Origin of the sequence: Variovorax sp. WS11 (genome assembly GCF_010499245.1) — a bacterium.
GTDB lineage: Bacteria > Pseudomonadota > Gammaproteobacteria > Burkholderiales > Burkholderiaceae_C > Variovorax.
This window is the reverse complement of record NZ_JAAGOW010000005.1, coordinates 1,072,386-1,128,596: the sequence shown is the minus strand read 5'-3', so window position 1 is coordinate 1,128,596 and position 56,211 is coordinate 1,072,386. Positions and strand designations below refer to the sequence as shown.

The following is a 56,211-nucleotide window of genomic DNA, read 5'->3' as shown; positions in this document are numbered from 1 at the left end:
ATGACGATCACCACCCGCATCTGGTGGATAGGGGTGCCCGCAGGTACCGTGCCGGTCACCAGCTGCAGTGCAATCGGCTTGGTGTCGATCAACAATCCCTCGATCTCGAACAGCCCATCTTCGCGCGAGAAACCCGCGCAGGTGATGCGCCGCGTGTGGACCGGCGTACGCGGGGAACGCGCCAGCGCATCGCTCATGCCGCGCCTCCTGCGTCATGCACCACGCCGGCTGCCACCAGGGCGGCGATGTCCGCCGGACCGAAGCCTGATTCCGCAAGCAGTGCGGTGCTGTGTTGCCCCGCGTGTGGCGCTTTGCGCGGCACGCGCGAGGGCGTCCGGTCGAAGCGAGGCGCGGGCGTAGGCTGCGTCACGCCGCCATCGGTCGCGAACGTGCCACGCGCCACGTTGTGCGGGTGCGATGGCGCCTCGGCCATCGACAGCACCGGTGCAAAGCAGGCATCGCTGCCTTCAAGCAGCTCGCACCATGCGTCGCGGGTGCGCGTGCGAAATACGGTAGCAAGCTTGTGGCGCAGGGCGGGCCACTCGCGCTCTTCCCATTGCCGGTGAAAGTGCGGGTCAGTAATCTCGCAAATCTGCATCAGTTTCGCGTAGAACTGTGGCTCGATCGCACCGACGGATACGTAGCGGCCGTCTGCGCATTCGTAGGTGCCGTAGAAATGCGCCGCGCCGTCCAGAAAGTTGCTCTCGCGCCCATGGTGCCAGAAGCCCTTGGCCATCAGGCCGTACTGCGCGGCCATGAGTAGCGCAGCACCGTCCGCCATGGCGGCGTCCACGATTTGGCCCTGCCCCGAGTGCTGCGCCTGCGCGTAAGCTGCCAGCACGCCGACCACGAGCAGCATGCCACCACCGCCGTAGTCGCCCACCAGGTTCAAAGGCGGCACGGGCGGGCGGTCCGCCGCGCCCATGGAATGCAGGGCCCCGGAAAGCGCGATGTAGTTGATGTCATGGCCTGCCGCTTGCGCGAGCGGGCCGGTCTGGCCCCAGCCGGTCATGCGGCCATAGATCAACTTCGGGTTGCGCGCCTGCAGGTCCTTCGGGCCCAGCCCCAGTTTCTCCGCCACGCCCGGCCGGAAGCCTTCGATGAAGATGTCAGCGCTGCGTGCCAGGCGCAGGACCGCCTCGACGCCACGCGCATCCTTGGTGTTGATGGCGATGGACTGGCGGCCGCGATCGACGATGCCGTCGTTGCGCATGAGCTCCTCCAGGTCGCCGCCATCCAGTTTCCCCGAGGGGATGCGATCGATGCGAATTACCTTCGCGCCCATGTCGGCAAGCAACATGCACGCAAAGGGGCCGGGGCCGATGCCGGCGAGTTCGATTACGGTGAGGTGTGAAAGTGGTCCGGACATATGTACTGCCTGGCGAATTCGTCGTTCGGCTTTACTGCACCCGACATGGCAGCCGGGTAGCACTCGTCGAAGTCGCCATCCACCTCGAAGTCCAGCGCAGGGGTGGGCGCGGCGTAGCGCGGCCCAGGAGCGGGCCATTCATACGACGACGATTTAAGTTCAATGGGCATGGCGTTGCGACGTGCGCTCACATGCGCTTGGCGACCTCTTCCAGCATGACCTCAGTCGCACCGCCGCCGATGGTGAGGATCCTCGAGTCGCGCGCCATGCGCTCGACTGGCGTGCCGATGATGAAGCCGGTACCACCGTGCAGTTGCAGGCAGGTATGCACCACCTCCTGCAAGGTCTCCGCGGCGAAGGCCTTCAGCATGGACACTTCGCGCACCGTGTCCTTACCCTCGTCGATCATCTGTGCGCACTGATACGTCAGCGCGCGCACCGCGGCCGCCTTGGAGGCGATCCATGCCACCTTGTTGCGCACAACCGGTTGTTCCCACAGCGACTTGCCGAAGGCCTGGCGCTGCTTGAGGTAGTCCACCGTAAGCTCGATCGCCTTGGAGCTGGTGCCCGAGGCGAGCGCGCCCACCACCAACCGTTCGTTCTGGAACGTGCTCATGATGTAGTAGAAGCCCTTGCCCTCCTCGCCCAACAAGGCGTCGGGCGGCACGAATAGATCGTCCAGAAACAATTCCGCCGTGTCGGACGAGCGCCAACCGTGCTTGTCGAATTTGCGCGTCATCCGCAGGCCTGGGTTGTCCTTGTCGACAATGAACAATGAGATGCCGCGGCTGCCCCTCGCCTCGGGATCGGTGCGGGCGGCCACGATATAGATGTCGCCGTACACCCCGTTGGTAATGAACGTCTTGGAGCCGTTGATGACCCACCCCTTGGCCGTACGCGAGGCGCGCGTCTTCAGCCCGGCCACGTCGGAGCCCGCGTGCGGCTCGGTGACGCAGATCGCGCCGATCTTCTCGCCCGCGCAGGCTGCCGGCAGGTACTTGAGCTTTTGCTCGTGCGTACCGCGATGTGCGATGTGGCCCACCGACATGTCGCTGTGCACCGTGAGCGCCGAAGCGACGCCGCCGAAGGTTGATCGGGAAAGCTCTTCACCCAGCACCACCGACGCCATCGCGCCCATGCCGCCGCCGCCATACTCGACCGGATGCCGCATGCCCAGGAACCCCAGGGAGCCCAGGTCGCGAAACAGTTGGCGCGGGATCTCGCCGGAAGCCTCCCAGGCCTCGCCATGCGGAAGGATCTCCTCGTTGACGAAGCGGCGCACTTGGTCGCGCACCATGCGCAGGTCCTCGCCGAGGACGTCGGGCTCCTGGAATTCGAATTCGGTCATGGGCTCTCTTGAAAAATAAGCGGCCAGACAACTGTTCATAGTCCGGCGCGACGGTTTATTTTACGCCGCCCCGACGGACTGTGCAAGCCGCTTGCTACACTCGCGTCACAGGAGAACTCATGCCCCGCGTACGTTCGGACGATTACGAAACCAAGAGCCGCGCCATCATGGACTGCGCCGCATCACTCTTCGCGAAGGAGGGCTATCCCTCCGCCAAGATGCAGGACATCGCGCACGCGTGCGGCGCGACCAAGTCCATGCTCTACCACTACTTCCCGACCAAGGAAGACCTGCTTTTCGCGATGCTGAAGGAGCACCTCGAGCGTGTCCTGCAGGGGCTGGACGAGGTCACGGCCGCCGCAGGCACCCCGCGGGAGAAACTGATGGCGCTGGTTCAGACGTACACGCAGAAGTCGGCCCAGTCGCGCCGCCGCCACGTGACCGCCATGAATGACGTGAAGTACTTGCCAAAGGCGAAGCAGACGCCGCTGATCGCGCTGCAACGCAAGATCACGCAGGAGGTGAGCCAGCTCATGCGCCAGCTCAACCCCGGGTTGCCCGAGGACCTCTACATGCCCTACACCATGATGCTGGTGGGCATGCTCAATTGGGCCGACTTCTGGTATCGGCCCAGCGGCTCCATGAAGCCGCAAGAGCTGTGCGAGCGGATGTCGCGCCTGTTTCTTACAGGGTTCTTGGCGGAAAAGGGATGAACGCAGGGCTGCATGCAGTGGCCTTCCCCCCGGATCACTCCATCGACTTGTAGCTGGTTGTCGCGGGGTCCGACTTCATCAGGAACAGCGTTGGCGCCGACAAGTGCTGCGTTGCGCTGAACGACACAGGTGCCATTACGCCGGTATCGAAATTCTGCAGCTTGGCGAGCTCGGCATTCGTACAATCCCAGGTCAAGGCCTTCCCGCACTTGCCCATTGCCTCGATCAGAACGCGGGCGCCCGCGTAGCCGGTTAGGCTATAGCGGTTCAACTTCGGCTGCTCCTCGGGTGTGAGGAACTGCTTGGCCTTGTCCATGAAGAGCTTGCCTTTGGGCGATTCTTCCAGATAGACGAAGTCCACGGTGTAGACACTCTCGCCGGCGGAGCCCATGAGCTTGACGCTCGCCGGCACGCGCGAAACGTAAGTCACCGCCATCGGGATCTTGTGGCCGATGCGCTCGAGTTCCTTTGCCATCGCGACGTTCTCGCCCAGCACGCCGCCGGCCATCAGGACTTCCGCACCGGATTGTTTGACCTTCAGGATTTCCGAAGAGAAGTCCGACTGGCCCTTCTTATAGATCTGCGTCAAGACCACGCTGAACTTCTTGTCCTTCATCGCCCTGTCGAAACCCTGGCGCACCAGCTCGCCATAATCGTCGTCCTGCGAGATCAGCGCCCACTTCTTGCCGGGAAATTTGTCCGCGACCTTGGAGACCAGCGCGGCCGTCGCGGCCTCATGGTCACCGCCGATCGCGAAGACGTTCTTGCTCACCGGCTTGTAGAGCTCCTCGAACAGGCTGATGGGCGCTATGGTCGGGATGCCCGCCTGCTTCACGATGGGGAGCGCGGCCTGGCCCTGCGCCGTGCCGGAGAGCGAGGTCAGCGCGAACACCTTGTCACTGGTGATCAGCTTGCGAACACCTTGCACCGTACGCGAAGGGATGTAGCCGTCGTCCTCCGAGATCAGCCGCAGCTTGCGGCCGTTGACCCCGCCGGCCGCGTTGGCCTCCGCGATGGCGATCTTGACGCCCAGGTTGTGTGCGACACCGAGCAATGCGGGCGGGCCGGTGAGTGGAAGGATGTCACCCAGGACGATCTCGGTGTCGGTCACGCCCTGCTGAGCGGCCGCGGGCCATGCGGCGCAAACGGCTGCCAGGACCAGGGCGGTGCGGATGGAAAGTCTCCTGTTCATGCTGAACTCCTTTTAATTGGAAAACACTTCAATAACGCTGTGGCCAATGGACCCAGGCGTGGCGGATGTCGTGCCAGATGCCGCGCAGGCCGCGAGGGTCGAATCGCAGGAACGCGATGATCGCGACCCCATAGAGCATGCTGCGGACCTCGTGCGCGCTGGTGGTCATGAGATCCTGCACGCGGCCGCTGAGCAGGGACATGCCGCCGCTCACCACGTCAGGAAGCGAGAGAATGAAGATGGTGCCAAACACGGCGCCCAGCACTGAGCCCAAGCCGCCGACGATGATGATGGCCAGCGCCTCGATGCTCAGCAGGAACGGGAAGCTTTCGACGCTCACGATGCCCAGGTACATGGCCATCATCGCGCCCGCCACGCCGGTCAACGCGGCGCTGAGCAGGAAGGCGAGCAGCTTGAAGCGCACCAAGCTAATGCCCATGGTGCGTGCCGCGATGTCGTTGTCGCGGATAGCTACCAGCGCGCGGCCGAAGTACGAGCGCCGCACGTTGAGTGTGATGAGCACCGCGAGAGCGCACATCGCTAGGCAGAACCAGTAGTAGGCACGGTCACTCGCCAAGTCGATGCCAAGCAGCACCGGGCGCGCGATGGATATGCCGCGCCCAGCGCCGGTAAACTTGCCGCCAGCCAGTATGACCGCGCTCACTATGTAGCTGAAAGCCAGCGTGGTGATGGCCAGGTACAAGCCATGCAGACGCAGCGACGGGATGCCGACGACCAGCCCGCAGACGGCCGGCACGACCGCCGCCATCACCAGCGCCGCCTCCGGCGGCAGCCCCAGGCGGGTGACGCCGATCGCATAGCTGTAGGCGCCCAGCATCAGAAAGCCCACTTGCCCGAGCGAGATCAGCCCGGTGAAGCCCGTGAGCACCGTCAGACCCAGCACGCCCACCAGGGTGAACAGGATCACCGTCATGTGCGAGAGCATGTAGCTACCGAACACCAGCGGCGCGCCTACAAGTGCAATGAGCAGAACGCCCGTCCACAGCCTCACCGCGGAAGAGTCCGTGAGGACGATCAGGTCAGCGTAGCGCTGCTTGAAGAAACCGCTTCTCATTAGACCCTCTCGATCCGTTTTTCGCCGAACAGGCCGAACGGCCGCACCATGAGGACGACCAGGATCAGCATGAACCCGGAAATTTCCTTGAGCGTGCTCGGTAGATAGCCGCCCACCAGGTTCTCCAGCACGCCAATGAACAAGCCGCTCGCGCCAGAGCCGAGGATTGAGTCGAAGCCGCCCAACACCGTCGCAGGAAAGGCTTTCAGACCCAGCTCGAACACGGTCGGCGCAAGCCCGTAGATCACCGCAAAGAAGGCGCCGGCAAGACCTGCCAATGCAGACGCGCTGGCCCAAGCGACTGCCTGCACCCGTGCCGTCGACACGCCCATGAGGCGCGCGGTCTTTTCGTCCGCCGCCACGGCGCGCATCGCCACGCCGAAGCGGCTGCGCCGCAGAAAGAACCAGAAGCCGGCCAGCGCGAGCAGCAGCACGACGAACACGCCAACCTGGCTCACCCGCATGCCGATGCCGCCGATCTCCAGGATCTCGTCCGCGCGCGCCACCTCGAACTTGTGCGGCGATGCATCCCATATCATGGTGACCAAGGAACGCAACACCACCGCCAGGCCCACCGTGACAAGCACGACTGACAGCACCGGCTCGCCCAGCATGGGGCGCATGATCAGGCGCTCGCACAACAAGCCGATCACCGCACCGACGACGACCGACACCAGCACGGTGAACACTGCGCCGGTGCCCAGCGTCGTGGCCAGCGACCAGGTGGTGTAGGCGGTGAGCATGCCGATTTCGCCCTGAGCGAAATTGACGATGCCCGTTGCCTTGAAGATGACCGCGAAGCTCATTGCGACCAGGCCGTATATGGCGCCCACGGCAAGGCCGGACACCACCAGTTCAATGAAATAGCTCATGGAGCCTGCTTCCTTGTCGGGCCTGCCGACAGCGGGCTGCCCAGCTCATAGCCAGGCGGATACTCGATGAATTCGACCAGTATGTTCAAGAGCGACTTGGGCTGTGTGAAAGCAAAGTCGCATTCGGTGTCGAAGACCTTGCCGCCAAAGTCCTTCACTAGAAAGCGGGCGGTGCGCGGCTGCGCATCGACGAAGCCCAAACCCTGCGCGCCCAGCTCGAGCTGCGTCATGGCGACATCATCGACGGCGAAGCCGATGTGATGGATGCCTTCGCCATGGCGCGCGAGGAAGCGCGCGATCACGCCCTCGCCGCTGGTGGGCGCCATCAACTCGAAATCGACATTGCCCACGCGGCACATGCAGAACTCCATGCCGTAAGGATCGAAACGTTGAACCGGCCCCGGCACTGCGCCCAGGCGCTGGGTGAGCAAGCGCGTCGCCGCGTCCAGGTCATGAACGGCGACGCCCACTTCAGTGATCGCGCGGATCATGCGGCGGCTCCCTGGGAGGTCGGGCTGCGCTCGTTGCGGGCGCTGTAGCCTTCGGCTTCGCGGTCCCAGCACCCCGCGCCGGCACCGGTCGCGCGCAGCAGATGCTTTTGCACTTTGTTGCTCGGCGTGCGCGGCAGCTCGGGAATGAATTCGAAGAAGCGCGGTACGGCAAAGCGCGGCACATTGGCGATGCAGTGCTCCAGCGCTTGTGCATGCGTGAGGTGGGCGCCGGGCACCAGCACGATGCAGGCCTTGATCTCTTGCTCGGCGCCCGCGTCGCCCACATGGATGCCGACAACCGCGCTCTCGGCCACGCCGGGCAGCATACCCAGCACCTGCTCGATCTCGAAGGCCGAAACGTTTTCGCCGCGCCGGCGAATCCGGTCCTTGATGCGGTCGGCGAAGAACAGGCGCGAGCCGCCTTCGATGCGACCCGCATCGCCGGTGTGGAACCACAGGTTGCGAACCGCTTCCACCGTCTTGTCCGGCATGCGGAAATAGCCTTGCATGAATGCATTTGCGATGCGCGGGCGCACGCACACTTCGCCCGTCTGTCCGTCCGGCATGCGTAGGTCGCTTTCCGGATCGAGGATCGCCACCTCAAACAAATCGGATCGGATGGTCCCGCAGCACCCCGGGACGCAGGGATCGGCCTCAGTGGCGTACACCGGCATGTTGCACTCCGTCATGCCGTAGCCCTGGAACACCCGCACGCCGAAACGCTTGGCGAAATCGGCAATCCAGTCCGCAACTGGTACCACCAGCATGCGCGTGAGCGGGTTGTCCGCGTCATCGCCGTTTGCGGGTGACTTGAACAGCATCTCGGTCATGATTCCCAGCGAGTTGGTGATCGTCGCGCCGCAGGCGCGAATCTCGGTCAACCAGCGGTTGGGGCTGAAGCGTTGCACGCAATGAACCTGCGCCCCGCTCACCAGTGCAGCCATCACCTGCACGAAGAGTGCGTTGGCATGGAACAACGGCAGGCACACGTAATAGGTGTCGCCCTCAGCCAGCGCCAGGCCCGGCGATGGCACCGAGAAGAGCGCGAGGTGCGCATGCGGCATTAGCACGCCCTTGGCCGGACCGGTAGTGCCCGAGGTGTACATGATGCAACCCAGCTCGTGGGCCGCCGGCTCGTGCAGCGCGACCGCGTCGTCGGCCAGCGCGCACAGCGATTCGAATGACAAGGCGCCGATGGTGCCCAGGGCCGCGGGCAACGGGATGGATGCATCACCGATGACCACGATGTGCGACGGCAGTGCCGGCGGCGCGGCCACGCCGTTGAAGTGCGCCACCAAGTCCGCCTCGAGGACGACCATGCGCGCCCCGCAGTTGTGCAGCTGGTGCTGCAGCGAGAAGCCTTTCAGCTCGGTGTTGACCGGCACGAACACCGCGTCGGCGCGGCCGCAGGCAATGGCCAGGAGCAGGAATTCCGCGCGGTTGCGCAGCATGCACATCACCCGGTCGCCCGCCTGCAGGCCGGCGGCGCGAAGCGCGCGCGCCAAGCGGTCGCACTCGGCGTCGTAGCCCGCGAAGCTCAGCTCCACGCCGTCGCCAAAGCGCACGAAGCGCCTGTCGCCATACCGCGCGGCCTGGCGGCGCAGCAAGCGAGATAAGGTCCACTCGCGCGGCTCGCCGAGCACCTGGAAGGCTTGATCGCTCATGACGGCCTCGCCCCCCCGCGCGCCTTCATCATGATGGTGAAGGTACCCTGCTGGCAAATGTCGCCGTTTTGGTTGATGATCTTCAAGTCGCCCTTCCACGCGCCCCGGTCGGGCTTGGTGCGGCTCGTGCGAGCCTCGACGGTGGTCGTATGAAGGCGAATCGTGTCACCCGCACACACCGGCCCCTTGAACTCCCATCGCTCGATCGAGAGGAAGGCGATGGCCGTCTCGTCCATGCGACCGCTCTTGGCAAGCAGGCCGGTCGCGTACGACAGGGTCAGCGCGCCATGCGCGATGCGCTTGCCAAAGGGGCTTTGCTTCGAATGCTCTTCGTCCGTGTGCGCGGGGTTGGTGTCCCAGGATAGGCCGGCGAACATCACCAGGTCGGTTTCGGTGATGGTTCGGCCCGGGCTGATGAAAGTTTCGCCCACCTGGAAGTCTTCAATGTAGTAACCCATGATGTCAGCTGGCTCCGTAAATCAGCTCAAGCTCGCGCGCGAACTTCTTGTTGATGAGGCCGCGGCGCACTTTCTGTGTCGCGGTAAGTTCCCCGTCGTCGTGGTCCAGCTCTTTTTCGAGCAGCACGAACTTGCGGATGTTCTCGACGCGGGCGAACTTCGAGTTAACCTGGTCGACGACGCCCTGAACCAGTTCGTTGACTTCGCGCATCTGCGTGAGCGACTTGAAGGTGGTGTACTGCAGGTCGCGTTCGGCGGCCCAGCGGCCCACGCTGTCGAAGTCGATCTGAATGAGGCCGCCGAGGAACTTCTTGCCCTCGCCGACGACGATGGCCTCGCGCACGAAGGGGCTGTCCTTCAGCGCGTTCTCGATCTCCGAGGGAGCGATGTTCTTGCCGCCGCTGGTGATGATGATGGCCTTTTTTCGGTCAACCACCGCGATCTCGTCCCCACCGCGGACCTCGATGATGTCGCCCGTGGCAAGCCAGCCGCCGTCTTTCATGACGTCGGCCGTGCCTTTGTCGTCGAAAAGGTAGCCCCGGAAGACGCCTGGCGAGCGCACCAGCACTTCTCCATCTTCGGCAATTCTCCACTCCACGCCCGGCATCGCCGGCCCGCAGCTGCCTTGCACGAACGGGCGGCCCGGCACCTGCACGAAGGCAAGGCCGCCCGACTCTGTGAGGCCGTACCCCTGCCCTACCGGCAGGCCGATGATGTCGAAGAAGCGCAGCGTCTCAGGCGAAACCGAAGCGCCGCCGCACATGCGGGTATGTGAGCGGTTCAGTCCCATGTGCCGCTGCACGTTCCGAAAGAGGGTCGCATACCAGAATGCGAATTCAATGCGATCACCCAGTGCCGTAAGCTTGCCGCGCACCGCACGTCGATCCGACAGGACACGACCGCGCTTCATCCCTGCGCGGTAGATTGCACGCTGGATGAAGCCGCTGTCTTTCATCCGGAACTCGAAATGCTGCTGCAGTTTCTCCCAGATGCGCGGCACGCCCAGGAAGAACGTCGGCCCGATCTCGCGGATGTTGGTTGCGACGGTGTCGATCGATTCGGCGAAGTTCACGCAGCCGCCGGTGAGCAGGTGCAGAACCGTCGAGTACGTCCGCTCCGCGACATGGCACAGGGGCAGATAGCACAACGACTCGAAAGGCTTGCTCTGCATCTGGCGCGCGGCCGCATAAGCGTAGGCGCCGAACACGAAGTTGCGGTGCGTGAGCATCGCGCCCTTGGGTGGGCCGGTGGTGCCGGAGGTATAGACGAGGATGTTGACGTCATCGGGGACCAGGGAGTCGATCGCCGCGTCGAGCCGTAGTTCGGCCCGTAGGTCTTCTGCGATGAGCTGATCGCCCAGCGCGAGCAGCTGCTCGAAGCTGTCGGGCCGGCCTTTGTCGTAGCGGCGCAGGCCCTTCATGTCCGCGCAGAAGATGTGTTTCAGGTGCGGCAGCCCGTTACCGTGCGCCATGGCATCGAGCACCTTGTCGGTCTGCTCCTGATCACCGGTGATCGCTACCTTGGCCTGACAGTGCGAGGCGATGTATTGCACCTCGGCCCAGGGGTTCGTCGGATAGATGCCCACCACCTGGACGCCGATCATTTGTGCACCGAGATCGGCGTAGAACCATTGCGGGACGTCTTCCGCCGCGATGATTAGGCGGTCACCCTTTTGCAGGCCGAGCTTCCACAGGCCGAGCGCGACACGGCGCGCGTCGCGCCAGTAGTCGGCCCAGGTGCGGCCGCGCCAGATGCCGTGTTCCTTTTGCCGCAGCGCGACCGCGCCTGCACGTTCCCGAGCGCGCGCGCGCAGCAGACCTGGCAGGGTTGCTTCGCCTTTGAGCAAGCTGTCGTGGTCAAACATGGCTCGCCTCTTCCTCGCCCAGGTAGGCCGCGAGCACTTTCGGGTCTGCGGCGACTTGCGCCGGCGAGCCGTGGGCGATCAGCTGACCGAAGTCCAGCACATAGACGCGATCGGAGAGGTCCATTACCACCTGCATGTCATGTTCGATCATCAGCACCGCGATGCCGAACTCGTCGCGGATGTCCAGCGTGAAGCGCGCGATGTCTTCCTTTTCTTCGCGGTTCATGCCCGCGACGATTTCATCGAGCAGCAGCAGGCTAGGTTCGCACGCGAGCGCCCGGCCAAGCTCGACCCGTTTTTGCTGCCCGTATGCGAGCTGCGAGACAGGCTTGTCGCGCAGTTCCTCGATTTCCAGGAACTCGATGATCCGCTCCACCTTTTCGCGTGCAGTGATCTCTTCCCGCCGTGGCCGGCCCCAGAATGCGAGCGATTCGAGCAAGGTGTAGTCGAAGTGGATGTGGCGCCCGACCAAGAGGTTCTCCACCACCGTTCCCTGGCGGAACAGCGCGAGATTCTGGAAGGTGCGGCCGATGCCGGCGCGGGCGAATTCGCTCGACTTCAAGCCCGCCGTGTCCTTGCCGTGCAGGAAGATCTGCCCCTCGCTGGGCGGCAGCACGCCGCTGATCAGGTTGAAGGTCGTCGTCTTGCCGGCGCCGTTGGGACCGATCAGGCTCACGATCTCGCCGGGCATGACGGTGAGGCTCACATTGTTCACAGCCTTCACGCCGCCGAAGCGCTTGGAGATGGCGCGCACGTCGAGCACCGGCGTGACGTTGGAGGGTGCGTTCATGACAACCACCTCTTGCGGCGCTTGTAGTGCTTCACGTCCTTCATGCTGGTGCGGCCTGGCTGCGCGGAAATGCCCAGGTAGAACTCCCGCACATCGGCGTTGCAGCGCAACTGGTCGCTGGTGCCGTCGAGCACCACGCGGCCGTTCTCCATGATGTAGGCGTAGTCGGCGATTGCGAGCGCGCGGCTGGCGTTTTGCTCGACCAGCAGGATGGTGAGGCCGTTCGTCTCGCGCAGCTTCGCGATGCACGAGAAGATCTCGCTGACGATGAGAGGTGCAAGCCCGAGCGAAGGCTCGTCCAACGCCAGCACTTTCGGGCGGCTCATGAGCGCGCGGCCGATGGCCACCATCTGCTGCTCACCGCCCGAAAGATAGCCCGCAACCTGCTTGCGCCGGTCGGCCAGCCGCGGGAAGAGCGAGTACACATACTCCCGCCCCTTGGCCATTTCCGAGCCACTTTGCAAGTGCGCACCGGCGACCAGGTTCTCGTCAACCGTCAACGTGCCGAACAGCCTGCGGCCTTCGGGCACCTGCACCATCCCGCGGCGCACGATGCGCGGGGCCGGGTCGCGCTCGATGGCCTCGCCATGCAGGAGGATCGATCCCTTCTCGATCACGCCGTCCTCCGCATCGAGTACGCCCGACACGGCCTTGAGCACTGTGGATTTGCCGGCGCCATTGGAGCCGAGCAAGGCGACGATCTGGCCGGGACGAACCTCAAGCGACACGTCGCGGACGGCCTCGATCGCGCCCCCATAGACGATCTGGATGTTGTGCACCGCCAACGCCGGCGAGGCCGCGGTCTTGGGGTCGGGAACGGGAACCATCTGTTTGTTGCGCCTAGATTGTTAGACCGTCGCGTCGGACTTTGAATGGGTTGGATTATGGGCGCACATCGCTGCTGCTCCCCCTTAGTGATTACCCGTAACGGCGACGGGCGGCGCAACGGCGAGAACGTCCTTCAGGGCACGGCTTTCGTCGGCCAGGTCGATCTCCGGGGGCAGGGTCACCGGCTTGGCCAACGCTCGCTTCGCCACCATGAAATCTCCAGGCCGGTTCACCGCATCGACCGCGAGCAGGCGGTCGCCTTGCAGGTAGAAGGCACAGAAGCTGCGCGAGGCGGTAGCGCCGCGCAGCACGCAGCGGTCGTAGCCTTGGGAAAGGCCCACCATCTGGAGCTTGAGGTCATACTGGTCCGACCAGAACCATGGCACTCCGTGGTTCGGTTTCGGCTTGCCGCACAGCCAGGCGGCGGCCGCGCGCGCCTGGTCCAGTGCGTTCGGCACGGATTCCAGGCGGATCGTCCGTTCATACAGCGGGCTATGGTGGACGGTGCAGTCGCCCGCGGCCACGATGTCGGGATCGCGGGTGCACGAGAAGGCATCGACTTCCAGGCCTGCGTCGGTCGCGAGGCCCGCAACGCGCGCCGCATCGTCGTTGACCAGCATGCCCAGGCCAGCCACCACCATGTCCGCCTTGAAGCTTTCACCGTCTTCGCACTCGATGCGATCGATGCGGCCCGCTTCGGTGTGAACCTTGCGCAGGGACACGCCGGTGCGTACGTCCACACCGGCTGCGCGGTGCACGGATTCATAGAACGTCGACAGCGCCGGCCCTGCGACGCGCGCGAGCACCCGCGGCTGTGCTTCGAGCAGCGTGACCTTCGCGCCCAGCGCAATCGCGGACGCAGCAACCTCCAGCCCGACGTACCCCCCGCCGATGACGACCAGCTGAGAGCCGGACTGCAGGTGCGAGCGGATCGCCTCCGCATCTTTCTGCGTTCGCAGGTAGAGCAGGTTGGTGGGGTGATGGTGCGCATCGATTCCAGCGCATGCAAGTTGGCGGGGCCGGCCGCCGGTGCACAGCGCGAGCTTCGAGTAGTGGATGTGCGTTCCGTCCGCCAACTCGATGTAGCGGGCCGCCCGGTCGATCCGCGTCATGCGGGCGCCCAGGCGAAGCTCGATGCGCGCACTGTCGTAAGCGGATTGCGAACGCAGCGCGAGCGACTCCGCGTCCGCCGTTCCCGCGAGGAATGCCTTTGACAGCGGCGGGCGCTGGTAGGGAAGGAAGCCCTCCTCACCCAGCAGCATGATCGGTCCGGCCCAGCCTTGCTGGCGCGCCGAGACGGCCAACTCGCTGCCCGCATGGCCTGCGCCTACGATCACCAGTGCAGATTCCGTTGTCTCCATGGTTTCCCCAACTTCAACAGGCTTCAGGATCATTTATAGTCCGACACGTCGGTTTAACTATATGTCCGATGGCCGCGCAATGCAAGCGATTCCATCTCACGTGAGGCACGGAAGACAAATGACCCGAGTTCGAGCGAACGATTACGAAGACAAGCGCAATGTCATCCTCCGCAAGGCGGCCGCCCTCATCGCGCGCAAGGGATTCGACGTCGCGACGATGATGGACGTGGCCGAGGGGTGCGGCACCTCCAAGTCGCATCTCTATCACTACTTCACGAGCAAGGAAGACCTGCTCTACGCAATCGTGCACGACCACATCACGCGGCAGGCGGCGGACCTCATCCGTATCGTTCACCTGCCGCTGCCGGCCGAGGAACGCTTCGGTCAATTTATCGACAGCTTCGTGCAGGGCGCTTCCGAGTCGCGCGACGAGCACATCATGCTGATGAACGACCTGAAATTTCTCCCGCGCGGACAAAGGGACCATGTGCGCAAGCTCGAGGTGGAAATGACGGGCCTGATGGAGGGCTTGCTGCGCGAGATCAATCCCAGGCTCATGGCGCAGGAGCGTGTGGAGACACCCTATGCGCTGCTGCTCTACGGGATGATGATCTGGACTTTCACCTGGTACCGGCGCAACGGCCCAATGGCACCTGCAGAGCTTGCGCACCGGATTTCCGGGTTGTTCGTCAATGGGTTCAGGAACATCGAGCCCGATGCTGGGCTCGACCCCGTCAGTTCACCGACTGGCTCTTCTCCGCCCAGTACGGCTCGCGCAACACGATCTTCATGATCTTGCCCGCCCCGACAACGGGAGGGCATAGCGGCCTCTAGCGGCGACAGCGGGCACCGCATCGCAGCAAGCCGGAGTAGTGCGTTGCCCATGCGCGGGACTCACCTGAGCGCTGCGACGGCCCAACGCATCGCGGTACCACCCGATGAAAGTGGTGCAAAGGCGTTGACGACGACGCGCCACGCTGCGCTGCGGCTAGACGCCGCCAACCAAGCCTTGATCCCGGAGCCGGCCGTAGTGCGCGGCGTCTATGCCCAGCAGCTCAGCCAGGACCACTTCGGTGTGCTCGCCGAGCACGGGCGCAGGCCCCGGCGGCAGGCGGCCGGATCCCTGGAAATCCAACGGAATGCCAGGCGCGAGTACCGGACCAACCCCCGTTTGCTCGAGTCGCGCGAACATGGGGTTGGCTGGCGAGCACTCAAGGTCGCTCGCAGCCAGTTCTCCGATGTCCTGGTAGCGGCTCCAGCAGACGCCATGAGCGTCGAATGCGGCGCAGACATCCGCGAACTTGCGCGCCGCGATCCATTCGCTCAGGACTGCGGCGATCTCGCGGCGCGCGAGAAAACGGCCGCCCTCCTGCGAGAGGTCCAGCCCCAATCTTGCAGCGATAGCGTCGAACTGCGCCCCCGACGCGGTGGCATCGGTGATGGCGCGCCATTGCTTGCCGGTCAAGCCCACGACCATCACTCGCACACCGTCGGCGCACACGAAGTCACGGCCCATGGCGCCGAACAGTTCGTTGCCATGGCGCTGACGTGGTTGGCCGAGCTGCGCTTCCGTGATGAAGCCCAGGTGCGCCATGACCGCGAGCCCCACATCCTTCAAGGCAAGCTTGACGTGCTGTCCCTGGCCCGTCCTGCTTCGATGGCGCTCTGCGGCCAGCAGCCCGACCGCGACCATTTGACCCGTGATGAGGTCCCATGCAGGAAGCACGTGGTTCACCGGCGAGTCGCTCCCTTCAGCGCCGGTCATGCCCGGCACACCGAGCTGGGCATTGAGGGTGTAGTCGACGGCCGAGCCGCCATGGCGGTCGCCTTGCAGCGTGAGCTGGATCAAGTCCGTGCGTTGTGCGCTTAGCTTGTCATAGTCCAGCCAGCCGCGCGGCGGGAAGTTGGTGAGAAAGAGGCCCGCGTCATCACCCGTCGCGGTGATGAGCGCCATGGCGATTTCGCGGCCCTCGGGCGACGTGAGGTCGAGCACCACGGAGCGCTTCGACTTGTTCAGGCCCGTCCAAAACAGGCTGGTGTTGTCGCTTGTCACCGGCCAGCGGCGGTAATCGAGACCACCACCCACGGTATCGATGCGAATGACATCGGCGCCCATCTGCGCGAGCGTCATGCCGCCCAGCGGAGCAGCGACGAAAGCCCCGGCCTCGACCACGCGCATGCCGGAGAGCACGCCTTCTACAGCCACGCTCATGCAGCCTCCGGTGTGACGCCCAGCGCGCGCTCCATCAGGCTGCGCGCGACCACCTTCAGCGCCAGCGTCTCCTCCGCGCCCTCGAAGATTGACAGCACGCGCGCATCGACGAAATAGCGGCTGACGGCCGTCTCTTCCGCGTAGCCCATGCCGCCGTGCAACTGCAACGCCTCGCGCGTGACCAGCTCGGCTGAACGGCAGGCCAACAGCTTGACCAGGCTTGTCTCCATGCGGCCGGCGCCCTTGTCGACGAGTCCTGCAACCGAGTACGCAAGCTGCCGGCAGGCGGCCAGCCGCGCTGCCATGCGCGCAAGCTTGGCCTGCGTGAGCGGAAAGTCCCTCAGCGGTGCCCCGAAGACTTTGCGATCAGCGCTGTATCGGATGGCCGCGCGCAATGCGGCGCGCATCACGCCGCATGCGCGTGCGGCCGTCTGCATGCGTCCGCCTACCATTCCCGCCATGGTGAGGTAGAAGCCCTGCCCCAAGCCGGCTTCTCCTCCGACGACGTGGTCATCGGGTACGAAGAAGTTCTCGAAGTTCAGATCGAAGGAGTGCATGCCGCGATAGCCAATGGTGGGAATCGCGCGGCCGGTCAGCAGACCACCTTGCTCCTGCCGGTAGGCAAACTCATGCGTCTCATACTCGGGCTTTTCTACCAGCAGCAGGCTCAAGCCCTTGTGGCCAAGCGAGCGATCCGGGTTCGTGCGCGTCACGACCATCAGCACGCCGGCCTTGCCAGCGAAAGTACACCAGGTCTTCGCGCCATCGAGCAGCCACCCGCCTTCGGTTTTCGTGCCCTTGAGCGTGAGGCCCGCGACGTCGGAGCCGTAGTCCGGCTCGGTGATCGCGATGGCGCACAGCGGGTCGCCCGCTGCGAGTTTTGGGAGCCAATGGGACTTCTGCCCTTCGGTGCCGCCGGCTATCAATGCACGGCTGAGGATCTCGGGGCGTGTGATCAGGCTGCCGGCCGCGGCGAGCGAACCTTCGGACAGCGCCTCGGTGACCACGACCATCAGCAAGGTGTCTTCGTGGTCGTTCGGGCCGCTGCCGCCGTACTGCTCCGGAATCGCCAGGCCGAACACACCCATTTCGCGCAGCGGCCGCAACAGGCTCTCGGGCACGGTGAGATCGTGGCGGTGGATCTTCTCAGCTTGCGGTGCGACCACTTCCTGCGAGAAACGCCTGAACGCATCCTGCGCCATCGCATGCGGCTCATCGAGCGCAGTGGGGCCGACTTCACCATCGGACTCTGCAACTTCGCGGCCAGCTGCTTGCAGGGCTTGCGAGCCTGCTGCATGCGCTCGCAACCGCGCCCATGCCGGATCCCCCTGCAGCGCGCGCAGCGGCCCGATGTCGAGTGCCACGTCGAGGTAAATTGTCTCCAATCGATCGAGCACGGCAGCGATAGCGTCGACAGCGAACACCAACGCGAGTTGCTGCGCGAGTGCGGGCGGTGTGTCGTTCAGCGCCTGCAATCCTGTTTCAGCGGCCAGCAGGTCAGCCCCCGCCCATGCCAGCTCGAAACTCGCGACCTGCTTCTCGTCGAGCTTGTTTGCGTGGAGCTTGCCGTTGGTGGTGCAGCACTGCGCGAGCGCGCCGGCGCCGGCGTCGAAGGCTTGGCGAAGCTTGGCCAAGAGCCGGCGGGCGGATGCCACTTGGGTTTGTCTCGCGTCCTGCATGCGATTCCTCGTTTGGTAATGCCGCGTTCAGGCGGTGGCCACCGCGGCATCCAGCGTGGCCAGCGCCTTCGTCGCCGCTTCGCGCCCGGTGTACGCGCAGGCCTGCGTGCCGCCGTCGCCGTAGTCTTTCACCGCATCGCCCACGTGCCAGAGGTTGGCCAGAGGCGTGTCCTGCGGCATGTCAAATCCCGCGCAAGAGCGCTGTGCCGGCCATTCGCCGCGCATCACACGGATCGAAAGCATTTTCGCATCCGCGAACCCGGGGAACAGATCGCGCAGGTCCTTCAGCGATTCTTCGATCTCCACCTTCTCGTCGAAGTCGCCGATCGCCGGGCGGGGCACGGCGTAGGCGACGTACATGTACCAGCCTGCGGGCGCGAGCTCAGGGCACGTCGCCGTGAGCTCGCCCATGTTGCACAGGCGCCGCGTCTTGCCGAAGGTGATGAGGCCGGGAACGTCTAGCAAGCGCTTCTGCGTCGCGAAGTTGATGACGATGTTGGCGGCGGGACGCGGTTGGGTGCATGCCCTTGCAACATAGTCCGCGCCGAAAGCCTCCGCGCCCGGCAGTGCCACGGTGGCGCTCGGACCGATGTTGCTGATGACAACGCCTGTCTCCACCCGCTGGGTGACACCGTTGCGAACAATGTCCAGCGCCGTGACGCGGCCATTCTCGGCGTGCAGGGCCGCCACGGACGCGCCGGTCCAGATCTCTCCGCCCTTGCTGCGGATGCCGACCGCCAGGTCGTTCCACAGGCCCACCGTGCCGCGCGGGCAGAAACCGAAGCGCTTGAACGCTCCCTTGATGGCGAAGTAGGTGAGGAAGGCACGAGCGGGCAGCTCCTCCGAATTCACCGCGAATATCGCGGCGCACAGGTTGCGAAAGAGCGCATGTACCGTCTTGTTGCTGGTGTACTGCTCCAGCCACTGCTTGGTGGTCATTTTCTCTTCGGGCAGTTCACCACCAGAACGCGCGTCGGCGAACTTCGCGCCGATCTTGGCGGCCTGCTTGGTGAAGGTGCCGAGCAGCATGCCCCAACCGCCTTTGGCGACATTAATGACCTTGCCATCGATGTAGAACACCGTGGCCGGGCTGGGCTCACGGACGTCGAGCGGTACACCGAGCAAGTCGAAGGTTTCCTCGAACACACCGCCACGCTCAATGGCAATCGCACCGATGTTGACCGTGAAGCCATCGATCTGTTCGCTGGACGCACGGCCGCCCACGCGGTCCAGGCGCTCGGCGACGAGTACTTTTTTGCCAGCCGCGACGAGGCGCGCGGCAGCGCTTAGGCCGCCTGCGCCGGCGCCGATGATCACAGCGTCGAAGTGGCCAGGGGTGGCACTGTTTGAAGAAGTCATGAATCGGTCTCGTGCTTGGTTTGGAAATTGGGTGGGAGGCCAACGTTCAGAAGATTGCCTTGGCCCGCATGCCGACGTTGCCGGCCGCGTCCGCTGTCCACAGGCTGGCGCTTGCGGGCTCGGCACTGCCGCACAAGGTCAATGGGTCGATGTCGAACGTGGGCCGCAGTGCGCGGAACTCGAAACTGCGTGGCTGGTTGTCCGGTTGTTCCCGGTGCAGCAAGTCCAGCAGCAAGGTCGCGAGCAAGGTCGCGAGCAAGGTCGCGAGCAAGGTCGCGAGCAAGGGGCCGTGCACCACCAGCGCCGGGTAGAACTCGGCCTGCGTAGCGCATTCGCGGTCGTAGTGAATCCGGTGGCCGTTGTAGGTGAGCGCGGAGTAGCGAAAGAGCAAGGCCGCATCGGCGAGCCAACCACGCGACCAGTGGGCGGGTGCCGGGGCGGCTCGCCAGGCGGCTGCGGCGCGATGTCGTGGGCGCTTCGCGGTAGACCAGGCTCTGCTTTTCGACCAGGCAGGGGCGGCTGAGAAAATTCGTGTGAGACGGTGACGAACACCAGTGGCTCCAGCTTTCCCTTCCTTCAACTCCACCTTGCGAACGGTCGAAACCTTGGTCGCCGGGCGGCCGATGACGAGCGGCGCGAGCGATTGCAACTTGCCTGCGGCCCACATCCGGCGCGGCAGCGGCACCGGCGGGAGGAAGCCGCCACGAGCAGGGTGACCGTCCACTCCGGTTGACGCAAGCGTCAGTCCGTCAAGGAAGTAGCGCCATTGCCAGGCGAGGGGAAGCGCGTCGCCTTCGCTGGGGACCACTTCCCTGTCCAGCAGGCCTGCGAATGCGTGCGCAGGGAAAGTGTGGATGACTTCCTCCCTGCTTTGACTCTTGCCGACCCACTGGCGCAGCTTGCCCATATCCAGCGCAGCATCCTCGGCTTGTGGCAACGCGTTCATCGTGCCGCGTCCGGCGTTACCAGCGGCAAGCCGAGGTCGGCACGGCGCACCAGCCACGGGCTGGGGCGATACCGCGGGTCTCCTGTCGCCTCCTGCTGCGCGCGAAGGATGGTAAGGATGCGCGACGCGCCGATCTGGTCGCCCCAGGCCAGCGGACCGCGCGGATAACCCAGGCCGAGCTGCACGGCATCTTCGAGGTCGGCCACGCTGGCGATGCCGCGCTGGGCGATGTTGCAGGCAATGTTGACGATCGTTGCCATCACGCGCTGGGCGATGAAGCCTGCGCTGTCGTTGACGAGGGTCACCGGCACGCCGTCGCTGCAGAACAAGGCGACCGCCGCATCCCGCGCTTCCGGCGTGGTCGTTGCCGTGAGCATCACCGTGCGGCGCACCTCCAACGGCGTCATCGGGTCAACGGCAACGCATCGCGCGGGATCCAGGCCAACTAAGAGCGCGCTGGCCGTGGCGTCGTGTCCCCACGGCTGCATGATCGCGAGGTCGGCTTCACGTCCGTCGGCGACGACGCGGGCGCCCGCCGTGACGGCCAGATCGCGCAAGACGGCAGCGCACGATGCATGCGGATCGATCCAGACTGCGAGCCCGGCGGGGAACGTCGTCTTCACGCGCGATTGGGGCGTCACCTTTTTGCCATCCGCGTCATAGCGGTACCAGCCCTCGCCGCTCTTGCGCCCGAAGAGGCCCGCAGCCACACGGGGCGCGACCAGCGAAGAGGGGCGAAAGCGCGGCTCCTGCTGGAACTGCTCATAGATCGACGCCATCACCTTGGACGACACGTCGAGGCCGGTCAGGTCCAGCAGCTCGAAAGGCCCCATGCGAAAGCCCATGGCCTCGCGCAGCACGTCGTCGACATCAGAGGGCGACGCGATCTGCTCCTCCACGATGCGCAAGCCCTCAGTGTAGAGACCGCGCCCGGCGTGGTTTATGAGGAAGCCCGGCTGGTCGGCGGTAACAACGGCGCGGTGCCCCGCGCCCTGCGTGATGCCCTTCAGCGTCTCCACGGTCTGCGGCGACGTGCGCACGGCAGCAATCACCTCGGCCACCTTCATCAGCGGCACGGGGTTGAAGAAATGTAGACCTGCCACCTGTTGCGGCCGCGCACAGGCCGCAGCAATGTCGGCCACGGTGAGCGAAGAGGTGTTGCTGGCTAGGATGGCGTTGTCGCCGACGACGGCCTCGAGTTCCTGAAACAGCTTGCGCTTGACTTCCAGGTCTTCGACGATGGCCTCGACCACTACATCGCAACCGCGCAGTTGCGACATCACATCGCAAGCTTGCATGCGCCCCTGGATTTCGCCAAATTGCTCCGCCGTGATCCGGCCCTTCTCCACACCGCGGCCAATCATGCTGGCGACATAGTCGACCGCCTTGGCGGATGCGCCGGGCTGCGCGTCGAAGCAGTACACACGGTGGCCCGCCTGCGCGAAGAGCTGCACGATGCCGCGCCCCATGGTGCCCGCGCCGACCACGCCGATCGTGAGCTTGCTGATGTCGCTGGAGTTACTCATGATCCGGTGAATTGGGGTCTGCGTTTATCAAGGAAGGCACGCATACCCTCCGTCTTGTCCGCGGTATCGAAGAGCAGCAGGAACTCGCCGTTCTCCAGCGCGAGCGCTGCATCGAGCGGCAAGTCCGCGCCTTGCTTCAACACGCGCTTCGTTGCGGCGATGGCCTTGGGCGGCATGCGCGCGGCCTTGCGCGCCAGCTCGACAGCCCGCTCCAGCGACTGACCTTCAGGCGCGAGTTCTGCCACTAGGCCGAGCTGGTGCGCGCGCTCGCCGGTGATCATCTCGCCGGTCATCAGCATGAGGCTGGCGACCTGCTTGCCCAACGTGCGAACCAGCCGCTGCGTGCCGCCCGCGCCGGGCATGATGCCCACGGCAAGTTCGGGCTGGCCGAAGCGCGCGGTGGCATCGGCCACGATGAAGTCGCACATCAGCGCGAGCTCGCAGCCAGCGCCCAGCGCAAAGCCGCTCACGGCCGCGATGACGGGCTTGCGGCTTCCTGCGACCGGCGCCCAGAAGCGGCCGAGGTCGATATCTGCCACTGACTGCGCGCCCATGTCCACGAGCAGGTTCAGGTCGGCGCCGGCCGCGAAGACTGTAGTGCTGCCCGTGACGACGGTGCACTTGACCGAACTATCCGCTTCGAGTTCCGAGAAAGCAGCGGCGATGGCGCCGCGCATCGTCAGGTCCAGCGCATTGCGCTTTTCCGGACGGTTGAGGGTAACGATGCCTACTGTGCCATCACGCTGCACGACGACGGGAGAGTTGCCGGCGTCGCTCATGACATCGTTGCTCTGGCGAGCGCGATGAAGTCCGGCGCGCGCTTGCTGCGCAACGCATCGAAACCCTCGCGGAACCCGGGCCCGGTCAGGAGCATTGCCTGATCGTCTTCTTCACGCTTGAACTCCGCCGCAAGCGAGGCGGAAGGCTCGTTCAAACGGCGCTTCATGCACGCGAATGCATCGGCAGGCAGGCGCGCGAGGTCAGCGGCTTTCGCAACTGCGGTATCCATCACTTCTGCATCGGGCACCAGCGTGTCCGCAAGCCCGATGCGAAACGCTTCCTCGCCTGTGACCGTCTCGCCGCTCGCGAGGATGCGCCGCGCGACCCCGAGCCCCACGCGCCGGGGCAGCGTGAGCAGTTGCCCCCAATCGGGCGCGAGTCCCAGTTTGAGAAAGGGAAACATGACCTTCGTGCCCGGACCCGCGACGATGTGATCGCCCAGCAGCGCAAGGCCCACGACCGCGCCTGCCGCGAAACCTTCCATGGCACTGACGACGGGAATGCCCGCGTTCGCCACCAGGCCGCACAACACATGGATGTGCCGCATGCGCTCACGCGCGCCCTGCTCGTCCAGGCCTTCCATGCTCGTGACATCGCCGCCGGCGGAGAACGCGCCCTGCGTTCCGCCCAGCACCAGCGCACGCGTTTGCCCGTCCGCGAGCAGCGCAGGCAGCGCATCGATAAAGCCCTGGCGCACGTCATAGTCAATCGCATTGCGCTTGTCGGGCCGGTTGATGCGCAGCCGCCCGACGTGCGCAGCTGGCCGGTCTAGCACGAGGACAGGCTCGACCATCGCTTCAGGCCCCTTCGAGGCCAACGATGGAAACCGAGCACACGTTCTGCGACGGTTGCCCGCCCAGGTTGTGCGTGAGGCCGATGGTGGGTTTCGCGAGCTGGCGCGGGCCGGCGCGGCCTTGCAGCTGCAGGTACAGCTCATACAACATGCGGATGCCGCTGGCGCCGATCGGATGGCCGAAGCACTTCAATCCGCCGTCAATCTGGCAGGGGATGCGGCCCTCGGCGTCGAAGTCGCCATTGAGCACGTCCTGGACGCCATGGCCCACCTCGGAGAGGAAGAGGTCTTCCATCGTCACCAGCTCGGTGATCGAGAAGCAGTCGTGCACCTCGGTCATGCTCACCTGCTCGCGAGGCCTCGTGATTCCGGCCTCGTCGTACGCACGCTTCGCCGCGATGCGGGTGGTGTGGACGTAACTGCCGTCCCACTCGCTTGATTGCAGTTCCCAGCCGTTGGACGCCGCGACCTGCAGCGCCTTGAAGGTGATGAGGTCGCGCTTTCCCAGGCTACGAGCGATGTCGGGCCGCGTGACGATCACGGCGGCCGCGCCGTCGGACACGCCGGCGCAGTCGAACAGACCCAGCGGCTCCGCGATGATCGGCGCTTTCAGCACCGTCTCTTCGCTCACCGCCTTCTGGAAGTGCGCCTTAGGATTTTTCGCGCCGTTCGCGTGGCTCTTCACTGAGACGTGCGCGATGGCGCGCTTGAGCAGCGCCGCGTCGATGCCGTGCCGCGCGCGATAGGCCGTGGCCAACTGCGCGAAGTTCGCCGGCGCCACTGCATTCGGATACCACTGGGGAATGTAGGTGCCTACGGTGGAAACCGGCAGGCCGCCGTAGCCTGTATCCTTGAGCTTTTCCACGCCGAGCGCGATGGCGATGTCGCAGGCGCCCGCCGCCACCGCATACACGGCCGCGCGAATGGCTTCGGAGCCGCCCGCGCAGAAATTCTCCACCCGGGTCACGCCGATGTTGGGCAGGCGCAGCGCGATGCTCATGGGCGTGCCGCCGCGTCCCGTGCCGACGTCGTCCATGTGCGTGGAGAACCACGCCGCGTCAAGCTGATCGGGCGTGATGCCCGCGTCCTGCATCGCCTCGTTGTACGCCTCGAGCATGAGGTCCTCGGGGCTCGCGTCCCAGCGTTCTCCGAACTTGCTGCAGCCCATGCCGAGAATGGTGACCTTGTCCTTGATGCCTTGTGCCATGGTGAGCTCCTTTACTTCGCCGCGGCAGCGCGCGCGGGCGTCGCCTTCCAAAAATACCGAGTGAAGCCGCGGCGCTCGTCGGTGTCCTTGATGCGAAACACCATCTCCATAGACGTGCCCGATGCCACCTCGCCGACGTCCAGGTCGGTGAAGTCCATCAGGATGCGGCCGCCGCCTTCGAAATCGATCTGCCCGTAGTGGTGCGGTGGCGCGGGGTGATACGACAGCGTTTCCGCCGACCAGCTCAACACCTTCGCCGCACGGTCCGCCAGCTTGTGCGGCTTCTGCGTGTCCTGCAGCGGCTTGCCCTGGTCGTACGACAGGCGCGACGACGGGAAGTGAACGCTACCCGTCACTTGGCACTTGCCGGCGACGAGGCCCACGAGCGATGAGCGGTGGCGCCAAGCCGTCGATAAGGCGGTCTTCTTGTCCTGCTCGCCGCGCATGCCGCGCTCCAAAGCGAGCTGGCCTTTGAAGGAGAGGAACTTCGTGTAGTTGCGCTCCTCGGATCCGCGCGCGATCCATTCGCTCACGCCGCGCGCCGGCTTGAACGAGTCGATCGCGTCAGTCACCCGGAACACCAATGCCTGCGCGCCGCTTCCGAATTGCGCAAGCAGGATGTGCTGGCCCGGCCGCGCACGCTCCAGCACATGCGCAAGCACCAGCAGGCCGTGCGGCAGTCCGCTGTCGCCTACCTGCTCGGTCAGCATGTCCACGACTGCCTCGGGTCGGATGCCGCAGGCCTTGGCCAGCTGCGCGTCCATCTTTGCGAATGCCGAGGGGAAGATGAAGTGGTCGATCTTCGCGGCAGGCACGCCGGCCTGCTTCAGGGCCGCCTCGATGGCCCTGGGCGCCAGCTTGCTGATGCCTTCGTCGCGCACCCAGCGCTCTTCCCAGTGATAGTCCATCGCCTCGCCCGAAGCGCGAAAGTGGTCGATGAAGTCGACCGACAGCGTGCCGGCGCCCAGGTACTCGGCGAGCACCTTGTCGCTGCCGAAGAGGAGAGCGGAAGACGCGTCGCCGTACTCCAGCTCCTGCGAGCTGCCCGCGCGGGTCTTACGGTTGTCCGCTGCGATCACCAACGCGTCGCCGTCGCTGGCCTGTACACGCGCCACCGCTTGCGTGATGGCCGACAGCGCGGCGCGCTGCGAGCCGCCGAGGTCGATGGCCTCGATGTCTTCGTCAAGCGTCAGTGCGCCGGCGACGACGCCCGAGTTCAGGCGCTCGGCGAACGGAAGCGTATCGGAGGCGAGGTAGAGCGAACGCACACGGCGGCGGTCCGGCGCGGTACCCAGGCAATCACGCGCTGCGGCGACGGCCATGGTGATGCTGTCTTCATCCCAATTGGCCATGGCACGCGTGCCCTTGACCTTGCCAAATTGCGGGGCGTACCAGGCATTGGCCTGCGCGACGGCCTGCCGCGAGAGGCGCAGGCGCGGCACGTAGCCGCCGTATGCGGTGATTCCGATCATGGGGAAGTCTTTCGGTTGGAAGCGGCACCAAGATGCGCCGCGAGGAACTGCCCGGCCGACGCGATGGCCTGCCGCGCTTCGTGCAGCTCGGCCGGGAACTGCTGGAACACATGGATCATTCCGGGCCAGGCCTCGCATCGCGCGTTCGCGCCGGCTTCACGCGCCTTGCGCGCGAAGGCCTCGGAATCGCTCAGCACCGTCTCGCGATCGCCGACCTGAAACAGCATCGGCGGCAGGCCGCGAAGCTGTGCGGGCGACGCCATTAGCGGCGAGGCGAGCGGATGGCTCGCATCGCCCGCCCTACCCAGGTAGTTGCGAGCCATCGCCAGGATCATCGGGCGCTGGTGGATCGGGTCGTCGGCAGCGCGCGTTTCATAGCTCTCGCCCGAAGCGGTGAGATCGGTCCAGGCGGACATGAGAAACGCGACCGCGGGCAGCTCCTGCCCCTTGTCCTGCAGCGCCAGCATGGTGGAAAGCGCAAGGCCCGCGCCGGCCGAATCGCCCGCCAGGGCAATGTCGCGCGGGCGAAAGCCATGTGCGCGCAGCCAGTCCCAAACGGCGAGCGTGTCGTCGAGCGCCGCCGGATAACGGTGTTCGGGCGCGAGCCGGTAGGCGACGCCCAGCACCCGCGCACCGGCGGCGGCCGACAGCTCGGCCATCAGTTCGCGATGCGAGGCAAGCGAACCCACCTGGAACCCACCGCCGTGCAGGTACACGATGGCTTTGTCAGCGCGCGATCCGGGCGCGGCGATCCATTGGCAAGGCACGCCGGCGCATTCGACGGGTTCAACCGACGCATCGCCGGTCGCGGGGAAGAGCTGGTCCCAATCCGTGCGCATCTGCGCCACGGACGTGTCGCGGCGCCAGCTTCCATAGACTGCTTTCACGCGCGCGATAACGGATTCGACGGTGGCGTGGTCAATCATGCGCCGCACCCCATGCCGCCCGAGACGCCGATCGCCTCGCCGGCGATGAAACCCGCATCCTGCGACGCGAGAAACGCCACCGTAGCCGCCACTTCCTCGGGCGTGCCGAGCCGGCCTGCGAGCGTGGCGCCGGTCATTGCGGCGAGCAGCTTGTCGCCGCCGTGGGCCACCGCCTGCTGCAGCAGCGGCGTGTCTATGGGGCCGGGCGCCACGACATTGGCAGTGATGCCCTTGCCGCCGTTCTCACGGGCAATGGACCGCGTGAACGCGATGACACCGCCCTTCGCGGCCGCGTACACCGCGCCGCCGCGCGAGCCGAGCCGCCCGGCCTCCGACGCGACATTGATGATTCGCCCATAGCCTGCCGCCTGCATCGCGGGCAAGGCAGCATGCGTAGTGTTGAGCACGGATTCCAGGTTGATCGAGAGCAGGCGACGCCAGTCGGCAGGTGTGGTTTTCGTGAAGAACGCGTGCTGATCCACCCCTGCGTTGTTGACCAGGATGTCGAATGGGCCATGCGCCTGGATGGCTGCGTGGACGGCTTCGAAATCGGTCACGTCCAGCGTGACTGCAATACCGCCAATTTCAACCGCGAGTTGCTTCGCCAGTTCGCCCTGCAGGTCAGCGATCGCCACAGCGGCGCCATCGGCGGCCAGGCGGCGCACGATCGCAGCGCCGATGCCGCTCGCGCCACCTGTCACCAGGGCGCGTCTTCCCTTCAGTCCGGAGCCGGTTGCGTTGCCCATTCAGCGCCCCGTGAAGCGCGGCGCGCGCTTTTCAATGACGGCGGCCAGGCCCTCTCGCGCATCAGCCATGCCGGACAGCAGCGCCTGCGTGCTGTTCTCTTCGGGCATGGCCGCTTCCACGCCTTGTCCGATGCCGCTCCAGAGCAGCCGCTTGGTGTTCGCGAGCGCGGCGGGCGCTCCTTCTGCGAGCTGCCGGGCCAGTGCCCACGCCTCGTTCTCGAGGCCGGCATCAGGCACCACGCGTGTGACGAGGCCCATAGCCTTGGCTTCTGGCGCGGTGATGACCGGGTTGAGCATGAGGATCTCGGTGGCCTTGCGCAAACCCACGAGTTGCGTGAGCGTCACCGACACACCCGCATCGGGAACCATTGCGACGCGCGTCGCGCCCGCCAGGAATCTGCTCGATTCGCCCGCGATGACGAAGTCGGACGAGCACACCAGGCCCATGCCGCCGCCACCCGCCGCGAAGCCCTGCACGGCGGACACCACCGGCGGGTTCATGCGAATCAGCAGCGAAGCCACGAGTTGCAGGTAGGACGTCGCCACGCGGATGTAGTCCGGCAGTTGCTCGCCCTTCGACAAGAAGGTGTGAACGTCTCCGCCGGCGCAGAAGTTCTTCCCCGCGCCGGTGATCAGTACGGCGCGCACCCTGCCGTCGCCGTGAATCTGCATCAGCACCTCGTGCAAGGCCTTGAGCAGCTCGATGTTCAACCCATTGGCGGACTCGGCGCGGTTCAGGCGCACGTGCGCGACGCCACCGGTATGAAGTGTCAGCAAGACTGGGCCTTCGCCCTGCAACACCATCGGCTGCTGCGTTGTCGAATCGTTCAAGCGCGTCTCCTCGGTGTTCTTGTTCAGATCAGGAACGCCATGGAATACATGGCGGTCGAGTTGTTGACCAGCACGACCGTCTTGCGCGCCATGCGCAGGCCGTCCGCATCGCGGCGCAGCAGGTATTCGTTGCGCGATGCCCAGGTGAAGTCGCCGCGGGTCTGCGATTCGTAGACCATCGCGTTGGCCGTCACCAGGATCTCGTCGCCCTCCTCGCGCAGCACCTCGATGTTCGACACTAGGCGGCGGAGGCGCGAGCGCGGCGTCTGGCTGAAGCGTTTGCCGGTATGGAACTGGCGGATGCGCAGCGCAATGCGCGAGCGGTTGTCGTAGATGATGGACATGACCTGCTCGGGATCGCCGCCGTCGCCATTGGCGGGGACCCAGTACACGCCGTCATCGGTCCAGAGGGACTCCCAGGCGTCGTACTCGTGGTCGTCCTGCAGGCGTGCTTCGCGGTAGATGAACAGCGTCACGTCTTCCAGCGTCGCGCGCTGCTCGGCGGTCAACGGCATCACGCGGCCTCCATCAGCGCGCGGTAGTGCCGCCAGATGCCGCGCGACGGCGTCTCGTCCGTCGCGTCGCCGATGAGAAACCCGCTTTCATCGCGGCGTTCACGGTGCTTGCCACGCCCGAGGAAGAGGTATTCCGGGTTGCGCGACTGCACGCCGAGCTGCGTGCGCTCGTACATTTCCGCATCGTCCGCCAGCAGGAATCCGGCCGGGCCGACCGACCCCATTGTCTGCTGGCGCAGGCGACGGTTCAGGTCCGGCGTACCCTTGAACTGCAACGCCGTCACATGCTGCACCGTCTCGTTCACCGAAAGCGGCTGGATGACGAAGATCTGGATCTCCGCGATGAAGAGGTTGGGGAAGATCATGATGTGCGGCGTGCCATCGATCATGATCTTGCGCGCCTTCTCTTCGCCGTACGCGGCGTTCATGTTGGCGGTGTACTCCGGCAGTTTTTCGGCGGTCGTGCCGAACCAGCTCATGGGCACGTCGCGCTTGCGGAATTCCGGGCGCAGGTCGTTCTCGGTATGCCCGTTGCCGAAATCGCGCGAGACTGCCGTCGAGTCGCTGCTGTACAAGGTGCCGATGCCGCTTTGCGCCACCTCGAAGATGGACGCGTGCACGAATGACGGGTGATAGCCGTCGGTCTCGTTTTCCACCAGGAATTTCCAGTTGGACTTGACCTTGTGCTTGAGGAACCCGGCGGTGATCTGCACCTCGCCCTCGGGCGATGTCTCGCACAAGGCGTCAATGGACTTCATTGCCGCGCCCAGGTGCTCTTCCAGCGTCGGCCCTTCGGCGGCCATGGAGGCGAACACGAAACCGCGATAGCTCTGCACGCGGGCGACGCGCCCGAGACCCAGCTGCGAGCGGTCCGCGCCTTCGTAACCGGAGGGGAAGGGATAGCCTTTCAGCGCGCCGTCGTTGGCGAACGTCCAGCCGTGATACGGACAGGTGAACGAGCGCGCGCTGCCATGATCGGTGACGCAGACACGATTGCCGCGGTGCGGGCAGCGGTTGTGCAGCAGGTGAATGGCGCCATCCTTGGCGCGCGTCATGATCACCGGCTCGGGGCCGATGGATTTCACGATGTAGTCGTTGGCGTTGGCTACCTCGCTCTCGTGGCCAACGTACACCCAGGTGCGAAACCAAATGGCCGCGAGTTCAGCCTGGAAGATGGCTGGGTCCGTGTACAGCGAACCATGCACATGGTCGCCCTGCACCAGTTGGTCCCAGTTTGGCGGGTTGGCGGCGGCCTGTGCCGGGACGATCGGAATCACGGTTGAGCAGTTGTCCAAGAAGACCTCCAGAGAATCAAACGGAAAGCAGGTTGTCCGCAGCCCGTGTTGATGCAATAATAGTCCGACGAGACGGACTATGTCAACCTGTCTCTTTGTCTTTTTTCAGAGGAACAATCCGCATGCCTACCGTTGTATTCATCGACCATGCCGGGGCCGCGACCCGCGTGGAAGCGCCGCTCGGCAAGAGCTTGATGCAAGTGGCCGTGGACAACGGCGTGACGGGCATCCTGGGCGATTGCGGCGGCTCCTGCAGCTGCGCCACCTGCCATGGTTATGTAGATGAGGCATTCCTGGGCCTGCTGCCGCCGCGAAGCGAAACCGAAATGTTCATGCTGGAAGGCGTGCCGGATCTGAGGGACAGCAGCCGCCTGTGCTGCCAGATTCGAATGCAGCAGCAGATCGACGGCATCGTGGTGCGGCTGCCCGAGGAACAGGTCTAGTCGACGTAGGCCATCAGGCACTCCTGCGTGCCCGATGCGACGAACCGCCCCTGTAGGTCGTGGAAGCGCGCGACCGAGAGCCCCCTTCCACTGATCGCGCACGGGCTCACCGCCTCCACATGGAGCCACTCGTCCGCTCGCACGGGATGGTGCAGCCAGATGGCATGGTTGAGGCTGGAGATGTAGAGCTTGCGCGGCCCGATGTCGCGCAGGTGCATGGACAGACTGCTGAAGTTGAGCCACCAGTCCGAGAAAAAGGCGAACGCAGCGGCATGGATGCGCGCGTTGTCCGGCAAGGGGCCACGCGCCTTCATCCAATAACGGAAACGCTCCGTGGCCGTCGCGGCGGACAGTTGGCGCACGGCGTCGGGAATGCGGAATTCCACACTGGGTTTGTGGTTCTTAGAATAGCCGCCAAGCCGCTCTAGACCCCGGCGCAGGGCGAGGTCCAGGCCGGCCAGGTCGGGCAGGTCCAGCGGATGCTCCCCGAGGGGCGCCGGGCTGAGATCGGCATGTGCGGGTGCATCGAGCGGCAATGCGCAGGTGACCTGCGCGTCGAGCACCGTGCGCCCCGCTTGTACCGCGCGTACATGGCGCGAAGAAAAACGCTTGCCGTCCTGCAAGGGCGTGACGGTGAAATCCAGGGGCTGGTCCGGCATCGCCCCTTGCAAAAAAAGGAACTGCATCATCGTCGGCGGGCGATCCCGTGGCACATCCATCAGTGCTGCCATCATGGCCTGCCCCAGCAGCTGGCCACCATAGGAGCGGCCGTTGTTGTTGGCGTCGCCGTAGCGGGTGCGCCATTTCCCAGGCGCGATGGCTTCGGGCGTAAGAAGGGCCTCGACGTCGTACTCGTCCCACTTCGGAAGCCTCGACATGGGCGCGTTCACCGCGCCTGCTCCAGTGCGCGGCGATGCCCGATGGTGCGCGGCGCGATGCCGGGCTTCAGCCGCCAGTCCTTGCCGAAATCTTCGAGGGGGTGCATGGGCATCGGCGACTCGCCCTCGATCCCCGTCAGGCGCGCCGCGTAGTCGTCGAGATACTCTGCCCGCTTTTCGGGGGTCGTGTAGTGGATCGACCACGCGGCAAAGGGGGCAAGCACGCCAAAGCCCGCATAGGCAAGCGTTCCGTGCTGCAGGTGCCAGAGATTGATGTCCAGGTGGGCTAGCAAACCGTCATGCTCGACCATCCCGGGATAGCAGGCGGTGGTGATGCTCACCATCGCTCGTCGTCCCTTCATGCCGCCCGCGTCGAAGCGGCGGCCGCTGCCGTAAACCAGGCCGTTGACAAACACGCGGTCGATCCACCCCTTCATGATTGCGGGCATCGAGAACCACCATAGGGGGAACTGCAGGATCAGCATGTCGCAGGCCCGCAGCTTGTCGATCTCTGCCTGGATGTCGTCGCTGAATGCGTGATGCGCGCTCGCGTGCTTTTGCTCGCGGTCGTACTGAAGCGCATCGGGAAAGCGGCGCTGCGTAAAGTCATCCGCGCTGGCCACCGGATTGAAACCCATCGCATAGAGGTCAGAGACTTCGAGCTGATGGCCGGCGGCCCTCAGGGCGCCCGCGCCGCGATCGAGGAGGGACCCCCCGAAGGATGTCGGTTCTGGATGCGCAAAAACAATCAGCACTTTCATGGGCGGGTCCTGCAGGTGTCGCACTCCTGTAATCATAAACCGACACGTCGGGCTATTTGCAAGAATGATGGAATGCCCGCACTTCTTGCGCGCAAGATCTTTCCTGTTTGTCCCGGCCGACCGCCGCCAGAGAGGTCGCGCCCGCCGAAATCCGTCGCTTTGTTGAATCGGTCCACACCAGCACGCCGAGCGACCCTTCACCTATCTCGAGTGGGCCCCTCCGGGCGCCACGGCTCCACGCTCACGACACCCTGGAGAGGATCAGTCGCAGGGGGTCACGAATGTCGATGCGGTCGAGCACATGCGCACGGATGGCATACAGGTCGACGATGCTCGGTTGCACGGTGTCGCGTCGCTGCACTTCGCGCACATGGACTTCAGCGGGACGCTGAGCATCAGCGTCCAGAGTACGCCGATGCAGTGCCGCTGCGGCTGACGGGTGGCAGACGAAAGCTGCGCGCCAAGTTCGTTGCACGCCTTCGCAGTGCGAAAGCAAGAGTTCTCGAGGCCGACTAGCAAGCCCCCGCCTTTCCACCTAGTGCCGGTCGTGCCACGCCGCGAGGGCCACGGCACCGAACAAAACACTTAGGCCGGTCGAGGCCTGCTGGACAACACGTGATCAATAAATGCGCGCAGTTTCGGAAGCGCACTTCGCCGACTAGCGTAATACAGCCCCAATCCAGGAAATGCCACCGAAAAGCTCTCCAGAACGACCTCCAGCGTTCCCGCCTGAATGTTGCGTGCCACGAGAGATCGAGGGAGCCTGAACAGTCCTACTCCCTGCTCAGCGGCCTCGATACAAGCGGCCACGTCGTCCAGTATCAAGGGGCCCCGAACCGGGACAACGCATCGTTCACCCTGAACGATGAATGGCCAGTCGTCCACAACAACGCCCGCCTGCCGAAACGTTATGCACGGAACAGTCCGAATATCATCCGGCAGCGAGGGCCGACCATAGCGTGCCAGCAGCGAAGGGGCGCCGACCACCACTTGCGGCTCTTCCCCGGTCAGCGGCACCGCAACCATGCCCGCCTGCACAAATGTCCTCGGGCGTACTCCGGCATCGCATCCTTCTGCCACGATGTCCACCAACCGATCGTCTCCGACAAACTCCAGCTGCAGCCCTGGATTCGCGAGCAGGAATCCCGACACAAAACGCTTCGTCAGCATAGGCACGCTCGCTCTTGGGACACTGATCCGCAACAGGCCGGTGACCGAGTTCCCCAAACTGCGGGCGGACTCGACCCCCTGAAGCACTTGCTGAACAGCAGGTCGTACCTGAAGTAGCAGTCGTTCACCCGCTTCGGTCAATCCGACGCTCCTCGTAGTGCGTGCTAGCAGCGTCACGCCAACGCGAGTCTCAAAAGAACGGACCGCTTGGCTGACAGCTGATGGAGTGACGCCGAGGCGCCTCGCAGCGGCACGAAAGCCGCGCTCTTCGGCCACTGCCAGGAACACCACCACACCATCCAGATCACCTCGACCAATTGTGTAGCTCATCTACACAGTATGACCTCAAGTGGGATTCACAAGCCTCACCTTATGGCAAGGATGCTTTTTCTGCAACTCTCAAACTGCTACTCTGACCTCGACAACCAAACAATCTCGCACCTTTCACATCAAAAACATTCGGCGGCATAGGCCGGCTCGCAGGCTCGTAGACCAAGTGGCGCGGTCAACTTAGAGCAACGAACTTCATCCGTCCTGCCGGGGCTACCGAACACGTGACTAAGAGCTTATCCGTAAATTATGTTGACATCGGTAGGCACCTTGCGGAAGGCGATGATGGCGGCGGCGAGATGGTTGAGCGCGACGAAGCTGCGCTCGAGTTTCTCGTAGCGCACGAGCAACTTGCGGAAGCGGTTGAACCAGCTATGGCAGACCTCGACGACCCAGCGCCGCGCCTTCTTGTTTGGATCGCGCTGCTTGATGTCGGCTTCGGTGCGTCGACCAACGACGTGCGGGATGTAGCCGTGGTCCTCGATGGTGCGAAGGTGCCCGGCTCCCCGGTAGCCCGCGTCGGCGCACAGATGCTTGTGTCGCCGATGTCGTGGATCCTTGCGCCTGACGACGATGGTGGTGAGTACGTCGTCAAGCCGCTTGCAGTCATGGACGTTGGCCCCGGTCACGACGAGCGACAACGGGACGCCACGGCCGTCCACCAACAGGTGGCGCTTGCTGCCTTTTTTTCCCCCCATCCGTCGGGTTGCGGCCGACGGCTTCCTGTGCCAGCGGCGCCTTCATCATCGCGCCGTCAACGCTCTGCCAGCGCCAGGCAATGCCCTCCATCTGGTCGTACTCGGCTAGGCCCGCCTTCCACAAGTCTTCGAAGAAGCCGGCAGCTTCCCACTCAAGGAATCGCTTGTGAACGGCGCTTGCGCTGCCGAAGCGTTCCTTGGGCAGCGCCTTCCACTGGCAACCGGTGCGCAGCACGTAGACGATCGCCTCGAACACCAGTCGAGCCGGCTTTGGCGGCCGGCCAGCCCCAGGCTTGCGCACATAGATCTTGTCCGCCGCCGAGCGCGCGGGGATCAGCAGCTCCACCCGCTGCCAGAACTCATCGGTCACTACCCATGACTCAACACGTTTCGCCAAGATCTCGATCCAGCACCGCGCCCAATGCGGCTCAGATCGATAGTTTACCTATTTACGGATAAGCTCTAAGCTTCTGCAGCAGCGTGCGCGGATTCATAGCCGACGTCCGGTCAGCCGTTGCTGCGGATCGCGCGAGCGCGCGCCATCAGGCACCGGGTAGCGCCGGGTCGAGGGGCCGGCCTTGAGCAGCTGTCGTTGCCCGAGACCATGGTGATGTCTGTCCGTTTTATTCGACACCAAGTCCGCCTAAGGAGATCGATCATTCCGGGGAGGCAGCCCTGCCGATCGGAACCTTGCTCTGCTGGCATTTTCAATGCTTTGAGATAGCGCCATCCCATCGCCAGCGGCAACATGGTTCTCCAGCTCCATCAAAGCCCGACGAAATATTTGGGACTGCAAAAGAATCTGTTCCCGGTTGCACAGGAAGATGTCGCGCCACATTTCGGGGCTGGAAGCAGCAATCCTTGAAAAGTCAGCAAATTCCGCTCCTGCGAGCTTGAGCAAGTCCAAGCCTCCGGGCTGAGCCTTAATGGCTGACACTGCCGCAAAAGCCAACAGATGCGGCAAATGGCTTACGACGGCCATTGATGCGTCATGGTCCGCCACACCCATCGTGGAGACATGGGCTCCCAAAGCCTTCCACAGACTTGCCGCACGCTCCACCTGCCGCACCGAAGACGCAGCGACGGGCGTCAGCACGACCTGTCGATTCAAAAACAAGTCTGGGTCCGCGTGCTCCGGTCCAGACGCCTCCTTACCGGCAATGGGATGTGCCGGTACAAAGTTTTCCAGCCGAAGGAGCGTCCGCTGAGCAGCATCAACCACACTGCCCTTTGTGGACCCCACGTCCATCAAAAGGGTTTGACTACCGAGGCCGTGCTGCATAGCCGCAAAGACGCTTTCAGAGGCGGCGACAGGAACGGCGACCAGAACAAGATCCGCGCCGGAGATAGATTGCAGAATCGAAGATGAACACACGTCAATTACACCCAATTGACGGGCCTTCTCGGCCATTGAATGGCAATTGCTGTATCCGACCACGCGGCGCACCAAGCCGGCCCGCTTGAGCGCCAAAGCGAAGGAACCCCCAATCAGCCCGCAGCCTATGAGGCCCAGGACATCAACCAAGTGCTTTTTGGACATTGAGCCTCAGGTTCCGCTGGATTTGGGCCACCCACTATTCCTGCAGAGCTTGCACGCCCTCCTTTGTGCCTGCGGGGTTGTTGAGCATCTTTTGAGTGGTTTTGATGCCATCCAGTGCAGTCTGCAAACCTTGCGTCTGCGCCAAGCCTGCATTCCACGAGGTGGCTTGCGCCGCAAGCAACGCGTGCCGTGCGACCAGTTGCGTCCACTCGAGCGCGCGATGAAACTCTCTTTCTGACGATGTCACTTCCGGAGAAAAATCGAAGCGCACAGTATCTGCCGTATCGAATTCGATGTCCTGTAAGCAATAGCTTGACTGCGTCGCCCTCCAACATGCGGCAGACGACCTTCAACCAAACTGGCCTCAGCAGTTTGAGCAAGCTCCTCTTCGGCGATTCAAGTACCACGCTCAGCTCGGAAAGCGACATACCCTCGCGAGGCCGACACAAGTGCATCAAACATCGAAGTAGGCAGGTGAGAGTTCTTGGCGCCCGGAGGTCCCGCAGCGCCCAGATCCGGCTGCTTGGCGCTGGGACGGTGGCAGTTCTGGGCATCGTGAAGTCCAGGATGTGCCGGTTCGTCCCACGCGAGCCGTGTCCACAGTCGCTGGACCGAGTCCACGGAGCGATCCGAATTCAACTATTCCTTTGGAATCTTGAGATCGACAATAAGCTTTCCGGCTTCGACAATTTCCTTCGCGATGTATTCCCGAAACTCAACCGGCGTCATGAATGAAGAGTCAACGCCATCAGCCCGGAAGCGCTCAATCAATTCACGGCTGCTCGTCGCATACTTCAAAGCCTCCGAAAGTTTCGCCACAACGTCTGGTGGTGTGCCCGCCTTTAACACCAACCCGATCCAGTAGGAATAGACCACATCAATGCCTTGCTCTTGCAAAGTCTGAACATCGGGAAGAACGCTGACTCGGGCGGGGCCGGTAACCGCCAACGCCCGCATCTTCCCAGAACTGAGGAACTGAGCGCTGCCGGCGTAGCCGTCAACAAAGAGGTCGACGCGACCTGAGACTACATCAGCGTAGGCCGCAGACGCTCCCTTGTACGGAACGTGTAAGACATCAACCCCGAGTTTGCGCAGCGCCAAGGCGCCCGCGAGATGCGGAGCGGTCCCAATTCCAGGCGACGCAAACGAAAGCTTGGAACTGCGCGCACGGGCCGCAAAGGCTTTTAAGTCTTTGTCAGGCAGATCAGCGCTCTGCTCGATGATCACCGGTCCTCGAATAATCGGGCCCAAAGGAATGAAATCAACGAGAGGATCGTAACCTGCATCCTTTTTCAAGGCTGGCTGAGTTGAGAACGGGTTTGATTGCGCCAAGATTGTGTAGCCGTCTGCAGGAAGGTCTTTAGCGGCCCGGGTGGCCAGGACGGTATCGCCTCCCGGGCGGTTCTCCACTACGATGGGTTGCCCAAGTTTCTCACTCATTTTGAGTGCAACGAGTCGAACGGAGATGTCCAGAGCACCCCCTGGGGTCACAGGTACGATGATCCGGATCGGTTTGCTCGGATAGTCGCTGGCGGACGCCGTGAACGCGAAAGTCAAGCCAATCGAGAGAGCGGCAATGCTGCGTTTCAGGACTGAATTTCTCATTAAGAATGTCTCCATTTTAGAAGTCTAGGTTTGTAAGTTGGCGCAATGCAGCTGCGTGAATACCCTGTGGCTTACCGATGCTCCGTCTCGCCTCAGTTGCAGGTGGGGAGAGACTGTCTTCCAAACATTGACGTACTGTCCAGACACTTTTTCTTGATGGCTTCGTAACTTTGAATGACGCAGCGCATCACATCTGATGCTCAAAGAGTTCGACTGATAGTTCGAAACCGACGCATGGCATCGCAGGGCTCGAATCGCGTTAGGTGCGCGTCAACCCTTAGTCTGACGGAGGTCAGCCGGCCTGTCAGTCGTCGCTGAACGATCAGATATGGTCAGGCAAAGTTACCCAAACAGCCACAAAAAGCGTCTCGACAGTCACATCATCAGGAGTCAAAGTTCGCCAATCGAATGTGCTGAATGCAAGGCCAACCATGATTGCTTCCGATATGCAGAAGTCAGCGTCCCCATTCTCCGGTCCGCGCCCGCCCAATGAAGATTGGCTTCGCAGGGCGCTGCCTGAGGCCCCGATCGATCCAACGCTGCCCATCGTTGACCCTCATGTTCATTTCTGGGAACTCTCCAGCGGGTATAGGTACTTCTTGGAGGAGTTTGCGAGAGATGTCGCCGCATGCGGTCACAACATCAGATCCACGATATTCGTTGAGTGCAACTCCATGTACCGCCGGAGCGGTCCTGCGCACTTGCATTGCGTGGGCGAAACTGAATTTGCAGTCGGCATGGCAGCTATGGCGGACAGCGGAAAGTACACATCCACTCGCGCAGCTCAAGGGATCATTGGCTTCGCTGATCTCGCGCTGGGCGACCGCGCTGCCGACGTACTCGATGCGCAGCTTGCTGCCGGAAACGGACGCCTCAAGGGAATCCGCCAGCGCGCCAAGTGGGATGCAGACCCTGCGGTCCGAGGAGCAATGCACGCTGACGGTCCGGGTCTGTACCTTCGGCCGACGTTCTCGAAGGGCATCGATAGGCTGGTGGAACGAGGGTTACTGTTCGAAGCAAGCATCTTCCACACGCAGATTGGCGATGTAGTCGAGTTGGCTCGCGCGCATCCTGACTGCAGCATCGTGGTGAATCACTCTGGAAGCCCGGTAGGACATTCCTCTTACGCGGAAAAGCTCAATGAGGTCCACGCGACTTGGTTGACCGGCATGCGGGAGTTGGCGCGCTGTTCCAACGTGTCCATCAAGATGGGTGGCCTGCTCATGTGTCTGGGCAACTTCGATTTCACTGTCGCACCACGTCCACCGACTTCGGAAGAACTGGCATCGCTTTGGCGGCCATACATCGAACCATGCATCGAACTTTTTGGAGCCGGCCGCTGCATGGTCTCGTCAAACTTTCCCGTGGAAAAGGTTGGCGTTCCCTACGGCACGGTCTGGAACATGTTCAAGCGTCTGACCGCAGGCTGCACGGAGCACGAGAAGCGGCAGATTTTCTCCGAGACAGCTCGTCGTGTGTACAGCCTCGGACCAGAGAACGAAGCTTGAATAGGACGATCAATGACGAATGCTGCCCCTGGTCAAACTAAGCCCGACGGCGTGTCGGGCTATCCACGGCTCGGACTGTATATTGATGGGAACTGGATCTATGAACGCGAGTCGTGGACTGAAGTCAGAAACCCGTCCGACGAGAGCCTGATTGCACAAACTCCTCGGGCGACCAAATCCGATTTGGCGCTGGCGCTCGATGCCGCACAACGCGGCTTCCTGATCTGGCGCGACACCGCGCCAGAAGAGCGAGTTCGAATAATCCAGAAGGCAATCGGGCTTTTGCGCGAGCGCAGTGAAGCCATCGCGCGCATCATCACCCTCGAGCACGGCAAAGTTCTGAGCGAATCGCGCGGCGAGGTCGCGCGCTCTGCGAGCTTCCTCGATTGGAACTGCGGCGAAGCGTTGCGCATGTACGGAACAGTTGTGCCTTCCGGACCGCGAACGCAAAGGCTTGTCATCCGCCAACCAATTGGACCTGTTGCTGCATTCACGCCGTGGAATGTGCCACTCAGCTCTCCCTCTCGTAAGGTTGGCGCGGCACTGAGCGCAGGATGCTCAATTGTCTTGAAGGCGGCTGAAGAGACACCCGGCGCAGCATGCGCCTTGGTACAGTGCTTTGCGGATGCGGGGGTTCCCCCAGGCGTTCTGAACTTGGTGTTCGGCGATCCTGCTCAGATCTCGTCAGCGCTGATTGCATCGCCCGTCATCCGTCTAGTCACTCTAACGGGCTCTGTCGAGATCGGAAAGCATCTGACGCAACAGGCGGGCGCCGCAATGAAACCGGTGCTGATGGAGCTCGGCGGCCACGCCGCAGTCATTGTGTGCGACGGCGTCGATGCCTCGAAGGTCGGGCGAATGGCGGCCAAGACGAAAATGCGAGTTGCGGGTCAGATCTGTGCGTCGCCGTCAAGGTTCATTATCCACCGCAATGTCTATGAAGAATTCGTTTCTGCATTTGCCAGCGCAGTCAATGAGCTGCGCCTTGGCGACGGCCTGGACCCGCAGGTTCAGATGGGGCCACTGGCGAACGGCCGGCGACTTGCTGCCGTCCAGGCGCTCGTGGATGATGCGAAGAATCGCGGCGCACGCGTTGCTGCGGGGGGGCATCGCGTTGGCGACTCCGGATACTTCTTTGCGCCGACTGTGCTCGCCGAAGTTCCCTTGGACGCCGCGGCAATGACGCAAGAGCCATTCGGTCCGGTTGCCCCCTGCGTCTCCGTCGCCAGCCTCGACGAGGCGATCCAGCTCGCGAACAGCTTGCCCGTCGGGCTGGCAGGGTACGCGTTCACCAATTCACTTCACGATGCCGAAAGAATCACACGTGAGCTGGAATGCGGGGTGCTGTTCATCAACAATTTCGATATCGGTCCGCCTGGCGCCGATCTGCCATTCGGTGGCGTGAAAGACAGCGGCATCGGGCGTGAGGGCGGATCCACCAGCCTTGACGCCTACACGATCTCGAAAACTGTGCTGCAGAGTACAGCGCAGGTATAGAGTGCGCGCATCGGTCTTGACCCGTTCTTTAGGCGCGACAAAGGCGTAGCTGGCGTCGTAGCAATTCACTACTCCCACAGGAATCAATAGCATGAGCGACCAACTTCGCACCCAAACTGTCGGATTCATTGGCCTGGGCATGATGGGCCTGCCGATGGCAACCAACCTTCTGAAGAAGGGTCACAAGCTCGTCGCCTATGATATTGACGCGCGCGCGCTCGCTGATGTCGTCAGGCTTGGTGCAAAGGCGGGTGAAGGACCGGCCGATGTCGCTAGCCAAGCAAGCGTCGTGATCTCGATGGTCGATACAACGGCCCAAGCTGAGGAGGTGATTGTCGGCGCCGGGGGGGTGATGGACAGAGCCCAGCAGGGCGACATTGTTGTTAGTATGAGTACTATTGATCCAGTATCGCTTAGGGCCATGCACAAGACGCTCGCCGCTAAAGGCATCGGCTTGATCGACGTCCCGGTGTCTGGTCAAGTAAAAGGCGCGATCGCAGGCACGCTGAAGGCCTCGGTCGGTGGAGAGCTGGCCGACTTGGAGAAGGCACGGCCGGCACTTGCCTCGATGACTTCGGAGATCGTGCACTTCGGCTCGATTGGGCAGGGAACGGTCATGAAGTTGATCAACAACCTGCTGAGCCAAGTGACCAGTGTCGTAGTGGCCGAGGCGCTCGTATTGGGCACCAAGGCCGGTCTCGATCCTACCCTGATGGTAGATTCAATTCTCAAGTCGACAGGAAACAGTGCAGCATTCGAGTATGGAGCGCCGAGAATCCTTAAGCGCGACTTTAAGGGTATTCGCATGGACATCGTCGATAAGGATCTGGAGTTGCAAGTGCAACTTGCGAAGTCTTTCAAAGTCCCGCTGTTTATGACGAACATTGCCCACCAGATCTACCAGGCGGCCCGCGCACAGGGGTTGGGAAGCGAAGACTATGCCGCATCGATCGTGAAGGTGTACGAGAACATAACCGGCGTTGTCGTGAAGGGGAAGTGATCCTCGTCAGCACCCGCGCGACGGAAGAGCGAGTTGAAAAGGATATTCATCACTGGATCTTCTGATGGGCTTGGCGCGAGAGTCGGACAACTGCTGATAGCAGCCGGATTCGAGGTAGTACTGCATGCCCGCAGCGAGCAAAGGGCGGCGGACGCAATGCACAAAGTGCCGGGTGCGAGCGCTGCTTTGGTCGCAGACGTGTCCACGCTCCGAGGCTGCTACAGGCTTGCGGAGCTTGCAAATTCCCATGGCACATTCGACGCTGTCATTCACAATGTGGCCGTGTTCCATCGAGAAGACCAGGGCCTGACAGAGGATGGCTGCACCTCTACATTCACAACGAACTCACTTGCACCATACGTGTTGACGGCCGCGATGCAACGTCCGGCGCGCCTCGTCTATCTTAGCTCCGACATGCATATTGGAGGTCGACTGGACTTCGACGACCTTGGATGGGCTCGTAGGCCCTGGGACGGAACGCAGGCTTACTCAGACACGAAGCTTCACGACGCGATGCTTGCGTTTGCCATGGCACGTCGCTGAGAGCCGGTCGCGCAAATTTGAACACGCCGCAAAGTGGATAGGCTGCTCCCGTGGGCGAGGATAGAGCCCGGATGACAGGAGCAGACGACATGAGCAAAAGACCCCGCCGCAATCACTCAGCGGCATTCAAGGCCAAGGTGGCGATCGAGGCGCTGGCCGACGGCAAGACGATCGCCGAGGTGGCACTCAAGCACGACGTTCATCCCAATCAGGTGACAGAGTGGCGACGCCAGTTGATCGAGCGCGCCGCGGGCGTCTTCGGGGGCGCGACGGCGCCAGAGACGCCGCCGGTTGACATGAAGGTGCTGCACGCCAAGATCGGGCAACTGACCCTGGAAAACGATTTTTTAGAGGGTGCGCTCACCAAGGCGGGATTGCTGAGCGCAAAGCGATGATCGACCGTGATGCCGAACTGCCGATCAAGCGCCAAGCCCTGTTGCTGGGCATTAGCCGAGGCACGGTGTATTACCACCCCGAGCCGATTTCTGAGAGCGAGCTGGCGTTGATGCGCCGCATCGACGAGTTGCATCTTGAACACCCGTTCGCCGGCAGCCGCATGCTGCGCGATCTGCTGCGACTGAGGGGCATCGAGGTCGGACGGCGGCATGTGAGCACGCTGATGCGGCGCATGGGTATTCAGGCGCTGTACCGCAAGCCCAACACGAGCAAGAAGCACCCATCACATCCGGTGTTCCCGTACCTATTGCGGGACTCGACCATCGAGAGGGCTAACCAGGCTTGGGCCTTGGACATCACCTACATACCGATGGCCCGAGGCTGGGTGTACCTGGTGGCGGTGCTGGACTGGGCGAGCCGCCGGGTTCTGGCCCATCGCGTGTCGATCACGATGGAGGCGGACTTCTGCGTCGAGGCATTGCAAGAGGCTGCCGCGCGCTGGGGCGCGCCAGAGATCGTCAACACCGACCAAGGTAGCCAGTTCAGCAGCTGCGATTTTGTCGCCGCGGTGAAGCGAATCGGCGCGCGCCAGAGCATGGACGGCAAGGGCTGTTGGCGGGACAACGTTCTCGTCGAGCGACTGTGGAAAAGCGTGAAGTACGAAGACGTGTACCTGAAGGCCTGCGAGAGTGTCAGCGCCGCACGCAAGCACCTGGCCGCCTACTTCGATTTCTACAACGCCCGGCGCCCGCATCAGTCGCACGACGGGCGCACGCCAGACATGGTCTACTTCGCCACGCTGCCCACGATGAAGGAGGCTGCCTGATAGGTTGAACCATGAGTACATGGCTCAACCGGGGCGCCTCCGGCGGCCTGGCAGGGGCCTAGTCTTACTGTGTCAGATATTTGGTGCTCGTTGATGCCGAAGACAACAGGGACATCGGGGCAGGTTACGAGCCAGCAGTGCGCCGATACGCAATCGCAAGCTCGTGATGGAGGATGGGACGTGGCGCTGCGCCCTCTGGGCTTCCCCGAGGTTGGTAATGCGTGGGTAGGGCAGGCTCTTGGCGTGCGGAGTTTTTTTTACCCCCGACCTCGTCGGGGTGCTGCAGCCGCTGCGCCAGCAGGAAGCCGTAGGCGGCAATGCTGAGACTGGCGTGATGATGAAAGCCGCGCCAGCCCCGGCCTTCGTACTGTCCAAGGCCCAGGTCCTGCTTGAGATCCTGGTAGTCACGCTCGATGCGCCAGCGCATCTTGGCCTCGTAGACCATGCGCTCCAGCGACGTGTCCTCGGGCAGCGTGGACAACCAGTACTTCAGCGGCTCTTCGTGGCCCTCGGGCCACTCGATGAGCAGCCATTGCGGCTCGCGCAGCTCGCTGCGCTGCTCGTCGCGGTGCGCTGCACGTACCCGCACGCGGACGAAGTGCGAGCGCAGCGCAGAATTCGTGCCCTCGCGCCAGGTCACTTCTTGCCAGTCGTCGGGCTCGATGTCGAAGGCCACGTCCTTGACCGTGCGGGGCCGGTGCTCGGGGGCGGTGGCGTCGCCGCGGCGCAGCCGCCGTGGCACGCGGCCCCTACCGCTGTAAGGCTTGGGCGGCAGGGGTTCGTGCCCGGGCGGCCATACCGTGACGCTGCCCGTCACCCCCACAACGTAGCGCAATCCAAGCTCGTCCAGGCGTTCGCGAAACGCCGTGTCCACGCCATAGCCCGCGTCGGCCAGCACGCAGTGCCTCGGCGCCCCCTGGGTCATCAGGTGTTCGATTTGCTGCAGCGCGATTTGAGGCTTGGTGGCGAACTCGATCGCCTCGGGCACGCCGGCCTTCTCGCGTCGGGCCTCGTCGTCGGCCCACTCCTGGGGAAGGTACAGCTGCCACGCCACCGGAATGCTGGCCGCCGCGCAGGCCAGCGACACGCTCACTGCCACCTGACAGTTGTCCTGCTTGCCCAGCATCCCGCAGTATTGGCGCGCGACGCCCACCGAGTGCCGCCCCTGCTTGGGAAATCCTGTGTCATCGATGATCCACCAACCGCCGTCGCTGAAATCCATCAGAGGCACGACCCACTGGCATATCCCCAGCAGCATGCGCTCATCCGACCAATTCGCGTCGGCCACGAAGTGGTGCAGCGACTGGTGGCGCGAACGCACATTCAGCGGGTCCATATGTGCCGCCATCGGCTCCACGCTCTTGCGCTGCAGCGGCGACATCAGCCCCGTGGTGTACCCGCGCAGCCCGGCGTGCCGATCTGAATGTCCCAGGCCTTCGCTCAGATGGGCCATGTACCGCTCGAATTCCTGCAAAGTCTTCCATCAAGGTTCGCCCTTCTCCTGAAGAAGTGCGCATAATGCCTTGATTTCGCTCAAATTACTAACACAGTAAGACAGAGATTGAGAGAATCAAACCGCAGCCAATCCACTTAACTCAGGCCGGTGCGTGTTCAAGCAACCGGGGCCGGCTCTCTGGTCCGGCGTGTTATCGAACGCAGTAGACCCGGGGTGGGTTCCGACGCGAATGGGAGGGTCAGCGCTCCAGGAGACCTCATGTCAGGCGCGGCGACGCAGGTCTGGCTTGCGGCAAGTCAGGATCCAGCCGCACTCGCCACCGGGAAGTTCTTTCTTCGCAAAAAGGCCGAAGCACGCGTCAAGGGATGCCCAAGACGAGATGCTGCAGGATGAATTGCTGGATCGATTTGCAACGATTACTGGAATTCGCTTAGCCGACTGATCCGCGATTCATCGCCACGGGCCGCTCGCGGCGGGTTCTCAGGCAACGGATCCAGCGGGGTCGTCGTCGCGCACACCGTGCTGGTCGCGATCTTCAGGTAGCGCGAGGTGGCCAGGCCTTCTGGCCTTCTGCGGCGGGTGTGCACTGTTAGCGCCATCCTGTCTTTCCTACCCTGTACGGCTTGCGCACGACCGAAGTTCAGCGTCTCCGCCTGGAGGATCTCGATTGGGAACAGGCTGTCATCCGGGTGCATCGATTGCGAGTCCGGATCGGCTCCCGGCGGACAAGGCGCGTCCGCCTTGGCGGACGCCGATCAATAGGCCATACGTCGAAGTTGTGGCTGCACCAAGAATTCAGTATTTCTTGAGAATCGGACTGCGCGACACAGTAGCCAGCACGAAGAACGCACGCACTCATGATCGAGCCTAAGCCACTCGACGCAAGCGCGCGTCAGATCCATTGAGCACGGATCCGCATCTACATGGACGTCACCACGAAGCAAACCAAACCTGGGCAGGGCATCGCACCACAGCTCTTCATCGACGAGGAACGGCTCGCCCTTCGCACAGAGGACGTGATCGAGCCCGATCTCCCGACCCTCGATCCGCACCATCACCTCTGGCATAGAGCATCGAAGTATCTCGTGCCCGAACTTCTGCAAGCCTGGAATCGAATGCGAAGAATGTTGACGACTGTATGGAGTCGCCTTGATCAAGCGTTCACGTCTTCCTTCGTAACCCCTCGGTGGTGCGGTTGGGTTACCGAGCATTCAGAAAACGCTACGCGACAACTGCGCGGCACGCGGTCATAATTTTTTTGCTCGCGCAATCGACGTCGACAGAGAGACAAAGGAATCTGACATGACCGTAAACAGCAATGACGAGGGACGCACAGCCACTAAGCGACTTGCGGACAAGGTCGCGGTGGTCTTCGGCGGAGGCCAGAGCGTTGGTGAAGGCTTGGGTAACGGCCGGGCGGCATGTGTGCGCTTCGCGCGTGAAGGCGCCCGCGTGTTGGTGGCCGACAGGAGCCTGGTTTCGGCCGAGGAGACTGTGCGGTGGATCAGCAGCGAAGGCGGCGATGCCGTGGCCTTCGAGGCGGACGTGACTCGCGAGTCGCAGATCGCCGCGGCCATCGACGAGGCCGTTCGCAAGTGGGGATCGCTAGACGTCCTGCACAACAACGTCGGCGTCAGCCTGGCAGGCGGCGACGGGGAACTGACGGAGATGTCCGCCGACAGCCTGGACAGCCAGTACCGTATCAACTTCGGCGGGACCGCCCTGGCCTGCAGGCACGCACTGCCGATCATGCGCAAGCAACGCGGCGGCGCGATCGTCAACATCTCGTCCGCCGCCGCCGTTGGTCTTTCGCCCTTCGCGGGCTACAAGGCGGCCAAGGCTGCAATCAATGCGCTGACCGAGCAACTCGCCCTGCAGAACGCGCAATACAACATCCGTGTCAACGCAATCATGCCTGGCCTGATCGCCACGCCGATGGCTGTTGAAACGCGCGCCCGCACCTGGAACAAGACACGCGAAGAACTGATGGCCGAGCGCTCCACGAAGGTGCCGTTGGGCCGCGCGGGCAGCGCCTGGGACGTTGCCAATCTTGCGCTCTTTCTGGCATCGGATGAAGCGAACTTCATCACCGGGGAATGCATCCTTGTGGATGGCGGGCGCATTCACAACCGCATCTAGAAGGCGCATGTTTGCGCGATCTGCGCCGCAGGTGCCTTCGCGCGTCGTAATTTGAGCAGGAGTAGAACGTTGATCATCAAGGACGGAACCGACCGCGTGGCGACCGTCACCGGAGGGGCCTCGGGGATTGGGTCGGGCATCAGCCAGACGCTGGCCTGTGACGGTTTTCGCATCCCGATGGTGAGCCGGAGCGACGAAGTCTTTGCGCGCGCGGCCGAGCTCGAGCGACAAGGGCATTTGGCTGTGGGCATGCAGGCGGACCTGAGCGCCATCGCTTCGATCCAGGGCTTGACCACGCGCGTTCTCAACGAGATCGGACGATGCGACGTGCTCGGCAACAACGCCGGCACGCACATTAGGAAGCCAGACGGACAACGTATCAGGTTCGAAGAAATGACGATGCAGGAGTGGAACTTCTCCCTCGCGCTTCACATGACCGCACCCATGCTGCTGTGCCTGGCCTTCCTCCCCGGTATGAAGGAACGCGGCTGGGGCCGCATCGTCAACATCTCGTCGCGTGCGGCGCGGACGTTCACTATTCAATCGAGCCTCCCCTATGCGGCCTCGAAGGCCGGCAGCATTGGACCGACTCGCGCGATCGCCGGCGAATTTGCGCCGTTCGGTATCACGTGCAACAGCGTGGCGCCCGGCCGCATCTGCACGTCGCTGACCGACATCGACACCGATAGCCTGAAACAGGCTTCGTTGGTTGGAATTCCGGCGGAGCCGGATCGGCGACCCGATGGAGGTCGGAGCGGCCGTCAGCTTCCTGGCTTCCGACCAGGCCGCTTCGTCACGGGCACGACGCTGGACATCAATGGCGGTGCGTTCATCGCGCCTTGATGCGGCGCCACCCCGTTCTCGAATCCCGTTAGTGATCGGCATTGGAGGTTGTTGTACTTATGAATTCGGCACACATGAAAGACCCGGAGGGAAGCGATCGCTTCCTCAAACTGGTCGACTTCAAATGGTTGATGGCTGGCATTGGCTGGTGGGTCGATCTGTCGCGTCTGCAGAGCGATGAGGCCTACATCGAGGAGTGCCTGCAACGCGCTCTGAGGAGTAACTCAGAGTTGCTACAGGCGCGCAGTGTCGAGATGCTTGGCTTGCGGCGCGGTTCGGATGCGCATTGCGACGCTGCCATGCCGTCCACCTTCATCGGCTTGGCATTGTGATGTAGCTAAAGGTGGGCTTGGCAAGGAGTTTCATCAATCAAGTGCGGATAGGTACATAGCTGCCTGGCGTACCACACTAGAAGCACACACGCGTGACCCATACATTCGTTCCAGCATCGACGGTCTCGCGGCGCCGGCTCCTGGCCTGCGCCGCACCGGAGCTGCGCGCTCAGGCGCCGTTCCCCTCCAAGCCGATCAAGCTAGTGATCGGCATCGCACCGGGCGGCACCGTCGATGCCATGGCGCGGCTCTGCGCACTCCACCTATCGACGCTGCTTGGCTCGCCCGTCATCGTCGACAATCGACCGGGGCCTTCCAGATGCCTGCAATTCGGGCGCTTCTCAATTCGCCAGCGGACGGCTACGTCCTGTTCCTCACGAACGGCAGTGCCGTCTCGCTCGCTCCCGCGTTCGAGAAGGGTCTTCCGTACGACCCGGCGAAGGATTTCGCCTTCATCGCGCGGACCCCATCACGTCCTCCGTCCTGCTCGTGTCAGAAGACTTGCCGGTGAAATCGATGGCCGAGTTGATCGCGTACTCGCGCGCCTATCCCGACAAGCTGAACTATGGCTCCGCGGGTACCGGCACGTCCAACAACCTGAAGATCGAGTTCATCAAGTCGATCACTGGTCTAAAGGCGACCCATATTCCTTACAAGTCCGATGCCGATGTCCTGCGGGAGCTGGCAGCTGGTACTGTGCAGTTCAGTATGGCCACGCCGCAAAGTGCGCAGCCATTCCTGTCCTCGGGCAAGGTTCGCGGAGCCGGCCAGCCACTTCCCCAGGTTCCCCGTACCCGGCAGATCCGCATCCAGGGACTGGACAAGACCGAGCCCTATGGCTTCTACGGAATCATCGGCCCGGCAGGACTGCCGCAGTCCATCGTCGACCAGTCGAATCAGGCCATCAATCGAGTGTCCGCCATGCCTGAAGTGCGAAAGTTGATCGTCGAGTCCTACTTCATGACGCTGGTAAGCGAATCCTCGACGCAGTCCCGTGACTTCACCTTGTCCGCATTGGGCAAGGCGCGCGAACTCGTCAAGATGATCAAGCCGGATGTCAAGTGATCCGGCCTGGTCACTCGGCATGCCAATCCAAGTTTCTAACGCGCCCCGCGGTTGCTTTGTTACCAAGCCAAAAAAAGTGCGCGACGCGACAACACGCCTCAATCCGAACTGGCCCCTTTTCTACCATTGTCAGGAGATGACACCATGAACAAATTTCGGCGCGCGTCGCTGCTGTACTGCGGGTGCGCGGCGCTGACAGTCGCAGCGTGGCAACCGATCCACGCTGTCGCCGCGGACTATCCCAGTCGACCCATCAAGATCCTCGCTGGGATCGCGCCGGGCGGCACAGTCGACATCATGGCCCGTCTTTACGGACAGCAGCTCTCGATGCTTCTCGGTACTCCTGTTGTCGTCGAGAACAAGCCTGGGGCCTATCAGGTCCCTGCCATCCGCGCACTGATCTCCGCGCCGCCGGATGGCTATACCTTATTTTTTACGAACGCAAGCGCCGTCGCGCTCGCGCCCGCCACGAACGCGGACCTACCCTATAACCCGTTCAAGGACTTCAGCTTCATCGCCCAAATCGCGAACACGTCGTCCGTGCTGCTGGTGTCGCCTGAGCTGCCCGTCAAGTCGATGCGGGAGCTGATCAGCTATTCGCGCGCTAATCCGGGAAAGATAAGCTATGCATCGTCTGGTCTGGGAACAGCCAGCAACCTTAAGATCGAGTATTTGAAGGGAGCGACGGGGTTGGATGCAACGCACATCCCCTACAAGGCAGATGTTGACGTGATCAGGGCACTACAAGGCAACACCGTCCAGTTCGGGATGGTGCCTGTACAGACTGCCAAGGGCGCGCTATCTACTGGCACCGTGCGGGCCGTCGGCGTCACCTCACCTGCGTCGACCAAGCACCTGCCTGGCGTGCCCGGAACGTCCGAAATGGGAATTAAGGCGATCGAGGTAATGGAGCCCTATAGCTTCTACGGCTTGATCGGGCCGGCCGGATTGCCAAGGAATGTTGTTGACAAATTGAACGCTGCCATCAATAAGATCTCTGCTATGCCCGAGGTCCAGACCCGGATGGTCGATATCTTGGCGATGGACGTGGTTACGACCACACCAGAGCAGTTCCGCAAGAACGGACAAGCCGAATTCAACAAAGCCAAGGAAGCCTCCAAGCTGATCAAGCCATGACAAGTATCGACAAAAATGCCGCAGGGTGGACGCGTTCCAAACGCGTTGAAGGAAAGGTCGCCGTTGTCTTCGGCGGCGGCCAATCGGCGGGCGAGGGCATTGGCAATGGCCGTGCCGCCTGCATCCGCTTTGCCCGCGAGGGCGCGCGCGTCCTGGTCGTCAACAGGGGCATTGACTCGGCCGAGGAAACGGCGCAAATCATCCGCGACGAGGGCGGCGAGGCCTTTGCGTTCACCGCGGACGTGACGCGCGAGGACGAGATCATCGCGGCGCTTGTCGAAGCAGTTCGCAGATGGGGATCGCTGGATATCCTGCACAACAATGTCGGCGTCAGCCTAGCGGCGGGAGACGGCGAACTGGTGGAGATCAGCGCAGATGTGCTCGATCACCAGTACCGCGTCAACTTTCGAGGGATCGCGCTGGCGTGCAAGCACGCGCTGCCGATCATGCGCCAGCAGCGAAGCGGCGCCATCGTCAACATCTCGTCCGCGGCAGCAGTCGGCCTGTCGCCTTTCGCCGGCTACAAGGCAGCGAAAGCCGCCGTGAATGCGCTGACCGAGCAACTCGCACTTGAAAACGCCAAGTACGGTATTCGGATCAATGCCATCATGCCCGGGCTGATCGCGACGCCAATGGCGGTGGGAACGCGGTCTCGCAACTGGAACAGGTCGGCGGCCGATTTGATCGCCGAGCGCAGCGCGAAGGTCCCTTTGGGCAAGGCGGGGACCAGCTGGGACATAGCCAACCTTGCGTTGTTCCTGGCATCGGACGAGGCAAGCTTCATCACCGGGGAGTGCATCCTGGTGGATGGAGGTCGAATCCTCAACCGCATTTAGCCGAGGAGCCTCGAATGGAAAGTATCGATGTCACTGTTGTCCAGGACGACCATGTCGCGATTGTGGAACTGCAGCGGCCACCTAACAATTTCCTCGACGTCGATCTGATCGGCAACCTGGCAACCACTCTGGAGGAGCTCGATCAGGAGCCTCTATGCCGATGCATCGTTCTGGCCGCCGCCGGCAAGCATTTTTGTGCCGGTGGTAACCTGAAGCAGCGCATGGACGCTGAGGTCCAGGGAGAAACCGTCGTGGCGCCGGGCCGCCATATCTACAAGGAAGCACGGCGCCTTGTGCAAACGCGCAAACCGATCGTCGCGGCGGTGCACGGCAGCGCAATCGGCGCAGGCTTGGGGCTTGCGGCCGCCGCGGACTTCCGCGTGACATGCAAGGAGGCACGGTTTGCAGCCAACTTCACCGCGATCGGCTTTCACCCCGGATTCGGCCTGACGATCACGCTTCCAAGGCTGATCGGACAGCAGCAGGCGCGCTGGATGCTGCTGACGGGCGCGCGCATAACCGGCGACCGGGCCTTTGAGATTGGGTTAGCCGATCGGCTGGTGGGGCAGGACGAGGTCCGCGCCGTGGCGGTCGACATGGCCCGGCAGATCGCGGAGGCCGCGCCGCTGGCGGTGCAGGCGACCCGCGCATCACTGAATGCCGATCTGGTTGCCGAATTTCGCTCTGCGACTGAGCGGGAATCCTTTGAGCAGAATTGGCTGCGAGAAACGCAGGACTATCAAGAAGGCGTTCTAGCAAGCCATGAGCGCCGCAAGCCAGTATTCAAGGGTTCGTGACAAAGCCATAAAGATGCTTTTGGCAGGTCTGAGTCTATGTCGCTTCAGGATGCAGTTTTTTAGGTAAGACTGAAGTTCAAGAGTGCTGCTCCGAAGAATACAGGTGGAGGACACCGCGAAGTCGCCGATCCAATTCACCATGAAGCTGGCGCGTGGGCTGAAGATCGTGAGATCGCTGCCGCGCTTCTCGTCACTCGCAACTGGTTGCTCTCGAACGACTCGGGCCGCTCGTCTTCAGTTCCGACGCCCCGTACGACGCGCTGGCGGCATCGCTGCGCAGCGGCGACATTGACTTCATCCTCTGTGCGCTGCGCAGCGACGAGGAGGTGAAGGAACTGCAGCAGGAACCGCTGGTCGAAGACCGCATTTCAGTGATCGCCCGCTCAGGCCAGCCGCTGGCGCGCGCCGCGCGCCGCGCGCAACATCGACTTCGACGCGCTGCGTCAGGCGAGCTGGGTGCTTCGCGGCCGGGCTCGCCGTCGCGTGAGTTGCTGGAGCGCTTCTTCTCGGAAGCGAAGCAGGCGGCACCGGTGCCTGCGGTCGAGACCGGCGACCTCGCGGTGCTGCGCAGCCTGCTGCTGGAGAGCGACATGCTGACCGCGATTTCGGCGCATTAGCTGCACTACGAGATTCGCGACGGCAGCCTGGTCATCTGAACTTTCCACTCGACATGACGCAGCGCCAGGGCGCCTTCCCCTCGCCGGGCGCGCGGGCGCTGATGCAGGAGATCGGCGCGGTGGTGGCCCGGTCGCCCGAGTTTGCCGCGTGAAGGTATGCGAGGATCGCTACTGTCTCCTTCGATCAGCCCCACATGGAACTGCGCCAGCTCCGCTATTTCGTTCGCACGGTCGAGCTCGGCAGCATCGGCCGCGCGGCGATCGACCTCGACCTCGTGCAATCGGCGCTCAGCCAGCAGATCAGCCGGCTCGAGAGCGAGCTGGCGACGCGCCTGCTGCAACGCACGGCCAAGGGCGCGGTGCCCACGGAAGCGGGCCTGGCCTTCTTCCGCGAAGCGCAGCTGACGCTACGGCACGCGGACCAGGCCGCCCGCGTTGCGAAGCATGCGCGGCTGACGGGCACTGTCAGCGTCGGACTCGCGCCGACCACCGCGGCGGTGCTGGCCATGCCCTTCATGCGCGCGATGCGCGAGCGCTATCCGGACGTGCGCCTGCACATGGTCGAAAGCCTCTCGGGCCACTTGACGGCGATGCTCAATGCCCGGCAGCTCGACCTGGCCGTCCTCTTCAACACCCAGGCCGCGAGGCGCTGGAGCGTGATGCCGCTGCTGGAGGAGAAGCTGCTGCTGATCCGCGCTCGCCGCCACATGTCGGCCAGCGCAGCGACGAGCACGCGCAGCATCTTCACCGCCCGGCTGGCCAGGCTGCCCTTGATCCTGCCCACCGGCACGCACGGACTGCGCAGCGTGATCGATGCCGCCTTTCTGCGCGAAGGGGTGGTGCCGCATCTGGTGGCCGAGATCGATTCGCTGGCGATGCTCATGGACACCGTCGACGCCGGCTTCGGCGCGACCGTGCAGCCCGGCGCGGCGGTCGGGCGGTGGCCGGATGCGGCGGAGCGCTTCCACATGGCGCCGCTGGCCGATCGCGAGGCCCGGCGCCGCAATGCGGTGTGCAGCCTGTCGGACGATGAGCTCACGCCCGCGGCACTGGCGGTGCGCATCGTGTTGACGGACACCGCGCAGGCGCTGGTGCGTGCCGGGCACTGGCCCGGCGCATCGCTGGCGGACGGCGCGCGTTAGCCTCCAGACCCATCACGATTCGTGAAGGGGCCATGCGATGCGCCCCCTGGGCAGAGGGCGCCACCCTTCCTACAGTTGCTGCTTCCCTCGATGAAGACAAGAGAACGCAGTGCATGGCTCCCCTTGATGTTTTGGTGATCGGCGGCGGCAATGCCGCGCTGTGCGCCGCGCTGATGGCGCGCGAGGCCGGTGCGTCGGTGCTGGTGCTGGAGGCCTCGCCGCGGGCCTGGCGCGGCGGCAACTCGCAGCATGTGCGCAACCTGCGCTGCATGCACGACGCGCCGCAGGATGTGCTGGTCGACGCCTATCCCGAAGAGGAGTACTGGCAGGACCTGTTGAAGGTCACCGGCGGCCGCACCGACGAGAAGCTCGCGCGGCTGGTGATCCGCGCTTCCTCGAACTGTCGCGACTGGATGCGCAGCCACGGCGTGCATTTCCAGCCGCCGCTTTCGGGCGCGCTCCACGTGGCGCGCACCAACGCCTTCTTCATGGGCGGCGGCAAGGCGCTGGTCAACGCCTACTACCGCAGCGCCGAGCGGCTGGGCGTGGCGATCCGCTACGACACGCCCGTGCTTGCCATCGAGCTCGAGGGCGAGCGCTTCGTTGCCGCGCGCACCGCCGCCGGCGAGCGCATCGAGGCGAAGAGCTGCGTGCTGGCCTGCGGCGGCTTCGAATCCAACCGCGAATGGCTGCGCGAGGCCTGGGGCCAGAACGAGCGGGGGGAATGGCCCGCCGACAACTTCCTGATCCGCGGGACGCGCTTCAACACGGGCGTGCTGCTGAAGCACATGATCGATGCCGGCGCCGACACCGTGGGCGACCCCTCGCAGTCGCACTGCGTCGCCATCGATGCGCGCGCGCCGCTCTACGACGGCGGCATCTGCACCCGCATCGACTGCGTGTCGCTCGGCGTGGTGGTCAACCGCGAGGCGAAGCGCTTCTACGACGAAGGCGAGGACTTCTGGCCCAAGCGCTATGCGATCTGGGGCCGGCTGGTCGCGATGCAGCCGGGGCAGATCGCGTGGTCGGTGATCGACCGCAAGGCCGTGGGCCGCTTCATGCCGCCGGTGTTCCCGGGCACGCAGGCCGACACGCTGGGCGAGATCGCCAAGAAGATCGGCCTCGACGAGACCACCTTCCTGCAGACCATCGGCAACTACAACGCTGCCTGCCGCGCCGGCAGCTTCGACCATACGACGCTGGACGACTGCCATACCGAAGGCTTGTCGCCGGCCAAGACCCACTGGGCGCGTCCGCTGGACACCGCCCCCTTCTACGCCTACCCGCTGCGGCCCGGCATCACCTTCACCTACCTCGGCCTGAAGGTCGACGAGACCGCGGCGGTGCGCTTTGCGGACAGGCCGAGCCCCAACCTCTTCGTGGCCGGCGAGATGATGGCCGGCAACGTGCTGGGGCAGGGCTACACCGCGGGCGTGGGCATGAGCATCGGCACGGCCTTCGGCCGTTTTGCCGGTACGCAGGCCGCGCGCTGCGCATTGAACGACAAGACAAGAACATCGATGGAGACCGCCGTTGCAGCCGCTCACTGAACTCGTCGCGCGCGCCAGGTTGGATGCGGACGGCGTTGGAACAGCCAACCCGCGCGTCATTCCGATCCGGCCCGCGCTGCCGCCGACGGCGACCGAGGAGGAGGTCTCCCGCATCCTGCAGATCTGCAACGCCTGCCGCTACTGCGAAGGCTTCTGCGCCGTGTTCCCCGCGATGACGCGCCGGCTCGAATTCGGCAAGGCGGACACGCACTACCTCGCCAACCTGTGCCACAACTGCGGCGCCTGCCTGCACGCCTGCCAGTACGCGCCGCCCCACGAGTTTGCGGTCAACGTGCCGCGGGCGATGGCGCAGGTGCGGATGCAGACCTACCACGACTACGCGTGGCCGCCGGCCCTGGGCGCGCTCTATGGCCGCGCCGGCCTCACGGTCGCAATGGCGCTGGCCGGCGGGCTGGCACTGTTCCTGGTGCTGGCCGTGGCGCTGTCCGGCTCGCTGCTGCACGAGCCCCTGGCCGGCAACTTCTACGCCATCTTTCCGCACAACTTCCTGGCGGGCGTGTTCGGCGTGGTGTTCCTCTTTGTCGTCTTCGCGCTGGGCATGGGCTTGCGCCGCTTCTGGCGCGAGGTCTCGCCGGGTCGCGATGGATCGCCGGCCAACGGCGCGGCTGCCGAAGCCACGCGCGACGCGCTGCGCCTCAAGTACCTCGACGGCGGCCACGGCGAGGGCTGCAACAACGAGGACGACCGCTTCACGCTTTGGCGGCGGCGCTTTCATCACTTCACCTTCTACGGCTTCCTGCTGTGCTTCGCGTCCACCTGCGTGGCGACG

General features: G+C 63.7%; 53 protein-coding genes and 2 pseudogenes (2 of these 55 running past the window's edge). 18 read left to right on the top strand and 37 right to left on the bottom strand.

The window, feature by feature from the left end:
• The 3 genes from GXN78_RS39910 to GXN78_RS39900 all read right to left on the bottom strand — a co-directional run.
• A protein-coding gene (locus tag GXN78_RS39910) for a DUF2889 domain-containing protein (protein WP_106560434.1) crosses the window boundary here: on the bottom strand, positions 1–197 show its 5' end (the start). The gene continues 358 nt to the left of window position 1, outside the view; the window shows 197 of its 555 coding nt (coding positions 1–197); the start codon lies at positions 195–197; its stop codon lies beyond the left edge, outside the window.
• Positions 194–1,369, bottom strand: a complete 1,176-nt coding sequence (locus tag GXN78_RS39905) for a CaiB/BaiF CoA-transferase family protein (RefSeq protein WP_106560433.1) — start codon at positions 1,367–1,369, stop codon at positions 194–196. The genes GXN78_RS39910 and GXN78_RS39905 overlap by 4 nt, the downstream gene beginning before the upstream one ends.
• 187 nt (positions 1,370–1,556) lie before the next feature.
• A complete protein-coding gene (locus GXN78_RS39900; RefSeq protein ID WP_106560432.1) occupies positions 1,557–2,717 on the bottom strand; it encodes an acyl-CoA dehydrogenase family protein in 1,161 nt (386 codons plus the stop codon).
• 119 nt (positions 2,718–2,836) lie between these two features.
• Here GXN78_RS39900 and GXN78_RS39895 point away from each other — a divergent pair, with 119 nt between their 5' ends.
• Complete coding sequence (locus GXN78_RS39895; RefSeq protein WP_106560431.1) at positions 2,837–3,430, top strand: TetR/AcrR family transcriptional regulator; 594 nt, start codon at positions 2,837–2,839, stop codon at positions 3,428–3,430.
• A 34-nt stretch (positions 3,431–3,464) separates the two neighbouring features.
• On the opposite strand, the gene GXN78_RS39890 is transcribed toward GXN78_RS39895, so the two are convergent.
• The 10 genes from GXN78_RS39890 to GXN78_RS39845 form a co-directional block, all read right to left on the bottom strand.
• Complete coding sequence (locus GXN78_RS39890; protein WP_106560430.1) at positions 3,465–4,622, bottom strand: ABC transporter substrate-binding protein; 1,158 nt, start codon at positions 4,620–4,622, stop codon at positions 3,465–3,467.
• Positions 4,623–4,650: 28 nt separating this feature from the next.
• Positions 4,651–5,697, bottom strand: coding sequence for a branched-chain amino acid ABC transporter permease (locus GXN78_RS39885; protein WP_106560429.1), 1,047 nt, complete (start codon positions 5,695–5,697; stop codon positions 4,651–4,653).
• A complete protein-coding gene (locus GXN78_RS39880; RefSeq protein ID WP_106560428.1) occupies positions 5,697–6,569 on the bottom strand; it encodes a branched-chain amino acid ABC transporter permease in 873 nt (290 codons plus the stop codon). The genes GXN78_RS39885 and GXN78_RS39880 overlap by 1 nt, the downstream gene beginning before the upstream one ends.
• A complete protein-coding gene (locus GXN78_RS39875) occupies positions 6,566–7,060 on the bottom strand; it encodes a VOC family protein (protein ID WP_106560427.1) in 495 nt (164 codons plus the stop codon). Before GXN78_RS39875 ends, GXN78_RS39880 begins: the two co-directional genes overlap by 4 nt.
• Complete coding sequence (locus GXN78_RS39870) at positions 7,057–8,724, bottom strand: AMP-binding protein (protein WP_106560426.1); 1,668 nt, start codon at positions 8,722–8,724, stop codon at positions 7,057–7,059. The genes GXN78_RS39875 and GXN78_RS39870 overlap by 4 nt, the downstream gene beginning before the upstream one ends.
• Positions 8,721–9,182: a MaoC/PaaZ C-terminal domain-containing protein gene (locus GXN78_RS39865; RefSeq protein ID WP_106560425.1), complete on the bottom strand. Its 462-nt coding sequence runs from the start codon at positions 9,180–9,182 to the stop codon at positions 8,721–8,723. Before GXN78_RS39865 ends, GXN78_RS39870 begins: the two co-directional genes overlap by 4 nt.
• Before the next feature lie 4 nt (positions 9,183–9,186).
• On the bottom strand, positions 9,187–11,046 hold the full coding sequence (locus GXN78_RS39860; RefSeq protein ID WP_106560424.1) for an AMP-binding protein: 1,860 nt from the start codon (positions 11,044–11,046) through the stop codon (positions 9,187–9,189).
• A complete protein-coding gene (locus GXN78_RS39855; RefSeq protein ID WP_343231045.1) occupies positions 11,039–11,809 on the bottom strand; it encodes an ABC transporter ATP-binding protein in 771 nt (256 codons plus the stop codon). The genes GXN78_RS39860 and GXN78_RS39855 overlap by 8 nt, the downstream gene beginning before the upstream one ends.
• Before the next feature lie 23 nt (positions 11,810–11,832).
• On the bottom strand, positions 11,833–12,663 hold the full coding sequence (locus tag GXN78_RS39850) for an ABC transporter ATP-binding protein (protein ID WP_106560422.1): 831 nt from the start codon (positions 12,661–12,663) through the stop codon (positions 11,833–11,835).
• 84 nt (positions 12,664–12,747) lie between these two features.
• On the bottom strand, positions 12,748–14,025 hold the full coding sequence (locus GXN78_RS39845; protein ID WP_106560421.1) for an FAD-dependent oxidoreductase: 1,278 nt from the start codon (positions 14,023–14,025) through the stop codon (positions 12,748–12,750).
• A 61-nt stretch (positions 14,026–14,086) separates the two neighbouring features.
• On the opposite strand from GXN78_RS39845, the gene GXN78_RS39840 reads away from it, so the two are divergent.
• Complete coding sequence (locus tag GXN78_RS39840; RefSeq protein WP_164256381.1) at positions 14,087–14,818, top strand: TetR/AcrR family transcriptional regulator; 732 nt, start codon at positions 14,087–14,089, stop codon at positions 14,816–14,818.
• A gap of 195 nt (positions 14,819–15,013) precedes the next feature.
• Here GXN78_RS39840 and GXN78_RS39835 read toward each other — a convergent pair whose 3' ends face one another.
• From GXN78_RS39835 to GXN78_RS39770, 14 genes are all read right to left on the bottom strand, one after another.
• Positions 15,014–16,204 (bottom strand): CoA transferase, encoded by a 1,191-nt coding sequence (locus GXN78_RS39835; protein ID WP_239143096.1) that lies wholly within the window; start codon positions 16,202–16,204, stop codon positions 15,014–15,016.
• A 29-nt stretch (positions 16,205–16,233) separates the two neighbouring features.
• Entirely contained in the window at positions 16,234–17,892 is a 1,659-nt protein-coding gene (locus GXN78_RS39830; RefSeq protein ID WP_239143095.1) for an acyl-CoA dehydrogenase family protein, read from the bottom strand.
• 51 nt (positions 17,893–17,943) lie between these two features.
• A complete protein-coding gene (locus tag GXN78_RS39825) occupies positions 17,944–19,233 on the bottom strand; it encodes an FAD-dependent oxidoreductase (RefSeq protein WP_239143094.1) in 1,290 nt (429 codons plus the stop codon).
• A gap of 88 nt (positions 19,234–19,321) precedes the next feature.
• Entirely contained in the window at positions 19,322–20,221 is a 900-nt protein-coding gene (locus tag GXN78_RS39820; protein ID WP_164256379.1) for an acyl-CoA dehydrogenase, read from the bottom strand.
• Positions 20,218–21,747 (bottom strand): 3-hydroxyacyl-CoA dehydrogenase, encoded by a 1,530-nt coding sequence (locus tag GXN78_RS39815; RefSeq protein WP_106560417.1) that lies wholly within the window; start codon positions 21,745–21,747, stop codon positions 20,218–20,220. The genes GXN78_RS39820 and GXN78_RS39815 overlap by 4 nt, the downstream gene beginning before the upstream one ends.
• Positions 21,744–22,526 (bottom strand): enoyl-CoA hydratase-related protein, encoded by a 783-nt coding sequence (locus GXN78_RS39810; protein ID WP_106560416.1) that lies wholly within the window; start codon positions 22,524–22,526, stop codon positions 21,744–21,746. The genes GXN78_RS39815 and GXN78_RS39810 overlap by 4 nt, the downstream gene beginning before the upstream one ends.
• Positions 22,523–23,320 (bottom strand): enoyl-CoA hydratase-related protein, encoded by a 798-nt coding sequence (locus GXN78_RS39805; RefSeq protein WP_106560415.1) that lies wholly within the window; start codon positions 23,318–23,320, stop codon positions 22,523–22,525. The genes GXN78_RS39810 and GXN78_RS39805 overlap by 4 nt, the downstream gene beginning before the upstream one ends.
• A 4-nt stretch (positions 23,321–23,324) precedes the next feature.
• A complete protein-coding gene (locus GXN78_RS39800) occupies positions 23,325–24,527 on the bottom strand; it encodes an acetyl-CoA acetyltransferase (RefSeq protein WP_106560439.1) in 1,203 nt (400 codons plus the stop codon).
• 11 nt (positions 24,528–24,538) lie between these two features.
• Entirely contained in the window at positions 24,539–25,999 is a 1,461-nt protein-coding gene (locus GXN78_RS39795) for a 3-oxoacyl-[acyl-carrier-protein] synthase III C-terminal domain-containing protein (RefSeq protein WP_106560414.1), read from the bottom strand.
• Positions 25,996–26,838, bottom strand: coding sequence for an alpha/beta hydrolase (locus tag GXN78_RS39790; RefSeq protein ID WP_239143160.1), 843 nt, complete (start codon positions 26,836–26,838; stop codon positions 25,996–25,998). The genes GXN78_RS39795 and GXN78_RS39790 overlap by 4 nt, the downstream gene beginning before the upstream one ends.
• Before the next feature lie 83 nt (positions 26,839–26,921).
• On the bottom strand, positions 26,922–27,671 hold the full coding sequence (locus tag GXN78_RS39785) for an SDR family oxidoreductase (protein WP_106560412.1): 750 nt from the start codon (positions 27,669–27,671) through the stop codon (positions 26,922–26,924).
• Complete coding sequence (locus GXN78_RS39780) at positions 27,672–28,475, bottom strand: enoyl-CoA hydratase-related protein (protein WP_181360679.1); 804 nt, start codon at positions 28,473–28,475, stop codon at positions 27,672–27,674.
• A gap of 50 nt (positions 28,476–28,525) precedes the next feature.
• The gene (locus tag GXN78_RS39775; RefSeq protein ID WP_106560411.1) at positions 28,526–29,017 is read right to left on the bottom strand and encodes an aromatic-ring-hydroxylating dioxygenase subunit beta; all 492 of its coding nucleotides are present in this window, start codon (positions 29,015–29,017) and stop codon (positions 28,526–28,528) included.
• On the bottom strand, positions 29,017–30,285 hold the full coding sequence (locus tag GXN78_RS39770; protein WP_239143159.1) for an aromatic ring-hydroxylating dioxygenase subunit alpha: 1,269 nt from the start codon (positions 30,283–30,285) through the stop codon (positions 29,017–29,019). The genes GXN78_RS39775 and GXN78_RS39770 overlap by 1 nt, the downstream gene beginning before the upstream one ends.
• Positions 30,286–30,434: 149 nt before the next feature.
• Here GXN78_RS39770 and GXN78_RS39765 point away from each other — a divergent pair, with 149 nt between their 5' ends.
• A complete protein-coding gene (locus tag GXN78_RS39765) occupies positions 30,435–30,755 on the top strand; it encodes a 2Fe-2S iron-sulfur cluster-binding protein (RefSeq protein WP_106560409.1) in 321 nt (106 codons plus the stop codon).
• Here the strand turns inward: GXN78_RS39765 and GXN78_RS39760 are convergent.
• The 7 genes and pseudogenes from GXN78_RS39760 to GXN78_RS39730 all read right to left on the bottom strand — a co-directional run bounded on the left by GXN78_RS39760 (position 30,752) and on the right by GXN78_RS39730 (position 37,737).
• On the bottom strand, positions 30,752–31,645 hold the full coding sequence (locus GXN78_RS39760) for an acyl-CoA thioesterase domain-containing protein (RefSeq protein ID WP_239143093.1): 894 nt from the start codon (positions 31,643–31,645) through the stop codon (positions 30,752–30,754). The genes GXN78_RS39765 and GXN78_RS39760 overlap by 4 nt on opposite strands.
• Positions 31,642–32,394, bottom strand: coding sequence for an NAD(P)H-dependent oxidoreductase (locus GXN78_RS39755; protein WP_164256377.1), 753 nt, complete (start codon positions 32,392–32,394; stop codon positions 31,642–31,644). Before GXN78_RS39755 ends, GXN78_RS39760 begins: the two co-directional genes overlap by 4 nt.
• A gap of 585 nt (positions 32,395–32,979) precedes the next feature.
• Complete coding sequence (locus GXN78_RS39750) at positions 32,980–33,894, bottom strand: LysR family transcriptional regulator (RefSeq protein ID WP_106560407.1); 915 nt, start codon at positions 33,892–33,894, stop codon at positions 32,980–32,982.
• 236 nt (positions 33,895–34,130) lie between these two features.
• Positions 34,131–34,938, bottom strand: a pseudogene (locus tag GXN78_RS39745) (IS5 family transposase).
• A gap of 297 nt (positions 34,939–35,235) precedes the next feature.
• The gene (locus tag GXN78_RS39740; protein WP_308812458.1) at positions 35,236–36,132 is read right to left on the bottom strand and encodes a prephenate dehydrogenase/arogenate dehydrogenase family protein; all 897 of its coding nucleotides are present in this window, start codon (positions 36,130–36,132) and stop codon (positions 35,236–35,238) included.
• A 34-nt stretch (positions 36,133–36,166) separates the two neighbouring features.
• Positions 36,167–36,403: a hypothetical protein gene (locus GXN78_RS39735; RefSeq protein ID WP_146163237.1), complete on the bottom strand. Its 237-nt coding sequence runs from the start codon at positions 36,401–36,403 to the stop codon at positions 36,167–36,169.
• Positions 36,404–36,771: 368 nt separating this feature from the next.
• The gene (locus GXN78_RS39730) at positions 36,772–37,737 is read right to left on the bottom strand and encodes a tripartite tricarboxylate transporter substrate binding protein (RefSeq protein ID WP_164256374.1); all 966 of its coding nucleotides are present in this window, start codon (positions 37,735–37,737) and stop codon (positions 36,772–36,774) included.
• A 431-nt stretch (positions 37,738–38,168) separates the two neighbouring features.
• On the opposite strand from GXN78_RS39730, the gene GXN78_RS39725 reads away from it, so the two are divergent.
• The 4 genes from GXN78_RS39725 to GXN78_RS39705 all read left to right on the top strand — a co-directional run bounded on the left by GXN78_RS39725 (position 38,169) and on the right by GXN78_RS39705 (position 43,507).
• Complete coding sequence (locus tag GXN78_RS39725) at positions 38,169–39,245, top strand: amidohydrolase family protein (protein ID WP_106561375.1); 1,077 nt, start codon at positions 38,169–38,171, stop codon at positions 39,243–39,245.
• Between the two features lie 12 nt (positions 39,246–39,257).
• Entirely contained in the window at positions 39,258–40,742 is a 1,485-nt protein-coding gene (locus GXN78_RS39720) for an NAD-dependent succinate-semialdehyde dehydrogenase (protein ID WP_106561376.1), read from the top strand.
• Between the two features lie 91 nt (positions 40,743–40,833).
• Complete coding sequence (locus GXN78_RS39715; RefSeq protein WP_106561377.1) at positions 40,834–41,742, top strand: NAD(P)-dependent oxidoreductase; 909 nt, start codon at positions 40,834–40,836, stop codon at positions 41,740–41,742.
• A 632-nt stretch (positions 41,743–42,374) separates the two neighbouring features.
• Positions 42,375–43,507 (top strand): IS3 family transposase gene (locus GXN78_RS39705; RefSeq protein ID WP_219910147.1). Its coding sequence is split into 2 segments (ribosomal slippage): positions 42,375–42,627 and positions 42,627–43,507, totalling 1,134 coding nucleotides; the frame shifts between segments, so codons are not numbered across the junction.
• Positions 43,508–43,631: 124 nt separating this feature from the next.
• Here the strand turns inward: GXN78_RS39705 and GXN78_RS39700 are convergent.
• Together GXN78_RS39700 and GXN78_RS39695 are read right to left on the bottom strand one after the other, a co-directional pair.
• Positions 43,632–44,960: an IS701 family transposase gene (locus GXN78_RS39700; RefSeq protein WP_164256372.1), complete on the bottom strand. Its 1,329-nt coding sequence runs from the start codon at positions 44,958–44,960 to the stop codon at positions 43,632–43,634.
• Between the two features lie 419 nt (positions 44,961–45,379).
• Positions 45,380–45,658 carry a hypothetical protein gene (locus GXN78_RS39695; RefSeq protein ID WP_106561380.1) on the bottom strand — a complete coding sequence of 93 codons (279 nt, stop codon included), beginning with the start codon at positions 45,656–45,658 and terminating at the stop codon, positions 45,380–45,382.
• A 607-nt stretch (positions 45,659–46,265) separates the two neighbouring features.
• Between GXN78_RS39695 and GXN78_RS39690 the strand changes: the two genes are divergently transcribed.
• The 7 genes from GXN78_RS39690 (at position 46,266) to GXN78_RS39660 (ending at position 52,112) form a co-directional block, all read left to right on the top strand.
• A complete protein-coding gene (locus tag GXN78_RS39690; RefSeq protein WP_106561381.1) occupies positions 46,266–47,102 on the top strand; it encodes an SDR family NAD(P)-dependent oxidoreductase in 837 nt (278 codons plus the stop codon).
• Positions 47,103–47,171: 69 nt separating this feature from the next.
• The gene (locus GXN78_RS39685) at positions 47,172–47,945 is read left to right on the top strand and encodes an SDR family NAD(P)-dependent oxidoreductase (RefSeq protein WP_164256370.1); all 774 of its coding nucleotides are present in this window, start codon (positions 47,172–47,174) and stop codon (positions 47,943–47,945) included.
• 74 nt (positions 47,946–48,019) lie between these two features.
• Positions 48,020–48,277 (top strand): hypothetical protein, encoded by a 258-nt coding sequence (locus GXN78_RS39680; protein WP_106561383.1) that lies wholly within the window; start codon positions 48,020–48,022, stop codon positions 48,275–48,277.
• Between the two features lie 516 nt (positions 48,278–48,793).
• The gene (locus tag GXN78_RS39675) at positions 48,794–49,342 is read left to right on the top strand and encodes a tripartite tricarboxylate transporter substrate-binding protein (protein ID WP_239143158.1); all 549 of its coding nucleotides are present in this window, start codon (positions 48,794–48,796) and stop codon (positions 49,340–49,342) included.
• A gap of 144 nt (positions 49,343–49,486) precedes the next feature.
• Entirely contained in the window at positions 49,487–50,479 is a 993-nt protein-coding gene (locus GXN78_RS39670) for a tripartite tricarboxylate transporter substrate-binding protein (protein WP_106561386.1), read from the top strand.
• Positions 50,476–51,315 carry an SDR family NAD(P)-dependent oxidoreductase gene (locus GXN78_RS39665; RefSeq protein ID WP_106561387.1) on the top strand — a complete coding sequence of 280 codons (840 nt, stop codon included), beginning with the start codon at positions 50,476–50,478 and terminating at the stop codon, positions 51,313–51,315. The genes GXN78_RS39670 and GXN78_RS39665 overlap by 4 nt, the downstream gene beginning before the upstream one ends.
• 14 nt (positions 51,316–51,329) lie before the next feature.
• The gene (locus GXN78_RS39660; RefSeq protein WP_106561388.1) at positions 51,330–52,112 is read left to right on the top strand and encodes an enoyl-CoA hydratase/isomerase family protein; all 783 of its coding nucleotides are present in this window, start codon (positions 51,330–51,332) and stop codon (positions 52,110–52,112) included.
• Between the two features lie 102 nt (positions 52,113–52,214).
• Here GXN78_RS39660 and GXN78_RS41815 read toward each other — a convergent pair.
• Positions 52,215–52,351 (bottom strand): annotated as a pseudogene (locus GXN78_RS41815) (amidohydrolase); the annotation flags it as partial.
• On the opposite strand from GXN78_RS41815, the gene GXN78_RS41810 reads away from it, so the two are divergent.
• From GXN78_RS41810 to tcuB, 4 genes are all read left to right on the top strand, one after another.
• Complete coding sequence (locus tag GXN78_RS41810; protein ID WP_343231051.1) at positions 52,313–52,729, top strand: LysR substrate-binding domain-containing protein; 417 nt, start codon at positions 52,313–52,315, stop codon at positions 52,727–52,729. The pseudogene GXN78_RS41815 and the gene GXN78_RS41810 sit on opposite strands and share 39 nt — an antisense overlap.
• A gap of 194 nt (positions 52,730–52,923) precedes the next feature.
• Entirely contained in the window at positions 52,924–53,871 is a 948-nt protein-coding gene (locus GXN78_RS39650; protein ID WP_164256366.1) for a LysR substrate-binding domain-containing protein, read from the top strand.
• A 113-nt stretch (positions 53,872–53,984) separates the two neighbouring features.
• On the top strand, positions 53,985–55,421 hold the full coding sequence (gene tcuA / locus GXN78_RS39645) for an FAD-dependent tricarballylate dehydrogenase TcuA (protein WP_106561460.1): 1,437 nt from the start codon (positions 53,985–53,987) through the stop codon (positions 55,419–55,421).
• A protein-coding gene (tcuB, locus tag GXN78_RS39640) for a tricarballylate utilization 4Fe-4S protein TcuB (protein ID WP_164255358.1) crosses the window boundary here: on the top strand, positions 55,405–56,211 show its 5' portion. Its footprint extends 402 nt past the window's final position; the window shows 807 of its 1,209 coding nt (coding positions 1–807); the start codon lies at positions 55,405–55,407; the stop codon falls past the right edge of the window. Before tcuA ends, tcuB begins: the two co-directional genes overlap by 17 nt.

Excerpts from the sequence above, each read along its gene's own strand:
- GXN78_RS39840 (WP_164256381.1), top strand. The coding sequence starts at position 14,087 with ATGTCCGATGGCCGCGCAATGCAAGCGATTCCATCTCACGTGAGGCAC.
- GXN78_RS39835 (WP_239143096.1), bottom strand. The coding sequence starts at position 16,204 with ATGCGCGTGGTCGAGGCCGGGGCTTTCGTCGCTGCTCCGCTGGGCGGC.
- GXN78_RS39780 (WP_181360679.1), bottom strand. The coding sequence starts at position 28,475 with ATGGTGTTGCAGGGCGAAGGCCCAGTCTTGCTGACACTTCATACCGGT.
- GXN78_RS39695 (WP_106561380.1), bottom strand. The coding sequence starts at position 45,658 with ATGCACCCGGATGACAGCCTGTTCCCAATCGAGATCCTCCAGGCGGAG.
- GXN78_RS39905 (WP_106560433.1), bottom strand. The coding sequence starts at position 1,369 with ATGTCCGGACCACTTTCACACCTCACCGTAATCGAACTCGCCGGCATC.
- GXN78_RS39755 (WP_164256377.1), bottom strand. The coding sequence starts at position 32,394 with ATGAAAGTGCTGATTGTTTTTGCGCATCCAGAACCGACATCCTTCGGG.
- GXN78_RS39870 (WP_106560426.1), bottom strand. The coding sequence starts at position 8,724 with ATGAGCGATCAAGCCTTCCAGGTGCTCGGCGAGCCGCGCGAGTGGACC.
- GXN78_RS39890 (WP_106560430.1), bottom strand. The coding sequence starts at position 4,622 with ATGAACAGGAGACTTTCCATCCGCACCGCCCTGGTCCTGGCAGCCGTT.
- GXN78_RS39660 (WP_106561388.1), top strand. The coding sequence starts at position 51,330 with ATGGAAAGTATCGATGTCACTGTTGTCCAGGACGACCATGTCGCGATT.
- GXN78_RS39715 (WP_106561377.1), top strand. The coding sequence starts at position 40,834 with ATGAGCGACCAACTTCGCACCCAAACTGTCGGATTCATTGGCCTGGGC.
- GXN78_RS39790 (WP_239143160.1), bottom strand. The coding sequence starts at position 26,838 with ATGCGCACGGATTGGGACCAGCTCTTCCCCGCGACCGGCGATGCGTCG.
- GXN78_RS39700 (WP_164256372.1), bottom strand. The coding sequence starts at position 44,960 with ATGGCCCATCTGAGCGAAGGCCTGGGACATTCAGATCGGCACGCCGGG.
- GXN78_RS39740 (WP_308812458.1), bottom strand. The coding sequence starts at position 36,132 with ATGTCCAAAAAGCACTTGGTTGATGTCCTGGGCCTCATAGGCTGCGGG.
- GXN78_RS39850 (WP_106560422.1), bottom strand. The coding sequence starts at position 12,663 with ATGGTTCCCGTTCCCGACCCCAAGACCGCGGCCTCGCCGGCGTTGGCG.
- GXN78_RS39650 (WP_164256366.1), top strand. The coding sequence starts at position 52,924 with ATGGAACTGCGCCAGCTCCGCTATTTCGTTCGCACGGTCGAGCTCGGC.
- GXN78_RS39875 (WP_106560427.1), bottom strand. The coding sequence starts at position 7,060 with ATGATCCGCGCGATCACTGAAGTGGGCGTCGCCGTTCATGACCTGGAC.
- GXN78_RS39795 (WP_106560414.1), bottom strand. The coding sequence starts at position 25,999 with ATGATCGGAATCACCGCATACGGCGGCTACGTGCCGCGCCTGCGCCTC.
- tcuA (WP_106561460.1), top strand. The coding sequence starts at position 53,985 with ATGGCTCCCCTTGATGTTTTGGTGATCGGCGGCGGCAATGCCGCGCTG.
- GXN78_RS39800 (WP_106560439.1), bottom strand. The coding sequence starts at position 24,527 with ATGGCACAAGGCATCAAGGACAAGGTCACCATTCTCGGCATGGGCTGC.
- GXN78_RS39720 (WP_106561376.1), top strand. The coding sequence starts at position 39,258 with ATGACGAATGCTGCCCCTGGTCAAACTAAGCCCGACGGCGTGTCGGGC.
- GXN78_RS39900 (WP_106560432.1), bottom strand. The coding sequence starts at position 2,717 with ATGACCGAATTCGAATTCCAGGAGCCCGACGTCCTCGGCGAGGACCTG.
- GXN78_RS39725 (WP_106561375.1), top strand. The coding sequence starts at position 38,169 with ATGATTGCTTCCGATATGCAGAAGTCAGCGTCCCCATTCTCCGGTCCG.
- GXN78_RS39845 (WP_106560421.1), bottom strand. The coding sequence starts at position 14,025 with ATGGAGACAACGGAATCTGCACTGGTGATCGTAGGCGCAGGCCATGCG.
- GXN78_RS39665 (WP_106561387.1), top strand. The coding sequence starts at position 50,476 with ATGACAAGTATCGACAAAAATGCCGCAGGGTGGACGCGTTCCAAACGC.
- GXN78_RS39750 (WP_106560407.1), bottom strand. The coding sequence starts at position 33,894 with ATGAGCTACACAATTGGTCGAGGTGATCTGGATGGTGTGGTGGTGTTC.
- GXN78_RS39885 (WP_106560429.1), bottom strand. The coding sequence starts at position 5,697 with ATGAGAAGCGGTTTCTTCAAGCAGCGCTACGCTGACCTGATCGTCCTC.
- GXN78_RS39765 (WP_106560409.1), top strand. The coding sequence starts at position 30,435 with ATGCCTACCGTTGTATTCATCGACCATGCCGGGGCCGCGACCCGCGTG.
- GXN78_RS39670 (WP_106561386.1), top strand. The coding sequence starts at position 49,487 with ATGAACAAATTTCGGCGCGCGTCGCTGCTGTACTGCGGGTGCGCGGCG.
- GXN78_RS39880 (WP_106560428.1), bottom strand. The coding sequence starts at position 6,569 with ATGAGCTATTTCATTGAACTGGTGGTGTCCGGCCTTGCCGTGGGCGCC.
- GXN78_RS39785 (WP_106560412.1), bottom strand. The coding sequence starts at position 27,671 with ATGGGCAACGCAACCGGCTCCGGACTGAAGGGAAGACGCGCCCTGGTG.
- GXN78_RS39860 (WP_106560424.1), bottom strand. The coding sequence starts at position 11,046 with ATGTTTGACCACGACAGCTTGCTCAAAGGCGAAGCAACCCTGCCAGGT.
- GXN78_RS39690 (WP_106561381.1), top strand. The coding sequence starts at position 46,266 with ATGACCGTAAACAGCAATGACGAGGGACGCACAGCCACTAAGCGACTT.
- GXN78_RS39820 (WP_164256379.1), bottom strand. The coding sequence starts at position 20,221 with ATGAACGCGTTGCCACAAGCCGAGGATGCTGCGCTGGATATGGGCAAG.
- GXN78_RS39730 (WP_164256374.1), bottom strand. The coding sequence starts at position 37,737 with ATGAGAAATTCAGTCCTGAAACGCAGCATTGCCGCTCTCTCGATTGGC.
- GXN78_RS39865 (WP_106560425.1), bottom strand. The coding sequence starts at position 9,182 with ATGGGTTACTACATTGAAGACTTCCAGGTGGGCGAAACTTTCATCAGC.
- GXN78_RS39895 (WP_106560431.1), top strand. The coding sequence starts at position 2,837 with ATGCCCCGCGTACGTTCGGACGATTACGAAACCAAGAGCCGCGCCATC.
- GXN78_RS39810 (WP_106560416.1), bottom strand. The coding sequence starts at position 22,526 with ATGAGCGACGCCGGCAACTCTCCCGTCGTCGTGCAGCGTGATGGCACA.
- GXN78_RS39680 (WP_106561383.1), top strand. The coding sequence starts at position 48,020 with ATGAAAGACCCGGAGGGAAGCGATCGCTTCCTCAAACTGGTCGACTTC.
- GXN78_RS39775 (WP_106560411.1), bottom strand. The coding sequence starts at position 29,017 with ATGCCGTTGACCGCCGAGCAGCGCGCGACGCTGGAAGACGTGACGCTG.
- GXN78_RS39815 (WP_106560417.1), bottom strand. The coding sequence starts at position 21,747 with ATGAGTAACTCCAGCGACATCAGCAAGCTCACGATCGGCGTGGTCGGC.
- GXN78_RS39805 (WP_106560415.1), bottom strand. The coding sequence starts at position 23,320 with ATGGTCGAGCCTGTCCTCGTGCTAGACCGGCCAGCTGCGCACGTCGGG.
- GXN78_RS39675 (WP_239143158.1), top strand. The coding sequence starts at position 48,794 with ATGGCCGAGTTGATCGCGTACTCGCGCGCCTATCCCGACAAGCTGAAC.